This is a genomic window from Cyanobium sp. Alchichica 3B3-8F6 (assembly GCF_024346435.1).
Classification (GTDB): Bacteria; Cyanobacteriota; Cyanobacteriia; order PCC-6307; family Cyanobiaceae; genus Cyanobium_A.
In genome coordinates this window covers 1-47,119 of record NZ_JAGQCZ010000015.1, presented here as the reverse complement: position 1 = coordinate 47,119, position 47,119 = coordinate 1, and the positions used below count along the sequence as shown (strand labels likewise).

The following is a 47,119-nucleotide window of genomic DNA, read 5'->3' as shown; positions in this document are numbered from 1 at the left end:
CGCTGCCTCGCTGGCGACGCTGGTTGTCGAGGCTCAATTGGCATCCCGTCGTCGAATACGAGATTCGCGAGATCGAATTCGAGCGCAGGAAGATCGAGCACGAGAACAGGAAGATCGAGCACGAGAACAGGAAGATCGAGCACGAGAAGCGGATGAAACAGCTCGAGAGCGAGATCGCGCGGCTCGAGCAAGCCAACTCCAGGCTCGAGCGCTTCGAGCGGGAGCACTTGTCTGGCTCGATCCCACCCCCCTCCACAGGAGATTCCTGCAGCTGATTGCTACCGAGCTCGCTGATCTCGCTGGCGGTTCGCCCTCGTGATCCAGCCTTCTCGCGCCATCGTGTCGAGCCCCAGCCCCAGCTCGCTGGCTGGCCGATCAGGACCTGCCCGCGGGAACTGATCGTGGTGCTCGATGGCACGCCCACCCGCTAAACCAGGCCGAGTGTTACCGGCGGCAACTGCTGCAGGATCCGGGGAGCGCCTGCTGATCCGCTGCCGCCGCGCTACGACACCGCCAACCAGATCACCGCGCTCGTCCACTGGTTGCGCCACCAGCCCTTGCCCCGTAGTGCCCGGGTGTGGATTGCCACCGATCCCGATCACACGGCCCGCATCGTGATCCTCGCCCGCATTGCCCTTGGCAGTCAGGGCATTCGCGTTGGCCCGGCCGATTTGCCTGCCCCCAGCCCTAGGAGTGTGTCGCACGTTGGGCCGAGGCCAGGAAGTGGTGAATCAGCCTCTGTGATTCAGGGACACCCGATCACAGCTTTGGCGAATCAGGCCCTCAGGCCGCTGCCGCGCTTGCCCTGAACAGCTTGAGGATGTTGTGGGTGGTGGCCATCAGCGCCCATTCCCCATTCACCTTCTCCAGCCCCCTCAATCGGAAGCGATCCAGACCTCTGGACCCTTTGATCTGGCCAAATACTGGTTCAACCACCGTCTTGCGCAGGGCATAGATCGCTTGGCCGGCTTTGGATCTGAGCTTCCGCTCCATCCGTCCGCGGGCATCAAGATCTCTGGGTGCTCGGCCCCGTGAGGGCCTGGGCCTCTGGCCGTGCTGCTGCCGGCTGGTGGAGATGTATGCCTGCAGCCCTTTCTCCTCACAGGCTTCCAGGTTGGCGGTGCTGCAGTAGCCGGCATCGGCGATCAAGGCATCTGGCAACTGCCCGGTGTTGGCCTCGATGAGCTCCAGCATGGGCAGCAGGTGCACCGCATCGCTGGGCTGGTTGCTGACGCCGATGGCCACGATCACTTGGTGGTCGCCATCGACGGCGGCTTGGGCGTTGTAGCCCTGGATCCAGCCGTCAGCGCCTTTGAGGATGTGGCTGTCGGGGTCGGTGTAGGCGAAGCCTTCCGCGCAGCGGTGATTCCGCTGCGCGGTCGGTTTGGGGTTGCCGGCTGCATCGGTGGGGAGCGTGCGCTGCGGCATCGCCAATCGATCGGTCTCGGCAGCGGCAACGCTGCTCAGCTCCGGGCCCGCGGCCTCGGCCTTCTCGAATGCCAACTTCTGAGCATCATCTGCACGCTTGCGCGCACCACGGCTGCGGCGTGCCGCCCGCTTGCTGTGCTGTTCGTCGCCACTGGCCTCGGCTGCTTCCGCCTCCTGCTCAGCCGCTTCTGCCTCAGCTTGCCTTTGACGCGTTTTGGCAGCAGCAGCCTCGGCCTCCAGCTCCGCCTTGGCCTTGCGGATCCACTCCAGCCGGCTGGAGCGTCGCTGCAGTTCCTCGGGGAGTTCGTCGCCCCGCTTGCCCTTGCCGACCTGCCCGTCCTCCTGGGCGTCGATGATCTCGGCCTTGCGCAGCAGCGCCCGCATTTCAGCCTCCAGCTGCCGCTCGGACTTCAGCATCCGCTCGTGGCTCATGGCCTTGTGCTTGCTGGCATTGGCGCGGATCTTGGTGCCATCCAGAGCCACCTGGCCAAGGCTCACCAGACCCGCCTTCTGGCAGAGCCGCAGCACCTGAACAAACAGGCCAGCCAGGGCATCCAGGTGCCGTCGGCGGAAGTCACTGATTCGGCTGTGGTCAGGCTTTTGGTTGCCGGTGAGCACCCGGAAGGCGACGTCCTCCCAGCAGGCCTTCTCGATCTTTCTGGAGCTGGGCAGCCCGACGCAGTAGGCGTACAGCAGCAACACCACCATCATCCGCGGGTCGTAGACCTTCTCTCCGCGGGGATCCTTCTGCCGGTAAACGGCGTAGATCGCCTCAAGATCCAGCTCAGAGGCCAGATCCAGCAGGAAGAACACCAGGTGGTTCTCTGGCAGCCACTCCACTGGTGACGGCGGAAAGAGCAGCGTCTGCTCGGGGTTCCAGGGGCGGAAGGACTTGGGCTTGACCATGCCCCATTCTCTCGCCCAGATCCATTGCTGCCACTTGGATCTGGGCAGATTTCAGGGCGTCTGTGGAGAGGCCGCGCCCTGATCTATGTGCGACACGCTCCTAGCGAGCACCGCAAGCCGCTTCGGGATGTCCTGCGCCTCACCCTCTGGCGCGCCACCGGCAGCACCGGCGCTTGGCTGGCTCCCCAGGTTGTTGCCTGCAAGCGGGCGGATTGTGGGGTTTAGGAGGTGTAGGCCGGCGGCGGACAACCCGTGATTCCACGGATGCTTCGCTAGTTTGCCTGTACTATTTTGCTTGCAGGGTTTGGGCTGGCTACGGTGGATTTGGGATTTGACCGTCAAGGCTGGATCACGGTGTTTGCCGGCCTGCTCCTTGCCCTGATCACCCTGCTCACGAGTTACGACCATGTCGATATCCTTGGAGCCGCTTCCTTCGATCTACCGCAGCAAGCAGGAATTCCTTGCATCGCTGCCGCCGTGGCGACGGCTGTTGCAGAAGCTCAATTGGCATCCAACGATCGACGTCGACGTGGAGCGCTACGCGATCGAGCAGAGGCTGCAACGGCTCAAGAGCGAGAACGCGCGGCTCGCGCAGATCAACTCCAGGCTCGAGCGCTTCGAGCGGGAGCACTTGTCTGGCTCGACCCCACCCCCCTCCACAGGAGATTCCTGCAGCTGATTGCTACCGAGCTCGCTGATCTCGCTGGCGGTTCGCCCTCGTGATCCAGCCCTCTCGCGCCATCGTGTCGAGCCCCAGCCCCAGCTCGCTGGCTGGCCGATCAGGACCTGCCCGCGGGAACTGATCGTGGTGCTCGATGGCACGCCCACCCGCTAAACCAGGCCGAGTGTTACCGGCGGCAACTGCTGCAGGATCCGGGGAGCGCCTGCTGATCCGCTGGCGCCGCGCTACGACACCGCCACCCAGATCACCGCGCTCGTCCACTGGTTGCGCCACCAGCCCTTGCCCCGTAGTGCCCGGGTGTGGATTGCCACCGATCCCGATCACACGGCCCGCGTCGTGATCCTCGCCCGCATTGCCCTTGGCAGTCAGGGCATTCGCGTTGGCCCGGCCGATTTGCCTGCCCCCAGCTCCGCTGAACGCCGCAAGCTTCTTCGGGATGCTCTGCGCCTCACTCTTTGGCGGGCCACTGGGAGCACCGGCGCCTGGCTGGCTCCCGAGGTTGCTGCCCGTAAACGGGTGGATTGTGGGGTGTAGGGGGTGTAGGCCTGCAGCCTCGTGAAAGCCGCTTGAACGTTGATCGAGAGCGAGAACGAACGGCTCGCCGAGCTCAACGCCAAGCTCAGTGCAATCTCGTCCAGCTCCGCCACCAACTCGAGCCCAGCGACCCAACACCCAACGTGTCCGAGATGTGATTTCCCTGCTAGATGGATACGGTGGGTTTGCAGCGTGATGGCAAGCACCGCGCTTCAGATGCCGTACAATGTCCGTACGTTTTCTTGCTCGCTGCGTTCCATGGTTCGAGTCCCGCCTCCGTCCTCCCGGCCGCTCAAGGCGAGCCGCATTGAGTTGAGGGCCAGTCAGGCCGATCGAGATCTGCTGGATCGGGCCGCTGCTGCTCTCAGCACCGATCGCAGTTCCTTTTTGCTCAGCCAAGGCCGCCTGGCAGCCCATCAAGTGCTGGCTGATCGTGAGCACTTTGTTCTCGATGCCGCTGCCCAACAGGAATGGGAGCGGATCAACAGTTGCCCCGCCCGCGTCCTGCCTGGTCTGAAGCGTTTGTTGGAGCGGCCTTCACCCTTTGTGCCGCAGGCATGAGTGGATACCGGCCGCCGGTGCTGCTGGCGGCCAGCCATCAGCTCGGCGGATTCCAATGTCGCTCCCAGGCGCAAACAGCCTGGCTGGTGGAGATGGCCCGGCAGGCCCATGGAACCGGCACCACCAGGGTGTTCGTTGTGTCTCCCGTCGATCAGCCGGCCGTGGTGGCCTACTACGCCTGGTGCATGGCGAGCGTGGCCATCGCCGATCTGCCTGAGCGGCTGCGCCGCGGTGCCGGCCGCTATCCCCAGCCCGTGGCCTTGCTGGCGCGCCTGGGGGTGGATCAACGCCATGAAGGTCAAGGTCTTGGAGCCGCCCTGCTGGCTGATGTGATCACACGCGTGGCCAGCATCAGCGATGCCATTGGCTGTCGCGCGTTGCTGGTGCATGCCGAATCAGAGCAAGCCCGGGGGTTCTACGAGCATCTGATTCCAGAGTTCCAGCGCTCACCCACGGATCCCCTCCATCTGGTGCTGTTGCTCAAGGACATCCGCTGCACCCTGAAGGCCTTCGGCACTTGATCTGCGATCCATGCCGCTGGCAGTACCCGGCCTGATGCGGCTCCAGCCCCTGCCCGAGCTGCTGCAGGGCTACGACACCGCCACCCAGATCACCGCCCTCGCCCACTGGTTGCGCCACCAGCCCTCCCCCCGCAGTGCCCGGGTGTGGATTGCCACTGGTCCCGATCACACCGCCCGCGCCGTAGTGCTTGCCCGCATTGCCATCGGCAGCCAGGGCATTCGCGTTGGCCCGGCCGATTGGCCTACCTCCAGCCCCAGCGAGCACCGCAAGCTGCTTCGGGATGCTCTGCGCCTCACCCTTTGGCGCGCCACTGGCAGCACCGGCGCTTGGCTGGCTCCCCAGGTTGTTGCCCGCAAACGCGCGAATTGTGGGGTGTAGTTGGTGCAGCACCTGGCTGGGCCTCTCCGTGATTTCACTGCTCAAGTAGTACGGGGGAATGGCTTGAGGCCCCTAGACCTGCCGCGGCGCTCAGGCCCCCCATTGGTGCCGCACGAAAGTCGCGGTACTGAATGCTGTCGCCCTCGCTCGCCATGGCTTCCGCGCTCCATCCGCCCGCCATCAAGCTCGTCGGCAGCAATGGCCAGATCTCGCTGGGCAAGCAGTACGCCGGCCGCCATGTTCTGGTGGAAGAGCCTGAGCCGGGTGTTTGGATCGTTCGCACCGCCACAGTGATTCCAGACAATGAGCGCTGGTTACACGAACCCGCTGCCGCAGCAGCCCTGCAGGCTGCAATGGTCTGGTCCGCCAGTCACCCACCAGCGGATGCCGATCTGGATGAAACCCTGACGCGCCTTGGCTGTGATGAAGCCTGAAGGCTGCATCAGGCTGGATCTGAACAACCCGGTGTTTCAGGAGCAGTTGCTCACGCTGCAGAAGGCTGAGCGCCATGAGGCACTCGACACCCTCAACAAGATCCGCCAGCTCACCTGGAACCAGCTCTATCGCGACCCAGGGATCAAGTGGGAGAAGATCACAAGCATCAAGCCACCGGCTGGAATCGATGCCGTCTACTTTCTGCGGATTAGCCGTTCACGCAGGGCAACAGCGCATCGTGAGGGTGATTACATGCGGCTACTCACCATTGCCCCGGATCACGACGCGACCTACGGGAGGAAATGATTCATAAGTTTCAGGCTGCAGCAAATGGCACCCCAGTTCGACTCCTAATATCCCCGCCGGTGAAGGAAGCATGGATGCCAGAGCAGGCACCTCAGCCTCTAGCGGGCGACTAGGACGCAGGCGCCTGGCTGGTTCCCCAGGTTGTTGACCGCAAACGCGCAGCCTGTGGGCTGTTGTAGCCCTTCCATCACCCACCCTCTCAGCCCCTGTCGCGATTGCGGCGGGGGCTTTTTTTATGGCTTTCCGTTCGTTTCCTCCCAAGCTGCTGCACTTGCCGGCGTGGCTGAGGTGTGCCCATCAATTCTCTTACTGTTTTAAATTTATGCAGCCAAAGTTCAGCGATACGGTGTTGTGCAGTGCTTCAAGTCTGTGCGGCTAATTAATCCGTTGACTAGCACTGCCAAGCCCCGCAATGCCGGCACCATGCAAAGCCCCGCGGCTCTGCGTCGCGCCTTGATGAAGCTGCCCCCCCCCTGGGCCGCCGCCTGCTGCTCGGCACCATCGATGTGCTGCTGATCCCCCTGGCGATCTGGCTGAGCTTCTGGCTGCGCACCGCCCATCCCTTCAGCGAGGCCTTATCGAGCACCCTCTGGCTGTTGCCGGCCACCTGGGCTGTGGGCCTCAGCGTCTACGCCTTCAGCGGCCAATACCGCGGCCTCACCCGCTACGTGAGCAGCACCGCCTTCTATGCGGTGGCAGCCCGCAATGCAGCCCTGGTGCTGCTGGTGTATCTGCTCGGCACCCTGCTGCCGGTGCAGATGCCGCCCCGCAGCAGCTGGCCCCTGCTGTGGCTGCTGCTCACCGCCCTCACCGGGGGGGTGCGCCTTGTGCTGCGCGACCTGCTGCTGCAGGCCAGCCAGCCGCCCAGCACCAACCGGTCGCCGGTGGTGATTTACGGCGCCGGAGCAGCTGCGGCTCAGCTGGCCGCCGCCCTGCGCCTGGCCCGCAGCCACACGGTGGTGGCCTTCATCGACGATGCCCCTGAGCTCTGGCGCCGCGAACTCGATGGCGTGACGATCCACCCTCCCCAGCTGCTGGCTGAGCTGATCAGCCGCCACCAGGTGAGCCAGGTGCTGCTGGCCATCCCCTCCCTCAGCCGCAGCAAGCGCCGTCAAATTGTTCAAGACATTCAGCAGCTCGGTGCGTCGCTTCTTCAGGTGCCCTCGGTGGAGGAGATCACCAGTGGCCGGGCCCGTATCAACACCCTGCGCCCGGTGGCGATCGAAGAACTGCTGGGTCGCGATGCCGTGCCGCCCGATCCCCAGCTGCTCGGTCCCGGTGTGCGCGCTGCTGTGGTGTGCGTCACCGGTGCCGGCGGCTCAATCGGCTCCGAGCTCTGCCGCCAGATCCTGCGGCTTTCCCCCAAGGCCCTGGTGCTCCTCGAGCGCAGCGAGCCGGCTCTCTACGCCATCCACCAGGAGCTGCAGCAGCGCCTGCCCGCTGAGCTCCGCCTGGTGCCCGTGCTTGGCAATGCCGCCGATGCCGCCCTGGTGCAGCGCTGTTTCTCTGAGCAGGGCGTGAACGTGGTGTTCCACGCCGCCGCCTACAAGCACGTGCCCCTGGTGGAGGCCAATCCCCTGGCGGGCTTGGCCAACAACGTGCAGAGCACCCGCGTGGTGTGTCAGGCGGCCGAGCGCTGCGGGGTGAGCCAGGTGGTGCTGATTTCCACCGACAAAGCCGTGCGCCCCACCAACGTGATGGGCGCCAGCAAGCGGGTGGCCGAGCTGGTGGTGCAGGGCTTTGCCAAGCAGGCCAGCCGCCAGGCTGCCTCCAGCCGCTTCGCGATGGTGCGCTTCGGCAACGTGCTCGGCTCTTCCGGTTCGGTGGTGCCCCTGTTTCGTCAGCAGATCGCCGCCGGTGGACCCATCACCCTCACCCACCCGGAGATCATTCGCTATTTCATGACCATTCCCGAGGCCGCCCAGCTGGTGCTCCAGGCTGCTGCCCTCGCGGAAGGTGGTGATCTCTTTCTGCTCGACATGGGCGAGCCGGTGCGGATCCTTGATCTCGCCCGCCAGATGGTGCGCCTCAGTGGCCTGCGCGTGCGCGATTCCCACCACCCCGATGGCGACATCGAGATTCGCTGCACTGGCCTGCGCCCCGGCGAGAAGCTCTACGAGGAACTGCTGATCGAGGCCAGTTCTGAATCCACAGCCCATCCACTCATCTATCGCGCCCGCGAAGCCGCCCTCCCCCCCGAGCAGCTCTGGCCCCAGCTCGATGCCCTCGACGCGGCCATCGCCAGCCAAAATGCAAACGCAGCCCTGGAGCTGCTGGCCCAGCTCGTGCCCGAGTGGCAGCGCAGCGGAGAGTGAATAACGCAAGGCTGCAGCTCGCTGCTTTTTGTTGTGGGTAAATTATGCGTTTATGACCATAAAGTGGCAATCATGTTGTCGCCAGCCTGGTCCCCAGAGCGCAGCGTCGTGCAGATTGGCGTCGAAGCGACCGACCTGTGGAGGGGTCGTTCTTCTGATCGATCGTCGATCTGGGCTACGATAAATTTATGGATCTCGCAACCGTATCCCCCAAGTACCAGGTCGTCATCCCGAAGCGGGTGCGCGAGCAATTTGGCTTGAGCCCCGGTCAGCAGCTGCAGGTGATCGCCCTGCCGGGGCGGATTGAGTTGGTGCCGAGCCAGCCCCCTGTCGCCCTTCGAGGTTTTCTGCATGGGGAAAACACCTTTGCGCGAGAGGCTGACCGGCTGTGAGTGTCCAGCCAGCGGTGGTTGACTCCTCTGGGTGGATTGAGGTGTTCACCGATGGCCCCCAAGCCAGCCGCTTTGTGGCCGTGCTCGACTCTGCGGCAACCCTGGTGGTGCCGGTGATCAGCATTCTTGAGGTGTTCAAGTGGGTGCTGCGTGAGCACAGCGAGGCCCAGGCCATCCAGGCGGTCGCCGCCATGCAGAGAGGGCTTATGGTGGATCTCGACAGCACGCTCGCGATCGCAGCGGCCCAGCTCAGCCACGCCCATCGCCTGCCGATGGCCGACAGCATCATCTTGGCCACGGCCCGATCCCATCAGGCCCGGCTTCACACGATGGATGCCGACTTCCGCGGCCTCGGCGACGACGTGGAATTGATCGAGAAGCAGCAAAAGGCCTGACGATCAGGCTCAACCCACGTTCCATTCCGGGAGGTGAGTCTTGCCCGCTGTCTCAGTGCAGGCTGCGGCGAAGCCTTTGTATGGGTACTTTTGCCGAAAAAACCCTGGTTTTTCTCATAGCAACTGTAATGCCTCCTGTGCCGCCCATGAGTGCCTCTCGATTGGAAGTGCGCCTGCCTGATCGCCTGATCGAGCGCCTTGAGTCGCTGGCCTCCTCCGAGGGACTCACAAAAACCGATGTTTTCCGCAGGGCTCTCGCGTTGTATTTGTTGGTGAAGGAGCGAGAAGAGGCTGGTGCCACCCTCCAGTTCGTAAAGAACGACCAGCGAGAAACACTGGTCAGCATCTGAATGAGCGACCCCAACGCTGATTTCAAGACGCTTCTTGAGCTCACAGGTTGTGTTCAGGTGAGAAGCGCTGAACATCCAGACGACCGCCGGCAACGGCACCGCCTTGAAAAAAGTGCGGTTTGGTTGATCGGTGCCATTGCCGGGTTCTCCAGTTGGTTCTTGGAGGAGCCGTCGGTTTTGCCTTGAAGCGGCCTTCTTGATGGATTTAGGCCTGACGCCACAGCATGAAAAGGCCCGCCGAACTGCGGCAATGACGCTCACCACCGTTTCTCCAGCATCTGGTGCGTCATTCGATGCCTTGGCGCCGCTGCGCCTACCGGCAGCATTGCGGCTGACGCCCGAGCAGTTCGAGCTGGTGTGTGCCGAGAACCGCGAAGCGGTGCTCGAGCTGGCTGCTAATGGAACCGTGATCGCGATGACGCCAACAGGCAGCGAAACCAGTGGCCGCAACGGCCGGTTGGTGATGCGGTTGTTGCTGTGGGCGGATCAATAAGGCGGCTGGAAGGTCTTCGAAAGTTCGGGGGGATTTCGCCTGCCCGATGGATCTTGCTGAGCCCGGATGCCTCGCTGGTGCGCCTCGAGCGCTGGCAGGCCCTCACGCCCGATCAGCAGCGACGCTTTGCTCCCCTCTGCCCCGACCTAGTGGTTGAGCTCGCCAGCCCCACCGACGAAGGTCCGCGTGGCCTCACCGCTCTGCGCCGCAAGATGGATGCGTACCAAAGCAATGGTGCCCGTCTGGGTTGGTTGCTCATTCCCCATGAGCGGGCTGTGGAGGTGTGGCCCGCCAGCGGTGAATCGCAGCGCCTGGAGCAGATCGCGTTGCTTCAAGCGGGCCCCGAGTTCCCCGGCCTGCAGTTGCAGCTGGCCGAGATCTGGGCGGGCTGAACGCCTCACCCACCGCACATCACTGCCATGGCTGCGATCGGACCTCCTGGTTCATGCTGCGCCGCTGACACCCCTCAACACACGTCAATAGGAGGACAGCGTTGGCTACAAACAGCTACGGATCGGCTCGGGCATCAGCTTTTCGTTGCTTCAAGAATGCCTTTTTGCGCATAGACGGGTGATTGGCGCTTGCAGCTGCGAGGGCATGCACGCCTGGGTCGTGATGGTGTCCACAATCGCTTCCAACGGGCCATGCTTCGTTAAAGCCGGGATTTCTTTCGCCAAAGCGTTCGATAGCTGTGGCCGGCTGCGGGCCCAGGTCGCCGACGTTCATCAACGGGCAGGAGGCAGCGTGAATGATCATGGATAGGATTTGGTAAGTCACCCTCCGGGGTGCCCTCTATGCGCAGCACCATTACCAGCCGCGGGCAGACCGTGATCCCTGCCCCCATCCGGGATGGCTTTCGCTGGGCCCCTCCAAGCGATTGGAATGGACCGTGGAGGCTGATGGCTCCATCCGGGTGGTGCCGGTGGATCTATCGCCGGTCAAAGCCTTTCGCGGCATGGGCCGCCGTGGTGGCTCCAGCCAGCGCTTGCTTGCTGATCGCGAAGCCGAGCGGCAGGCCGAGCGGGCGTCTGGCCACTGATTTCCGCCAAAACGGATTGATTCCCAGATGGGATCGCTACTCCTGCTCGACACATCGGCGCTACTCACCCTGCGCGACGACGAAGCCGGTGCCGGACGGGTTGAAGAGGCGCTTGAGCAGCCAGGGCGCTGCTACGCCTGCTTTCTCAGCCGGATGGAGGTTCTCCACCGCGTCTGGAAAGACGAAGACGAGCGCGGCGGCCGCGCAGCAGGTGGGCGCCACCCTGCTGCACAAGGATCTTGAGTTTCGTGCCATCGCCAACCTTCCGCAGGAATGGCTCGGTTGATCGTCAGATGGGCTTGCCCGTTTGGCATCCAACGATCGACGTCGACGTGGAGCGCTACGCGATCGAGCAAGCGATCAAGCGCCCCGACAGACGTTGTCTGGAAAGTGCATTGCAACATCGCTCCCACCGGTCACAGACCTGGCCAACGGAGGTGATAGGCGCGGCTGCGGCCCTCGCCGATCGGCTCGATCGCACGCAGCTCCACCAGCTCGGCCAGATCGCGCCAGGCTGTGGCGCGGCTCACCTTGGTGAGGCCGATGGCCTTGCGCAGGGTCATGCCGCCCGTGAACCCCTCCGGTTCGGCATCTAGCAACCGGTTGAGCAGTTTCTGCTGGCGGCTGTTGAGGCCGCTGTGGCGGTGGCTCCACCAGAAGGCGGCCTTGCGCCGCACCGCATCGATCACGGCGCCATTGGTGGCCGCCGCTGCGGTGAGCTGCTCCAGGAACCAGCGCAGCCAATCCGTGACATCCAGCTCTCCCCGTTGGCAGCGCTCCAGTGCCATGTAGTAGCCCTGCCGCTCCCTCAGGATCTGGGCGGAGAGGGCCAAGGCGCGGCCTTGTAGCGCCCGTTGGGCCTGAGCCTTGCAGTCCTGGGCGAGCAGCCGATCGGTGATGGCACGGGCTAAGCGGCCATTGCCGTCTTCATAGGGGTGGAGGGTGAGGAACCAGAGGTGGGCCAGGCCCGCGCGCAACAGCCCGTCCAGCTGCGCTGGAGGTGAGGCGACCCAATCCAGGAAGGTCTCCAGCTGCTCCTTGAGCTGGTCTCGAGGCGGCGCCTCATAGTGCAGTCGCTCACGGCCGATGGCGCCGGAGAGCACCTGCATCGGCGCCTCATCGCGCAGCTCACGGATCCGAATGGCGCGCAGGCCATCCGGGCCAGCGGCAAACAGGCGGTGGTGCCAGTGGTTCAGCGTGGCCAGGGTGAGGGGCTCATCCAAGCTGCTGGTGGCCTCCAGTAACACATCCAGCAGGCCCTCCACCTGGGCGCTGGCGGCCGGCTGCCCCTCGGCCAAGGGAAGGCGCAGCCGGCGCGCGATCGAGGAGCGCACCTGGCCGGGATCGAGCAGCTCGCCTTCGATGGCGGCCGTGCCCAGGCTCTCGCGGCCCAGCAAGGCGGAGATCGCTTCGCGATCGAGCGGGGGCTCCAGCGTCTTCAGCCGGCTCAGCAGCTCCTGGCGTGCAGCGCGGGCTTGCTCCAGCAGCGCCTCCAGAGCGGAGTCCTCCCAGCGGAACTGGGGCCAGTCCGCCTGCTGCCAGATCCAGGATGAAGCCATCATCGCACTCTAATCGCTTTGCCTGGTGAAGCGATTAGCTGGTGATCATCGCTTCACGGCTGTTGTCTCAGAGCTTCTTTTGCCAATGACGCCCATGTCGACCTCCTGGGAGCCGCTTCCGTCGATCTACCACAGCAAGCAGGATTTCCTTGCATCGCTGCCGCCGTGGCGACGGCCGCTATAGAACAGCAAGCTCAGTGCAATTTTGTCCAGCACAGGCACCAGCTCTACCTCTCCGAATGGCCTGGTGATGGCTAACGGCATGCTCACCCTTAACTAGTCAGGGCAGCTCCAGCCAGCTGCTCAGGGCATGCTCGACTTCAGCCAGTATTCCTGATTCCAGAATCCCCACCACGGCTGGTCTTGGCTTGCCTGAGTACACCCCAGAGATGGTAATCGTCACGATCAGACCCCGTTGTAGAGCCACTGTCATACGGTCCAATCAGGCCGGTCCGGAAGTTGCTCACTCCAATTGAGTGTGCCGCTATGTTCAGCAATCAAGGCCGACTGACGTTGAGCTTCATCGTTGTTACTAAAGCGCTGTACATAATGCGCGATCGCCTCACGCACACAAGCGCTACGGCTCTTTCCCATGCTGAGCGCAAGCTGATCCAACTGGTGCTCAAGCTCGGGCTCTACCCGCACGCCGATCACCTCCTGGATTTTGTTAAACGATTTGTTAAATAGCCTAGTGCCTTCTGCGTGTATCCCCACGCCCATGCCCGGGGGCAAACCGTGATCTCTGCTCCGATTCGGGCGAGCTTCTCCCTCGGTCCATCACAGCGGCTGGAATGGATTGTTGAGGCGTCTGGCCACTGAACATCGGCTCTGCTACGCCTGCTTTCTCAGCTCGCTCAGCGGAGGTCTGGACAGTTCAGGCGTTGAATCGGCGTAAGGTCAGATCGCAGCGCTGCTCGATCAGGTTGGCGATGTCCCCGATCAGTGCCTCATCTCGATAAGCCTCGTCGGCTTGCAGGCGGAAGGCGACCAAAGGAAGTTGCGCAGCCATCCGTAGCACCCGTTTTCTGGTCTGCGCCCACGACAAACCTGTTGCCTTGGCAAATTGTTCCCAATGGCGTTCTTGCACCTCACCAAATAGATATTTGCTGCCCAGCTTCATCGCCATCTTTGCAGTGAGCGTGGGATACACCGCTGTGGACAGCAGGTCGTAGAGCGGCGCGAGCGTTGGCGTTCTTTCGGTGTAGAGCAATGAGAAGTTCTTTGCGTGGGCGTCGTTGTTGCCGATTAGGGCGTTGAACACCACTGCATCCAGCAAACGGATCACTTGCGGAGCGCTGGGTCTAGTGGCTCTACGCAAAAGTCCAAAGCAGGCGTTCAGATCAGGGCCCCCTTCATTCTGATACTTCAGCTCGGGCGGAATGCCTAGCGCCTGGCAGAAGTCTTCCTGATGCAGCCGTAACCACCTCTCATCGTCTCTGCGGCTTCGGTCGTAGCGATGCACCACCAACACCTGCCGCTCTCCGGCCGTCAGGATCTCGGCGTCAGCCACCCGGAGCCCCATGGCTTGCCCCAAGGCCATGCAGAACGCCTCGTTGAGCACGCTGCCTTCCACTGCCGCAATGGCCGGTTTGAGGATGTGCGTGCTGGGCGTGCTGCCAAGGGGTAAGCCGATGCGGGCCCCGTTAAACACCACCGGCAACTTGTCTTGGGCGCCAGCCAGCGACAGCCGCAGACCATCGCGCTGCGCCAGCATTGGACGCTGGGGCAAGTCATTGAGCAGGGCGATCAGCTGATCCTGCTCCAGCCACTCCACAGCTTCTGTCTCAGTGACTTGATCGCCCGCTATCAGGCTCACTGCACCAGCGCAATCACCACCGATCGCGGCCAGCAGGCCGAAGTCATTGGACCTTGAGATCTGGCACTGCTGGGCAATCCGCTGCCTGAGTTGCCCCTCGGGCAGCAATCCAGCAAAAAATGGCCTGCAGGCCTGATCGCCAAACGGCTCTGCCTTTAGCGGCAAGCTTTGCGACAGCGCGATCGCCTGCGGTTGCTCCAGCCAGAGTGCGCAGTACTGAAATTGCAGCTCCCCGGCATTCAGCCAGAGCGTGCCTGCCCGCTGGTTGAGCAGCCACACCTCCAGGCTGGTGGTGATTTCACTGGCCACTGCTTTCCGTGTCCAGATGCAGGGTTCCACCCAGGGCGTCGATCACCCGCAATACCCGCTCCAGCTGCACTGTTGGTTTGCCAGCCTCCAGCTCCACCAAAAAGCGCAACCCCACCCCAGCCGCCAGGGCAAGATCCGCCTGGGTGAGCCGCAGTGTTTTGCGCGCCACCCGCAAGGCGGCCCCCAGATCATGCACGGCATGGATTGCCGTCATAACCGGTGCCCCTCTTGGTCCCGTACTGGAATAAAAAGACGCAAAGACGCCATGGTTCTTTGGAAATTACCGTTCGGGATCATTGCCGGATCCTAGGGCGAGTTGGCGCCTGATTGTCCCGACCGGGAATGGGCTTCGCTGGCGGATCCCGCCCCGCCTGTGTTTGTCGGTTGGTGAAGTGCTCTTCTGCGGTCAGGGCAGCTCCAGCCAGCTGCTCAGGGCATGCTCGACTTCAGCCAGTATTCCTGATTCCAGAATCCCCACCCCTGCGCCGAGAGCGGCCTGGAGCTGATCGAGAAACTGGCCTGGGCAGCCCTGCGTTGCCTCAGCCGGCGTCAAACACCCGCTTGCCGTCGGCTCGTTTCTGGTTGTGGCGCCTCGCTTCCCTGCGCGTGAATTCACTCACCGTGGGGTTGCCCACCACCGGATCCACATGGGCCACCTGCTCCCACAGATCCCGCGGCGCCCAGCGCACCGTGTGCTCCACCCGGTCGTGCTTGATCACATGGCACCAGCGGCTGCTGCCGCAGGCCGGGCAAAACAGCTCTTCCAGCCACTCGTTGCTCAGCACCAGCACCGGGTAAGCCTGGATCACCAGCTTGGCCCTCTTGTCGGCCATGCCCCTTTCCTTCAGCTGCTCGATCGTGAGCAGGTGCAGGAAATACTTCTTGCCGTTGCCCTCAATCAGTTGCTCCGGATGGGCCGGGCAGCACAGCTGGCGGCGTTGGGGCCGGCGGGAGCGTCGGGGTGTGTCGCTCAAGGGACAGCATTAGCTGAATTGAAAGTAGCGCCATTCGGCGAGTGCGGCCGCGAGCTTGTTGGCTCAAAATGAAGCGTTGAACAGCATCCGATGAACCGCTCGGCCGGCTGCAAAGCCAAGACGCCCTCAGCCATGCCCGTGCGCTCGTTGACGCAATCTGTGCTGCGTTGGCCCCAGCCTGAGCAGGTGTTGCACGAGGCGCGCGCCTGGGCAGATGAGCAGCGCCGTCTGCGGCCGAGCCTGCGGCGGATTGATGTGTTCGGCAGCTATGGCCGGGGCACCGCTTCGGTGGGCAGTGATCTGGATCTGCTGCTGATCGATGAAGCCGTCGATGGTCCCCAGCACCGGCGCCTCTGCGACTGGCCGCTTGAGCGTCTGCCGCTCAGCTGTGATGCCTTGGTGCTCACCCCCGCCGAACTTGAGCAGCTGTTTAGCGGTTCGAGCCGCATGGCCCAAGAGCTCCAGTCCGACCTCCTTTGGCTCAACTGAAGGCTGAGAGCTGGGACCGATCGCAACCGCTCCAGGCGGCGCGAGCAGCCTCCGTGGCCGCCACATCGAGTTTGGCGAGCGCCTCGCGTGCCTCGCTCTGGCGGGCCGTCAGCTCCTGGCGCCGCGCCTCCTGCCCGGCTTCCCAGCGGCGCCTTTCTGCCCCATCGGCCTCCCGCCAGCGGGCCAGGGCCTGGGCATAACGCTCCTGCTCCAGCTCCTGGTCCTCGCGGGTGAAGCGGTCCATCACCGCCGGATCGGGCGCCGCCGGCCGCGCCAAGGGCACAAAGCGCTGCTGGTTCAGCTGGCTGAGCGCGGCGACGCTGCGATCGTGCTCCAGCACGAGCTTCTGCACCGCCGGTTGTTGCTGGCGGCACCGGCTCACCAGGCCATCCAGCTGCTGTTGCCGTGCCGCCGCCGCCGCCCGCTGGCGCTCAGCCTCACCCCACCCGAACCCGTTGCAGCCCAGCAGTAGCAGGGTCGCCGCAGCGACCACCACCAAGGTGCTGGCCTGGGTGCTCTGGCGAAGGATGGAGCAGGCCTCCGTCCGCTGCATTGGGGGATCGACAACCGCTTCCAACCAACTGGATGGCGCGGCGCCTGTCAAGCCAAATCAGTGGCCGAGCCGGATCAGTGGCCGAGCCGCCGGGCCGCTTGCAGCAGTTCGGCTTCGGTGGCGGCATACACCTCTTCGGCTTCCTCGGTGCTGCGGCCGATGCAGGTCATGCCGAGCTTGCCGTATTCCGACAGGCAGCCCAGCAGGTGAAACACGCTGCCGCGCAGCTGGGCCGGGTCGAAATGCAGCCCGGCCTCGGCCACGATGTCGATCAGGTCCACCGGCAGCAGCCCGCGCAGGTGGGGGGCGGTGAGGTTGTCGGTGGCCTTGTAGTGCAGTGCTTGGCCGCTGGGGGCGCGGTAGAGCCCGCTGGCCGGATCCAGGGCGCCGCTGGTGATGGCGCTGAGGGCCATGTAGGGGTGGGTTGTGCCCCCCTGGCGCAGGTTCACCTCGATCGCCTGCAGGTCCCAGCGGTCGTTGAAGCGCCGGGCGATGAAATCCACCGCGTAGCGCTCCAGCGCCCCCTCTGCCGCCAGCGCCTCCCCCACCGCCTGGCCGTGGCGCATCAGCGCCAGCCGGTAGGGCTCGGCCGCCGGGAAGCTGCAGCCCAGGTAGGTCTGGCCGCTGGCGCCGCCCAGCACCTGCTCATGGCTCGAGAGCACCTCTACTTGGCCGGCTGTGCCGGGATGAATCGTGCCCTGCACGCTCGGTGAGCAGAGCTCCTCACCGCCTTCCAGCCAAGCCTCCACCAGCGCTCCCTGGGGTCCCAGCTGCTCCTTCCAGCCGGGTGATGGCATCGGCAGCGCCTCCAGGGCCTGGCGCAACCGCCGGCGGCGTTCGGCACCGCTGCACTCCTCCAGCTGCAGCGGCTCCAGCGCCAGCGGCGCGTTGCCTTCGCCGCTGAAACCCTCATTGAGCTTCACCACGCATTGGCGCAGCTCGGGATGGGCTTCCCAGAGCTCGGCGGTGGCTTCGGTGAGGTCGTCGAGGCTGTGGGTGAGGGGCGAGCCGGGCGGATGGGGCACGCCGCAGCGGGCGAACAGCTCGCGGCTGCCCGCCTTGCTGCCCCAGTAGCCCAGGGCCGGATCGGTGCCCAGCAGCGGCACCTGCAGCCGCTCCGAGAGCTGGCGCTCCAGGTCGCTCACCACGAAGCAATTGATGAAGCTGCGCCCCGGCCGCAGCAGCTCGCTGATCCGCGCCAGCAGGGCCGGCCGCTCCAGCAGCTTGGCGGTAAGGGGCCGGTTGGAGGCGTCGTCGGTGTCGACCAGGTGCAGCCGCCGCCGGGCGTGGGAGGTGGGCACCCCCGGCAGCAGCTCCAGCACCGCATCCACCACCAGCTCCCCCAGCGGTTTGCTGGTGGCATACACCATGCGCACCCCCGGATCCCGCAGCCGGATCAGCGAAAACAACTGGCGCTCCTCGTAGTGGTGGGCGCCCGTCACCAGGTCGATCTGGCTCTGGTCCATCGACAGCGACGGCACCATCAGCACGTCCATATCGGGCCCCTGGGCCTGGTTGACCCGGCTCCACTCCGGCTGCAGCTGGGCCTGGAGCTCGCGGAAGCTGAGCGGCGTCATGGCGGCAGGTGCAGGATCGGGGCCTGTCCACCATGCTGGCCACACTCTGCGCTGCAGCCCATGGCCGCCCCCCTGGTGCCTCCTGCCGTGCGTGCCCTGGGCTATGTCGCGGCCCTGCTCACCACCGTGAGCTTCTTCCCCCAGGCCCTCAAAACCCTGCGCAGCGGCGATACCAGCGGCATCTCCCTGCGCATGTATGGCCTTTTCACCGCCGGCATCGCCCTGTGGGCCGTCTACGGCGTCTGCACCGGCGATGGCCCCCTGATCGCTGCCAACCTGATCACCTTGGTGCCCGCCGGCATCGTGCTGGAGCGCAAGCTGCGCGCTAGGCGCTAAAAGCCTTGCGGGCTGGGATGGGGTAGGGGATGCGGCGGTGACGCATCCGCTTCCACACCCGCACAAAGGCCCGGATCAGCAACTCCAGCTCGGCCCGGCCGATGCCGCTTTCGGCCAATTGCCCGTCGTTCTGGCGGGCTTCCACGATGCGGCGCACCATCTGCTGGGCCTCCGTTTCGCTGGTGCCCGGTGGCAGGGAGCGCAGGGCCGCCTCACAGCCGTCGGCCAGCATCAGGATCGCCGTCTCGCGGCTGCGGGGCGTCGGCCCCCGGTAGCGAAACTGCTCCTCGGCGATGGCCGGATCCCGCTCCCGCGCCTGGTGCAGGAAGTAGCCCATCTTCAAGGTGCCCTGGTGCTCGGGGATGAAGTCGGCCAGGGGCCGCGGCAGCCGGTAGCGGCGAGCCAGTTTCAGCCCCTCGTCCACATGGGCCTGCAGGATCGCGGCACTGGCGAAGGGGTCGTTGAGGGCGTCGTGGGGGTTGCTGCCCTCGCCCTGGTTCTCGATGAACCACTGGGGGCCGTGCAGTTTGCCCACGTCGTGATACAGCGCCCCGGTGCGCACCAGGTCGATGTCGGCCTGGATCGCCCGGGCTCCCTCCTCGGCCAGGCCGGCAATCATCAGGGTGTGCTCGAAGGTGCCCGGTGCCTCCACCGATAGCCGCCGCAGCAGCGGCCGCTGCAGGTCGGCCAGTTCCATCAACCGCGCCCGGGTCACCAGCCCGAAGAAGGTTTCCACCAGCGGCGCCAGCAGCAGCCCGGCCATCAGCAGCCCGCCCAGAAGCAGCGCTTCGCTGAGCAGATCCACCTGACTGGGTCGCAGGACGGATTGCAGCAGCAGCCACTGCACGGCCAGGCCCGCTCCCGGCAGCAGCACCGCCAGCTGCAGCAGTTCGGCCCGGCTGCGCTGCCGTCCGGCCGCCACCGCCGCCACGCTGCCCACCGCCGCTGCCACCAGCAGCCGCACGGCCGTCAGGGCCGTCACCGGTAGGGGCCACAGCAAGGTGCCCGCCGCCAGCCAGGCCAGGCCGCAGGGGGTGCCCAGACCCTGGGCCAGCAGCAGGGCCGGCGGCACCAGCAGCACCAGGGGGCTGGCCAGCGGCCCCAGCCACAAGGTGAAGCCCTGCATCACCAGCAGGGCACCGAGGGCCAGCAGTGCCTGCCGCGGCTCCAGGCAGGCCCGCCAGCGCCGCAGCACCAGCACCAACACCCCCGCCACCGCCAGAGCCTCGAGGAAATGGCCCAGCCAGGTGAGCGGCCTGGGCCTGCGGTTCACCAAACCGAAGTAATCGAGCACGTCTAAGGCCTGGGGGCTGATCGTCTCCCCTTGGCGGGTGATCAGATCGCCCTGCTCCACCACGATCGTGGGGATGCCCTGCTGGGTGATCAGCGCCTCAATGCGCCGTTGGCTCAGCCCCGGATCACTGCGCAGGTTGGAGTGCCCCTGCAGTGCATTGGTCAGCAACCGGGCCCCCAGGCCCCGCGGCACCGACGCCAGCGGCTCCAGCTGCAGGGTGGCGGCTTGCAGCAGTTGCCCTTCGGCTAGGCCGGGGGCCACCCCCTGGCTGAGCATGCGCAGCTGGGCCTGACGCACCTCCCGCCCCCAGGCGGTGAGCTCAGCCGGTCCCACGGTTTTCAGCCAGGCTCGCTCCTCGGCGGTGATCGCCACTGGCTCCACCCGCGGCTGCTCCGCGTTGGCCTGCTGTTCCACCGCCTGCAGGCCCCTCTCCAGTTGTTGCCGGAGCAGCTGGTTGGTCTGCTGGTCCACCACCTGCACGGTGGTGCGCGGCACCATCTCCTGACGCCGCTCCTCCAGGGCCGTGCTGTCCACCACCCGGGCTGCCTTCGGTGCTCGAGCCGTGAAGGGAGCGCTCATGCCGGGGCGCAGGTTGGGCTCCACCAGCCAGGGCCAACTGGCCACCAGCGCCACCAGGGCGCACACCAGCAGCACCGAGGCCGTGTCGCGGCTGCGCCAGATGCCGGGGGGCTGCCGCGGGCGTTCCAGCCGCAGCAGCTTCCGCCACAGGGATCGCAGCTGCCTTAACACCATTCCAAAACGCTAGCGGGCCTGCCTGCGGGCGGGATTGCAAGCTGGTGTTGCGCAGCCTCGATTTGCTCCATGGCCCTCCGTCTGGACGGCCGCCAGCTGGCCGGCGAGATAGAAGCCCGGCTCCAGGCGGTGATCGCCGAGCATCTCCCCGTGGTGGGGCGCCCGCCCGGCCTGGCGGTGCTGCGGGTGGGCGACGACCCCGCCAGCGGCGTGTACGTGGCCAACAAAGAGAAGGCCTGCGCCCGGGTGGGCATCACCAGCCTGGGCGCCCATCTGCCGGCCGGCACGCCGGCAGCAGAGGTGTTGGCGGCCGTGCAGCGGCTCAACGCCGACCCCGCCTGCGACGGCATCCTGCTGCAGCTGCCCTTGCCGGACGGCCTCGATGAGGCGCCGCTGCTGCTGGCGATCGATCCGGAGAAGGATGCCGATGGGCTGCACACCCTCAACCTGGGCCGCTTGCTCAAGGGCGAACCCGGCCCGCGCAGCTGCACCCCCGCCGGCGTGATGGCGCTGTTGGCCCGCCAGGGGGTGACGCTCTCCGGCCAGCGCGCGGTGGTGGTGGGCCGCAGCATCCTGGTGGGCCAGCCGATGGCGCTGATGCTCCAGGCCGCCGATGCCACCGTTTCGGTGGCCCACTCACGCACCACCGATCTGGCTGCCCTCACCCGCCAGGCCGATGTGCTGGTGGTGGCCGCCGGCCGGCCGCGCATGATCGGCGCTGAGCACGTGAAATCTGGTGCCGTGGTGGTGGATGTGGGCATTCACCGCACCGAGAGCGGCCTCTGCGGCGACGTGCGCTTCGAGGAGGTGGAGCCGATCGCCAGCGCCATCAGCCCGGTGCCCGGTGGCGTTGGCCCCATGACCGTCACCATGCTGCTGGTCAACACCGTGGTGGCCTGGTGCCGCCGCGCCGGCGTCGACCACGGCCTCGGCGATCTGGTGCCCTGATCTGGTGCCCTGAGCTGATGTCCTGACGGGCCGCCGGGTCGTTGCGCGTTGGTGCCTCGCGCGTTGTTGAACGTTCTGTTTCACACATCCAAATCGCTCTGCAACAAACACCCGCCAGCGCTGGGCCGGCGGTTCGCCTGAGAGAATCCCGCCAGGAATGGCCAGAGGCCCAGCCCCCATGACCGCGGCGGTATCCACCTCCTTTGATTTCGCCGCCTATCTGGAGGCGAGCCGCCTACGGGTTGAGGCGGCCCTGGACGGCTCCCTCGGGCCGGAGCGCCCCGAATCGCTGCGGGAGGCGATGCGCTACTCGCTACTGGCCGGCGGCAAGCGGCTGCGGCCGATCCTCTGCCTGGCGGCCTGTGAGCTGGCGGGCGGCGAGAGCGATCTGGCGATGCCCACGGCGGTGGCGCTGGAGATGGTGCACACCATGTCGTTGATCCACGACGACCTGCCCGCCATGGACAACGACGATCTGCGCCGCGGCAGCCCCACTAACCACAAGGTGTACGGCGAGGCCAACGCGATCTTGGCTGGCGACGCCCTGCTTACCCGCGCCTTCGAGATGGTGGCGTTGCGTAGCCCCGGCGTGCCGGCTGAGCGGCTGCTGGCGGTGGTGGGTGAGCTGAGCCTGGCCTCTGGTGCCCCCGGTCTGGTGGGCGGCCAGGTGGTGGATCTGGAGTGCGAGGGCAAGAGCGTCGATCTCGACACCCTCGAATACATCCACCTGCACAAAACCGGTGCGCTGTTGAGTGCCTGCGTGCTCACCGGTGCCCTGATCGCCGGCGCTTCCGACGACCTGCTGGCGGCCCTGCGCACCTACGCCCGCGGCATCGGACTGGCCTTCCAGATCATCGACGACATCCTCGATGTCACCGCCAGCAGCGAGGTGTTGGGCAAGACCGCCGGCAAGGACCTCGCCGCCGACAAGACCACCTACCCCAAGCTCCTCGGCCTGGAGGAATCGCGCCAGCGGGCCGATGCCCTGGTGGCCGAGGCCAAGGCGGCCCTGGCCCCCTGGCACGCCAGTGCCGCGCCCCTGTTGGCCCTGGCCGACTACATCACGAGCCGCGACCGATGAGCGCCCCCCTTGCTGGGATCTTCGACAACGGCGTGATGTGGTGGGGGCTGGCGGCCTGCGGCGTGGCCCAGCTCTCCAAGCTGGTGATTGAGCTGGTGGTGCACCGCCGTTGGAATCCGCGGGTGCTGGTGGAAACCGGCGGCATGCCATCGAGCCACTCGGCCCTGCTCACCGGCACCACCGCCGCCCTCGGCTGGGTGCAGGGGTTTGACGGACCCCTGTTTGCCCTGGCGGCCGTGCTCTGTTTCGTGGTGCTCTACGACGCCTCCGGAGTGCGCCGCGCCGCCGGCCTCACTGCCGCCCGGGTGAATGCGATGGGTGACACCCCCAAGCCCCTCAAGGAAAACCTCGGCCACACCCGGTTGGAGGTGCTCATCGGTGCGCTGATGGGGCCGCTGGTGGCACTGCCCGGGCTGGTGCTGCTGGGTTCTCCGCTGCATCTGGCCCAGGGGCTGGGCTGGTTCACCGCGGTTGGTTGACGCGGTTGGCTGACGCCGCAGCATCGGGCCCCTCCGCGGCCCTCACCGCCGATCAGCAGGCCGCGGCCGCTGCCTTTGCCGACTGGCTGGCCGCCCCGGTTGACGGCACGCCGTTTGTGTTGAGCGGCTACGCCGGCACCGGCAAAACCTTTTTGTCGATGCGCTTTCTGGCCCAGGTGGAGGCCACCGGCCTCTGCTGGACCGTCGTCGCCCCCACCCACAAGGCCGTGGGCGTGCTGCGCTCCCACCTGGCCCTGGCGGGCCTGGCGCCCACCTGGTTTCCCTCCACCATCCACCGGCTGCTGCGCCTCAAGCTCAAGCGCCAGCGCGACATCGAACGCTGCGAGGAGACCGAGCAGACCGCCATGGCCCTCGAGCACCTGGGTCTGGTGCTGATCGATGAGGCTTCGATGGTGGATTCCACCCTGCTGGAGATCAGCCTGCGCTGCGCCCACCCCTTCCGCACCCGGTTGGTGTTTGTGGGCGATCCGGCCCAGCTGCCGCCCGTGGGGGAGCCCGAGAGCCCGGTGTTCAGCCTGGGCCGGGCCTGCCGGGCCGAACTGCGCCAGGTGGTGCGCCACCAGGGGCCGGTGCTGCGCCTGGCCTCGGGCCTGCGCCAGGGGGATCTGCCCTGCCGCCGGCCGCCGCCGCTGCCGCCGATCCGCACCGCCGCCGGTCAGGTGGCCCTGCTGGAGCGGCGTGAGTGGCTCGAGGCCGCCCAGGCCGCCCTGCGCCGCAGCGCCGACACCGACAACCCAGACCTGGCCCGCATCCTCTGCTACACAAACCGCTCCCTCGAGCAGCTGGTGCCGATCGCCCGCCGCGCCCTGCACGGCGAGATGGCCGACCAGCTGCCGGTGCTGCCCGGCGAGGTGCTGATCACCCGCGCTGCCGTGATGGCCCCCGCCTGCCGCGAGGGTGAGGACGCCGCCGAGGAGCCCGACATGCTGCTGGGCTCCAACCGGGAGCTGGTGGTGCGCGATGTCATCCCCGAGCGCTGCGACCTGGCCGATTTCGGCGTGGCTGATGCGGCGGTGATCGACACCCTCACGGCCCGGGTGGAGGCCGGCGACAGCCAGCTGAGCCTGAGGCTGCTGCCGCCCCTGGGCTCGGCGGCCCGGAGCGCCCTCGAGGCGGTGTTGGCCCGCCTGCGTCAACGGGCCAGGGATGCCGGCAAGCAGGAGGGTAAGGGCCTGTGGCGCCGCTTTTTCCTGGTGCGGGACGCCTTTGCCTCCCTCGGTCCGGCCGCCGTTCTCACCGTGCACCGCAGCCAGGGCAGCACCTTTGCTGAGGTGTTCGTCGATGCCGATGTGTTCTGGCCCAGCGACCCGGTGCTGCGCCGCCAGCTGGTGTACGTGGCGGTGAGCCGCGCCAGCCAGGCGGTGACGCTCCAGGCCGGGCCGCCGGCCGTCGGCCCCGGCGCCCTTGCCGAGCAGCAGCTCTGGAGCCAGTGGCTCCAGGCCGATCTCTGATCAGGCCAGCTTCGGGCTAGGCCAGCATGAGGCCCTCGATGCCCTGCCAGCCCAGGTAGACGGCGAGGGCCACGCTCACCAGGCCCACCAGCAGGTCGCCCTTGGCAAACAACCACTGCTTGCCCCGCTCCAGCAGCGGCAGGATCCGCTCCGGGCCGGCCAGTAGCAGGGCCAGCAGCGGCACTAGCAGGAGGCTGGCGCTCACCAGGCTGAACACGCCGGTGGCCAGCACCTCCGTGCCCCGGCCCAGGTTTGCCGCCAGCAGGCTGCCGGCAGTTTTGGCAAACAGAAACAGATCGTCGGGGCTGGCCACCTCAAGGGCCGCGCTGATTGCCAGCAGCAGCGGCAGGGGCATGGCGCAGAACTGATCCAACTTGCGTGTCCAGCCCGGTGGAGCAGCCCCCTCCTCCTCCTTGGTCAGCAGCTCCTTGAGGCCGAGCCCCAGCAGGGCGCCGGCCGCCAGCAGGTCGAGGCCAGTGCGGTGGCTGGTGCCTTTGTCCATCGTCAGCAGCAGACCGTGGCCCACGGTGAGCAGCAGCGTTACCGCCAGGGCCGCCGTGGCCAGCCAGCCCGCCACAAACCAGCCGCCGCGCTGCAGGGGTTTGGGGCCGAGCAGCAGCAGCAGCAGCAGGCCGATGTGCAGCGGCGAGAAGCCGATCGCCAGCCCGAAGGCCGCCAGCTCCCCCAGCAGGGCGCTCAGGCCGTTGGCAGCGGTCTGTGGATCAGCCATGTGGATCAGTCATTTCGATCAGTCATGACGTGGCGGGCACGACCGGGGCATTCCAGCGCACCACCGTGCGCCGCTCCCGTTCATGGCCGAGCACTGAGACGGTGGCGGTGTTCAGATTCAGCAGCGCCCCGCTGGCCGCTCCGAGCCCCAGCCAGGTGCCCGCGAGGCTGCGCAGGATATGGCCGTGGGCCACCAGGGCCACCGCCGGGGCCTGGGGGGCGGCCAGTGATTCAGCTAAGGCGATCACCCGTTGGCAGCGCTCCTCCACCTGGGGGCAGCTTTCGCCGTCGGGGCAGCCGTGGCTCCACACGGTCCAGCCGGGCACCTGCTCGCGGATCGTGGCGGTGGTGATGCCCTCGTAGCGGCCGTAGTCCCATTCCTGCAGGTCGGGGCAGATGCGGGCCTGCGCCCCCAGGCCGGCCAGCTCGGCGGTGCGCCGCGCCCGCTGCAGCGGGCTCACCAGCACGGCAGCAAAGCGCTGCCGGGCCAGCATCGGTGCCAGGGCCCGGGCCTCCGCCTCCCCTTCCGGCAGCAGGGGCAGGTCGGTCTGTCCCGTGTGGCGCCCACTGAGGGCCCATTCGGTGGCGCCGTGGCGCAGCAGCCACAGCTCGAGCTGGGGAGGAGTGTTCACACCGGTGATCTCAGGTTGTGCAACAGGTTGTTCAACACAGTCATTCACGCGTTTGGCACCCCTCGCCACCACGCATCAGCGCTGCACCTCAAACCAGTCGGCGCCGGTGGCCGGCACCTGGTTGGAGGCGACGCTGTTGACCATCGCTAGCACCGGACCCTTCTCGCACCAGATGCGCAGTTCGGTGAGCTCCTGGGGCGAACCCTCCGCTTCAATCTCCACCGAGCCATCGGGGCGGTTGCGCACCCAGCCGCTCAGGCCAAGATCCCTGGCCCGGGTGCAGCAGGCGGCGCGGTAGCCCACCCCCTGCACCTGGCCGCTCACGATCAGCTGCCAGCGTTCCTGCTGAATCTGGGGCTTGGGCTCGTGGGGTTGGATGAAGCGGCGCTCGTCGGCAGCGGCGCGGCGCGCCCGGCTGCGGCGGCCAGGCGAGAGGGAATCACCGGGCATCCAGCCCAGTGGAGATGCAGCCAGCTGGCGTGCACGTTCGGCGCTGTCCATCCTTCGCTCCGGGTTGGCGTCCCCCAACCTTCAAGCTGCCACAGCCCGCCGGTGCTGGCCACAGATTCGAGCTGCCAGCGGTGGAATTCATGGCCGCAGAAGTGCTCTCCGGGCCGCACCAGCAGCCCGCTGGTCGTGGCCTTGACCTCGCGGTAGCCGAGGCTAAGCGCCCCTTTGCGGGCCCGGAAGGGCAGCACCCCCGCCATCGGCTGCAGCATCCCGTCGCCATCGGCCAGCTGCTCGCCCAGCAGCAGCAGGCCGCCGCATTCGGCCACCAGCGGCAATCCAGCCGCCGCCGCCCGGGCCAGCTCGCCCAGGCTGCGGCGGCTGGCCGCCAGCTGGGCGGCATGGAGCTCGGGATAGCCCCCGGGCAGCAGCACCGCCCGGCAGCCCACCGGCAGGGCTTCATCGGCCAGGGGGCTCCAGGCCACCGGCTCCAGCCCCACCGCCGCTAGCAGCTCGCCGGCTTCGGGATAGCGGAAGTGGAAGGCCGCGTCGCTGGCGATCGCCACCGGCAGCGGCGCCTGCTCTGGCCCCTGCTCTGGCCCCTGCTCCGGTGCCTGCTCGGGTGGGCTGGGGCGGTGCTGGCTCAGGCACCAGTGGATTGGATCTTCGGCGCCGGCCTGGGGGTTGGGCGGCGCCAGCAGCGGCTCCAGGCGCGCAAGATCGAGGTGGCGGGCGGCCAGCTCAGCCCATTGCTCCTGGCGCTGCTCCAAATCGTGAAGCTCCCCAGGCGGCAGCAGTCCCAGGTGGCGCGACGGCAGCTCCAGGCTCGGGTGGTGGGGCAGCACCCCCAGCAGCGGCACGGCGATGCTCTCCAGCGCTTCGCTCAGCAGGGCGTGGTGGCGTTCGCTGCCCACCCGGTTGAGCACCACGCCGGCCAGGGTCACCGGCGGCGGGCCATGGTCGCGGAAGCCCCGCACCAGGGCCGCCAGGGAGCCCGCCTGCCGAGAGGCTTCCACCACCAGCACCACCGGCAGCGCCAGCTGGGCCGCCACCGCCGCCGAACTGCCCTCACTGCTGGGTCCGCGGCCATCGAACAGGCCCATCACCCCCTCCACCAGGGCCAGGTCGGCCCGGCTGCCGTGCCAGTGGAAGCAGCGCTCCACCCACTCCGGGCCACACAGCAGCGGATCGAGGTTGCGGCAGGTGTGGCCGCTCACCCGGCTGAGCAACTGGGGGTCGAGGTAGTCGGGGCCCACCTTGAAGGGCTGCAGCTGCCGGCCCGATCGCCGGGCCCAGGCGGCCAGGCACAGCGACAGCAGGGTCTTGCCGCTGCTACTGCTGGGCGCGGCGATCAGACAGGCCATTCAGGGGTGCTCAGGGCAGCAGGCTCAGGGCAGCAGTTTGGCGGCGATCGGCGCGGCGGCGGCCAGCAGGGGGTTGGTGGAGTCGTGGCCGCCCGACAGCAGTCGCGCCATCTCCATCTCCTCACTTTCCATCGGCAGCGGCACCACCTCCTCGGCCAGTTCCATGCTCGCCATGCCGCCGGATTCGAGCCGCATGCAGCCGCCCGACTCGGAGCAGAGAATCACGCACAGGGGGGAGCCCTGGCTGCTCTGGCAGATCAGCCGCAGGCCCACCATCGCCCCCGGATGGGTTTTGGGCACGCCCACCGGCACTGGCATCTGCCGGAAGCGCACGGTTTCGCCATCGGTGCGCTCGAATTCAGCGCCGATGCCCTGGCCCGCGCCATCGCCGTCTACTGGGTAGGTGGAGATCAGGTGCCACCCCAGCCGGTCGGCCAGCCAGGCTGCCAGCAGCAGCCCCTTCACCGGGTTGCTGCCCTCCACGTCGAGGTCGAGCTGCACTACGTGGTTAAGGGCATCCCGCCGCGACGGCGGGTCAAACACCATCGCCAGCGACTCCCGCCAGCTGCGCAGCCGCAGCCAGTTGAGGTCGTTGATGGGCTGGCCGGCATCGATGCGATCCACCAGCAGGTCGAGGCAGCGGCGTGGATCGCCCAGCGACGAATCCACCACCAGGCGCCGATGGCCGCTGGCCAGGGTTGCCATCACCTCCGGGGCCTCATCGAGGCTGCTGTTCCACCACACCCAGCAGGGCAGGTCGGGGCTGATCAGCGGCTGCACCAACTCCAGGCTCTGGCTCAGGGCGCCGGTGCCGCCACGCAGCACCACCACATCGCCGCAGGCGTCGCCGCCGCTGCCTTCCTCCGGCAGGGGGCAGTAGGCGGCCACCAGGGTTTCAAGGGGATGGCCGCCATCGAGGGTGGGGGCCAGGGTGATCAGCCGCCGCGGCATGTGGGCGCTGATCGCCCCCTCCACAAATTGCCCGCGCAGGTCTTCGGCGTGGTGGTCGCCGCCCAGCTTGCCAATCGCCCAGGCCAGCTGGGGATCCATCGGCGCGGTGCTCAGCGGCAGCCCGCAGCTGATCGCCGCGGCCCGGGCCGCCTCCAGCACGGTCTCGTTGAGCAGGCCGGTGATCGGGCCGTCGAGACGGCCGCAGCGCACCAGCTGCTGCTCCAGCCAGGAGCCCTCCCACACCACCAGGGTGAAGGTGGCGGCTCCGTGGGAACTGCCCAGTTCCTGGCTCCAGAGGCGCTCCAGGTAGCTGGGTACCTCGTCAGGCGGCAGGGCGAGTGGGGCCTGGAGGGTGAGCTGGGTCGACATGGGGGCAGGGGGTGAAAAAAAACTTAGGGGCGACGCCAGGCCAGGCCGTCCTCGGCCACCAGACTGTCGGCGGCGCCGGGGCCCCAGGTGCGGGCCTCGTAGGGGTACACCGGCAGCTGGTTCGGGGCGTCTTCGATCAGCTCCAGCAACGGGGTGTACAGCCGCCAGGCGGCTTCCACTTCGTCGCTGCGGGTGTACAGGGTGGGATCCCCCAGCATGGCGTCCGCCAGCAGACGCACATAGCCCTCATCGCTGGGCTCGCCGAAGCTGTCGTCGTAGGAGAAGGCCATATCCACCGGCCGGCTGCGCATGCCGGAGCCAGGGGCCTTTACCTCAAACTTGAATTCGGCCCCTTCATCGGGCTGGATCCGCAGGATCAGCTGGTTGGGGGTGGGGGCACCGCCGGCGGCATCAAACAGGTGCACCGGTGCTTCCCGGAAGGTGAGCACCACCTCGGAGAGCCGCTTGGGCAGCCGCTTGCCGGTGCGCAGGTAGAAGGGCACACCCTGCCAGCGCCAGTTGTTGATGAACAGCTTCATCGCCACGTAGGTCTCCGTGGTGCTCTCGGGATTCACCCCCGGCTCCTGGCGGTAGCCGGCGATCGGCCGGGTGCTGGAGCCGCCGGGTCCGTACTGGCCCCGCACGCAACACTTCCAGGGTTTGTCCTCGTTGGCCAGGCGCGCGGCCTGGATCACCTTGGCCTTCTCGTTGCGCATCGACTCAGGATCGAAGCGGCCCGGCGCCTCCATCGTGGTGAGGGCCAGCATCTGGGTGAGGTGGTTCTGCACCATGTCGCGCAGGGCGCCCGAGCTTTCGTAGTAGCCGGCCCGCTCCTCCACACCCACGGTTTCGGCCGCCGTGATCTGCACGCTGGAGATGTAGTTGCGGTTCCAGATCGGCTCGAAGATCGTGTTGGCGAAGCGCATCACCAGGATGTTCTGGACCGTCTCCTTGCCGAGGTAGTGGTCGATCCGGAAGATCTGGTTTTCCTGGGCGCTGGTCTGCACCACCCGGTTGAGCTCCTGGGCGCTGCCGTAGTCGCGACCGAAGGGCTTCTCGATCACCACCCGGCTGCGGGCGGGATCGCTGAGCAGCCCAGCGGCGGCCAGGGCCCGGCAGCCACTGCCGTAGAAATTCGGCGACACCGACAGGTAGAAGGTGCGGTTGCCGCGGGTGGCCCGCTGCCGGTCGATGCCTTCGAGCCGCTGGCCGAGCCGCACCATCGTGGGCGGATCCTGGAGATCCACCGACTCGTAGAAGAGGCCCGCCGCAAACTGCTCCCAGGCCATGCGGTGCTCGGCCACCTCGCTGGCCATCGCGTCGGCCATGCGCTGGCGGAATTCTGCGTCGCTCCAGGGGCGGCGGGCGCAGCCCAACACCGCGAATTCACTGGGCAGGCGCCGCTGCCGGAACAACTCGAAGAGTGCCGGGATCAGCTTGCGGTGGGTGAGGTCGCCACTGGCTCCGAAGATCACCAGGCATTGGGGCGGAATCACCCGCTCCTGGCGGAGGCCGACCCGCAGTGGATTGGTGAGCACGCTGCCCATGGATGCCTTCGCGGTGCCCATGGTTTAACCGGCCAGGCGGCGCTGCCCACCGGCTGGCCCACTTTGTGATGGTTTCTGTGTGGGATTGGCCAAAAAAAAGCCCGCCGGGGAGGCGGGCTGAGGGGAGGTGGTGACGACCGTTGCCGGGGGTCCATCCCGATATCAATAGGTCTCGACGTGCCAGCGCTCGGCTTTCTTGAGCTGGGGACGCAGCTCGGCCCAGTTCAGTCCCTTGGCGGCGGCGGCGGTGGCCATCGCTTCGTCGATGCCAGGCTCCATGCCCCGCAGACCGCACATGTAGACGTGGGTCTTGGGGTTTTCGATCCAGGAGAAGATCTCCTCGGCGTTCTCGCTGACGCGGTCCTGGATGTACATCCGGCCGCCGCTGGCGTTCTGCTGCTCGCGGCTGATGGCCTTGGTGTAGCGGAAGTTGTCGGGGAACTCCGTCTGATAGCGGTTGAAGTCGTCGTCGTAGAGCAGGTTGGCCGTGGTGGGAGCGCCCATGAACAGCCAGGCCTTGCCTTTGAAGGTCCAGCCGTTCTTCTCCCGCTCGGCCGGCTCGAACATGCGGCGCAGGTAGGTGCGCATCGGCGCAATGCCGGTGCCGGTGGCCAGCATGATCACGTTGGCGTCTTCGTCGGCAGGCAGGAGCATCTCTTTGCCCACCGGACCGGTGATCTTCACCTTGGCGCCGGGTTCGATGTCGCAGAGGAAGGTCGAGCAGACGCCGTTGATCGTCTCGCCGTCCTTCTCGTACTGGAGCTGGCGCACGCAGAGGGAGACGGTGTCGCCTTCGAGGTTGTCGCCGTGGCGGGTGCTGGCGATCGAGTAGAGGCGCAGTTTGTTGGGCTTGCCGTTGGCGTCGGTGCCATCGGGAATGATGCCGATGCTCTGGCCTTCGACGTAGTGCAGCTGGGGATCGCCACCCTTGAGATCGAAGGTGATGTGGTTGACCCGACCGATCGCCCCATCCGCAAGCAGGCTGTAATTCTCAGTCACCGTGCCGACGAACGGATCCTTCGGCTTGTAGAGGTTGACGGGGACGTCGGCGTGGGACACGGCAGCGGGTTTCGAAGGAGCGGCTTTGGCTTTGGCTTTGGGGGCGGGTGCGGCCGGGGCTGGTGCAGCGGCAGGCGTGTCGCCACCGGGGCCGTCGGCAGCCAGCACGGCACGGATCCGACCGCCCTGCTGGGCGATGGACTGCATCAAGCCCTGGAGCTGGTTGTACGGCACGGTGAAGCGACGTTCAGCCTGGCGCTGGCGACCGATGCCGAAGCCCTCCACCACGACGGTGAACATGCGGCTGTCCGACTGGATGGCGCGACCGGTGGAAACACGCATGCAGACTCAGCCCCCTCAAAAGCGCGCTGATCATACGGAACCTTTCCGCTGCGGTTTTCCAGGAGACACCGCTAGGTTTGTGCGCCAGCACACTTCGACAGTGCTCCTTTGGCCCAGCTCCTCGCCCAGGCCCGCCCTTCCGACCCGCCCCCCAGCGACCTGTCTTCGGCCGTCGTGAGTGACGCCTGCAGCCTCGACACCATCCAGCAGGTGATGGAGAGGCTGCCCCAGGGAGCCCGGCGGTTGGCGGTGCAGCTGCGGCTGCCCCTCGACCCAGAGTGGCTTTGGGCCGTGCTCACCGACTACGCCAATCTCAACCTCTACATCCCCAACCTGGCCTCCTCCCGCGAGCTCTGGCGTCGGGGCAACAAGGTTGGCCTCGAACAGGTGGGGACCCAGCAGTTCTGCGGGCTGCGTTTCAGTGCCCGGGTGGAGCTCGAGCTCGAAGAAGATCCCGAGGCTGGCGAGTTGCGGTTCTGCATGTGCCGCGGCGACTTCCGTCGGTTTGAGGGCATTTGGCAGATCGGCCGCTCCGGCGGGGTGACCCATCTCTTCTACGAGCTCACCGTGCAGGGTCGCCCGGGCATGCCGATCGGGCTGATCGAGCAGCGCCTGCGCGAAGACCTGGCCAACAACCTGCGCGGGGTGCAGCGCGAAGCCGAGCGCCGCGCCGCCTTGTCCTGAACCATCCCTGCTGGGCAGGAGGTGCTGTTGGTTGTGCGGATTTCTGTTTGTTGAACAACCTGTTCAACAGCTTGATTGGGGTGGATGTCGGCAAGCGCGACACCGGCAAAAAAATGTCTCTTTGAGAAGCACGATCGCTCGTCAAGAGATCCGGCTTCAGCGTTGCGAAAAGCAACTCTTTGGGCCGTTGTTTGGTTGGTGATACCCCCAAGGGGATTCGAACCCCTGTCGCCTCCGTGAAAGGGAGGTGTCCTAGGCCTCTAGACGATGGGGGCGAGGCCACAACGCTGTTCGGCGTTGCTGTGTTGGAAGCTACGGGTCAGGGGGACCCTTCGTCAAGGCGGGTTGGGCCTGACCGCTCCAGACCGGAACGCTGACGTGGAAACAGGCCCCCTCACCGGGTTCGGACACCACCCAGATGCGGCCGCCATGCACCTCGGCGATGCGTCGGCACACCGACAGCCCCACGCCGTAGCCCGAGGTGGTGCCGGAGGTTTGCGGCAGACGCACCCGATCCAGGAAGATTCGCTGCTGCTCGGCTTTGGGGATCCCCGGTCCGCTGTCGCAGACGCTCACCTGCACCCATTGATCGGTGCGGTGCAGCAGGGTCAGGTGCACCCGGCCCCGATTGGGGGTGAATTTCAGGGCGTTTTCCAGCAGGTTGAGCAGCACCTGGCGCATGCGCCGCTGATCGGCGAACACATCGGGCAGGTCGGCGGGGATATCGGAGATCAGCTCCAGGTCGCGACCCACCCACAGCTTTTCAAGCTCGAGGATCGCCTCGGCGGCCACCTTGCCGAGCGACAGACGCTGGGGGTTGAACAGGGCCTCCCAGCGGGTCGTGCCCACCTCCAGCAGATCCTTGGAAAGTTCCTGGATGTCGTCGAGGCGGCGGGTGAGCACGTCGCGGAAGCGGGGCTCATCGATCTGGCCAAGGGTGTGGCTTTGCAGGGCGAGTTTGGCCGCGGTCAGGGGCGTCCGCAGTTCGTGGGCCACCATCCGCAGCAGCCGTTCCTGCACCCCCAGCCGCTCGATCAGGGTTTCGTTCTCCTGGCGCAGCACCAGGAGCTGGTCTTCCAGCTGCAGCTCCCGCCGGGTACGGCTGCCATCGATCTCGGCGGGCCGCAGGCTCATGCCCAGGCTGGTCACCACCTCCATCTGCTGCCAGCGCGGCAGCCAGCTGCGCAGCTTCTGGGTGATCGCATTGCCGGCGATCACCTGCTTCGGCAGAGGGCCGAGCTTCACCAGGGCCGGTGTGGCCACCAGCCGATGCAGCTCCAGCAGTTCCGGTTGGCGGGCTGGGTCGGCCAGCTCCAAGCTCACCGTGAAGCGGCACTCCTCGCTTTTGAGGAACTGAATCAGGTTGCGCAGATCCGGGCTGGCCAGGTGGTGCTGGGCGGCCACCAGCAGCAGCTTCAAGGCCTGACGCTCCGTCGCACGAGCAGCTGCGGCACTGCCTGCTGCGGCGCTGCCTGCTGCGGCGCTGTTTGCGACGGCAGCGTCAGCCAGGGCTTCGGTGGTGGGTTGCTCGGCCTTCACGTGATTCACCCTATGGGGATTTGGCCAGACCCGCCCAACCTCGCTATGACAGAGGTAACCAGTGCCGTGCGCCCAAGGGCCGGGATGTCATGAGCATGCTTTCGGATCTCCCCACCCCAGCGCGGCCGCGGATTCAGCTCGACAGCAACCTGCGTCGTTGGTTTGCCCGCAACCTTGGCTTGTGGCGCTCGCGACGGTTGTATTTCTTTGACGACGGCGAGTCGCTGCGCGTCGACATGATGCTGCGAGTGGAAACCTTCAGCGAGCCGGTGGAGGGCGATGCGGCTTATCGCTTCACCTGGTGGCCGGAGCAGGAGTTCGAGTTTTTCGACAAGAAACCCCGTTTCGTGCCGACGGGAACGATGGAGGCCTACCTGTGCGGGCATCAGCTGTGGCGCAGCCGCGGTTACATCTGTGGCACGCCCACCAAAACCCAGATCCGTCAGGTGGACGAGCACGAGCTGATTTTTGAGTCGCACTACCAGGAGTGGGACATCCTTGAACACGTTCGCCTGGTCGACCAGGACCGCTACCGCGCCCGCTCGATCTACTCCTGGAAGGACGGCGCGCTTGAGCTGGCCGAAATCCACCACGAAATCCGGGTGGAGGAGGCCGGGGCTGCGCTCCCGCACGACGCCCTGGCCTAATGCAGCAGCATGGCTGCATCTCAAGACACCCGTTTCCTGCTGTGACCTCCCGCCGTTCCGCTCCCTTGGCTGCCTCCTGGCTGGTGGCTCCGCTGTTGGTGCTGCCCCTGCTGCTGGCGCCGGCGGCGGCCCAGGCGGCCCCTGCCACGGAGGCGGACATGAACCTCTACACCCGCATTGCGGCGGTGAATGTCTGCATTGCCCGTGGGGCCGGCGTGCCCTTTGACAAGGCGGTGGGCATCGCCGGCGAAACCATCGCCCAGGTGATTCAGGGTCAGCACGACGGCGTGATCACCCAGGTGGGAGCCAAGCCGCTCAGCCTCGACGACCTGCGCAAGGGCTCGATCAATTCCGCCGTGCTCGGGGCTGCTGAGATCTGCCCCAAGGAGGTGCCGGCCGATGTGATGGCGAAGGTGCAGGAGGCCCTTAAGCCTGCCCCCGCTGCCAAGCCCTCCCCTTCGAAACCTTCCACTAGCAAGCCCTCCCCCAGCAAGTAATTCCCCATGGCCCTGGTGCGCCTCGCCGATTACCGCCCGGCGCCATTCCTGCTGGAGCGCACCGACCTGACGGTGCAGCTGCAGGCTGACCACACCGAGGTGGCGGCCCGGCTGGCCTTTGTGCCCAACCCAGAGGCCCCCTCCCCAGAGGCCCCGTCGCCCGAGCCCCTGGTGCTGCAGGGTGTGGATCTGGAGTTGCTGGAGTTGCGCCTCGATGGCGTGCCCCTGGCCGCGGAGGCTTACGAGCTCACGCGAGAGCAGTTGCGGATCGTTCATCCGCACCAGGGCCCGTTTGTGCTGGAGAGCCGGGTGCGCATCCATCCGGAAACCAACAGCACCCTCGAAGGCCTCTACGTGAGCGGCGGCCTGTTCACCACCCAGTGCGAGGCCGAGGGCTTCCGCCGCATCACTTTCCATCCCGACCGCCCCGATCTGCTCAGCCGCTTCCGGGTGCGGATCGAGGCGGATCGCGCTAGCTGCCCGGTGCTGCTCTCCAACGGCAATTGCATCGACACCGGAGTGCTGCTCCCCGATCCGGCCACGGGGGCAGCGCGCCACTATGCGATCTGGGACGATCCCTTCCCCAAGCCCTCCTATCTGTTTGCCCTGGTTGCAGGCCAGCTGGAGGAGGTGCGCGGCAGCTTCACCACCGCCAGTGGCCGGCCGGTGGCCCTGCGCATCCATGTGGAGCCCGGCGATGCGCCCTACACCGCCCACGCCATGGCCTCGCTGCAGCGCTCGATGGCCTGGGATGAGCAGCGCTACGGCCTCGAATACGACCTCGATGAGTTCAACATCGTGGCGGTGCGCCATTTCAACATGGGCGCGATGGAGAACAAAAGCCTCAACATCTTCAACTCCAAGCTCGTGCTGGCCGATGCCGAAACCGCCACCGACGGCGAGCTCGAGCGCATCGAGAGCGTGATTGCCCACGAGTATTTCCACAACTGGACCGGCAACCGCATCACCTGCCGCGACTGGTTCCAGCTGTCGCTCAAGGAAGGGTTAACGGTGTTCCGCGATCAGAGTTTCACGGAGGATCTGCACGGCGCGGCCCTCAATCGCATCGAGAACGTGGCGATGCTGCGCAACACCCAGTTCCGCGAAGATGCGGGTCCCACGGCCCACCCCGTGCAGCCCGATGCCTACCAGGCGATCGACAACTTTTACACCACCACGATCTACGAAAAGGGATCGGAACTCATTCGTATGTTGCACATCCTGCTTGGGGAGGAGACGTTCATGCGGGGGATGGCGCTGTATGTGAGCCGTCACGACGGCACCGCCGCCACCTGCGAAGACTTTGTGCAGGCGATGCAGGACGCCGGAGAGCAGGCCAGGGCATCGGGAGCCCCGATCCCTGCCTTTGATTTTGCCCAGTTCCGCCGCTGGTATCACCAGGCCGGCACCCCCCGCGTGCACATCCAGCGCCACTGGGATGGGGAGGCCGGCGCGTTGGAGCTGCAGGTGGAGCAGCACACCCCGCCCACCCCCGGCCAAAGCGATAAGCAGCCCTTGGTGATTCCCCTGGCCCTGGGCCTGCTCGACCAGGCCGGGGAGCCCCTGCCTGTGCAACTGGAGGGGGAGGCGAAGCCCGCCGTGCACGCCGGCGATGGCACCCGCCTGGTGGTGATCGATCGGCCCCAGCAGACCCTGCGGTTGGTGGGGTTGCCGCGGCAGCACCATCCGCCGGCCCTGTCGCTGCTGCGCCGGTTTTCGGCGCCGGTGATCCTGGAGATGGGGCGCCCCACCGCCGAGCTGGTGCATCTGCTCGCCGCCGATGCCGACCCCTTCGCCCGCTGGGATGCGGGCCAGGTGCTGCTGCGTCAGGCGGTGCTGGCCCGCGCCGCCGGCGCGGCCGACGCCCTGCTGGAGGAGGAACTGATCGATGCCTTCGGCCGGATCCTGGCCGACCCGTCGTTGTCGGAGGCCAGCCGCAGCGTGCTGATGGCGCTGCCAGGTCTGCCCGAGCTCGAGGATGCCGCTGCTGCAGCAGGTGGCGAGCCCGATCCGCCGGCCCTGTTTGCGGCCCTGATGGCCCTGCAGCAGCGCTTTGGTGCCGCCCTGGCTGAGCCCTTGGAGATGGCCCTGCAGCGCTGCACCCCCCAATGGGGCCTGGCCTGGCCCGAGGGCAACGGCGACCGGCTGCTCACCGGCACGGTGTGGAGCTGGCGGGTGGCGGCTGGCGACTCGGCCGTCTGCGCGGCAGCGGCGGCGGCGGTGCGGGGCCCCTCGATGACCCTGGCCCGCGCCGGTCTGCGGGCCTTGCAGTGCCATCCCATCCCGGAGCGCCAGCAGGCAGTGGAGGCGTTCTACCAGCGCTGGCAGGACAAGCCCGTCATCCTCGATGCCTGGTTTGCCCTGGAGGCTTCGGCCCCCTTTGCCGATGGCCTGGAGCGGGTGGCGCGGTTGCTGGAGCACCCGCGCTTCGATCCGGCCGCGCCCAATTCGGTGCGGGCCGTGCTGGGCGGCCTGGCCGGCAACGCGCCGGTGTTCCATGCCGCCGATGGCGCCGGCTACCGCTTCATGGCGGCGCGGATCGCCGAGCTCGACCAGCGCAACCCGATCACGGCTTCGCGCCTGGCCAAGGTGTTCAGCCGCTGGCAGAGCTACGGCCCGGCTCGCGCGGCCGCCATGCATGCCGCCCTCGAGCAGCTGGCCGCCGCTCCCCTTTCGCCCAACACCGGCGAGGTGGTGCAGCAGTGCCTGGGGAGCTGAGCCGGCAAGCCGCGGCTGGGCAGAGGCGATAGCATTGATATCAGGCGAGCTTGGCTGATGGCGGATCTGCTGGTGCGTGGGGTGGACGAGGCGATTGTGCAGGCCCTCAAGCGGCGGGCGGGAGACCATGGACGCAGTGCCGAGGCCGAACATCGAGCACTTCTGGTCGACGCACTGCTGAGCCCTCCGAGGCGCGACCTGGCTGAACTGTTGGCGGCCATGCCAGATGTGGGCTGCGATGCCGATTTCCAGCGGCCGATCGACAGCAGTAGCGACGCCGATGTTTTTGGTTGATACCAATGTGATCAGCGAAGCCCGCAAGGGGCGTCGTGCTGATCCAGGCGTGATGGCCTTCTGGGCCGAGGTGACAGCCAACAACACGCCCTTGTTTCTGGCGGCCATCACCATCGGTGAACTGCGCCGCGGCGTGGATCTCATCCGCCATCGAGGCGACCTCAAACAGGCTGATCTGCTCGAAGACTGGCTTGGGCAGGTGCTCCAGCACTACGGCGAGCGGGTGTTGGTGCTCGATGGAGATGCGGCTCAGCTCTGGGGGCGTCTGCGGGTGCCTGATCCCCACCACGCCATCGATAAGCAGATCGCCGCCATCGCCCTCTTGCATGGCCTCACGGTGGTGACCCGCAACTCCCATGACTTCGCGGGTTGTGGGGTTCGCCTGTTGAATCCCTTCAGCGGCGCTGGCCCGGCAGGGGGAGGGGCGGTGGGGGGCGAAGTGGGCCGTTGAGGCTCTGGTGCAGCTGGCGGAAGGCGGCTTGGCGGTAGGTCGCCCCTTCCGCTCCGGCGTGCAGCCCCCACAGGCCTTCCCAATAGAAATAGATCACGCCGTGGCCGCGGCTGGTGGCCAGTTGGGTCTTCTGGGCCAGGGTGGCCATGTCGGGGGTGCGACCGCCGAAGCCGGCCAGGATTCCGATCTCCACGGGCATGCCCCAGCTGCGTGCCTTCACCAGGGCGGGCTGGTTGAGGTCCTTCTCGAAGCCTTTCACCGAGTAGGCGTAGTTCTGCACCACTAGGTCGTCGATCAGCTCGCCGAGGGCCCAGAGTTCCCAGTCCTGGAGCCAGTGGTTGTAGGCGAAGCGGAAGGGGCCGGGCGACAGGCTGATGATCGTGCGCTTGGGCACGGAGCCCGCCGGGGCCTCCAGGGTTTTCAGTCGCCCCCGCAGCTCCCGCAGCAGCCCGGTGAGCTGCTGGCGCCGCCAGCGCATCCAGGCCCGATCGGTGTGGTTGTCGGGGGGCTCGCGGCCGGTGTCCTTGAGGAAGAGGGCGCGGCTGAAGGGGTCGTAGCCAAGCTCCACCGGCCAGGCAAAGTGGTCGTCGAGCTGGATGCCGTCGACGCTGCAGCGCTGCACGATCTCGGTGATCAGGCCGATGAAGCGCTCGCGCACGCCGGGGTGGGCGGGGTTGAGCCACACCATCGGCTTGCCGTGCATGGCCATTTCGCTGCTGCCATCGCGGCGTTGCAGCACCCACTCCGGGTGCTGGCGCACCACTGCGGCATCGGCCGGCTCCATCAGGCCGTACTCAAACCAGGGGATCACCTGCAGCCCGCGCCGATGGGCGGCGCGGGTGAAGCGGCAGATCGGATCGAGGTTGGGGCTGGCCTTCTCCAGCGCCGGCTCCAGCGGCGCATGGCGGGACCGGTGGAAGGTGGTGCCCCGGCTCCACACGTTGGGATAGAGGGTGTTGAAGCCGGCGTTGGCCAGCTCGCTCACCGCCCGGTCGATGCGGCTGGGGTCGTAGTAGAGGGGGCTGGGGCTGTTGGTGAGCCACACGCCGATCCGGCGCTGAGGGATCTGCAGGGGTTGGGCCTGCAGCGGCTGGGCTGCAGCCCAGGGCACGGTGAGCAGCACGCTCACCGCCGCAGGCAGCAGGGCCTTGAACCGGGCGAAGCGGCACAACCGGGCTGGTCGTAGCTGGGAAATGGATATCAGCGGAACGGGTTTCAGCGGAACATCGAGCTCACCGAGCTCTCATCGTGGATGCGCCAGATGGCTTCGCCCAGCATGTTGGCCACCGACAGCACCTGCAGCTGGGGGAAGCGGCCATCGTGGTTCTGGGGGATGCTGTTGGTGACGAGCACCTCTTCAAACAGGCCCGGCTCCGACATCCGCTCGATCGCCGGTGGTGAAAACACGGCATGGGTGGCGCCAGCCAGCACCCGGATGGCGCCCCGATCGCGCAGCAGCTTGGCGCCGGCGCAGATGGTGCCGCCGGTATCGATCATGTCGTCGATCAGGATCGCCGTCTTGCCGGCCACATCGCCGATCACCGTGAGGCTTTCGGCCACGTTGTGGCCCGAACGGCGCTTGTCGATGATCGCTAGGGGGGCATCGTTCATCTGTTTGGCGAAGGCCCGGGCCCGGGCCACACCGCCCACATCGGGAGACACCACCACCACCTCGCCGAGGTCGCGGGCGCGCAGATAATCCACCAGCACCGGCGAGCCGTAGATGTGGTCGCAGGGGATGTCGAAGTAACCCTGGATCTGGGCCGAGTGCAGGTCCATGGCCAGCACACGATCCACGCCGCTCTTGGCCAACAGGTTGGCCACCAGCTTGGCGGTAATCGACTCCCTGCCCGCCGTCTTGCGGTCGGCGCGGGCGTAGCCGTAGTAGGGGATGACGGCGGTGATCTGACGGGCGGAGGCCCTTTTGCAGGCATCCACCATGATCAGCAGCTCCATCAGGTGATCGTTCACCGGAGCGCAGGTGGGCTGGATCAGGAACACGTCGCAGCCGCGAATCGATTCCTGGATCTGGATGTAGAGCTCTCCATCGGCGAAGCGCTTGATCACCCGCGGGCCGTCGGGAACGCCCAGGTAGGCGCCGATTTCGCGGGCGAGGGCCTGGTTGGCGGTGCCGCTGAACAGGCGCAGCCGGCGGGTGTCGTGAGTCGACTGGGTCGCGCTGCCTTGGGGCGCCACGCGATCAGCGGTCAAGAAACTGGTCACGGCGGGCGCGGATGCGTCGGCTGAAACCCGATCGTAGAAGCGTGGCCGCCTCCCTAGTGCAAACATCCATGACGCTTTCCAAGCCTGGTTTGCCGCGGTCGCTGGTGCTGGTGGCCGCTGGGCCCGCGGCAGCGGTCGTCGCGCTGCAGCACCCACTGGGGCCCCTGCTGGCCAGGGCCCTTGGCATGCCCTTGAGCGCCCCTTTGGATCCTCTGGAGCCCCAGCGCGCCCTGGCTGGCCTGGCCGCGCAGGGGCCGTGCCTGGTGCCTCTGCCGGTCGATCCCGGCTTGCCCCTCAACGGCGCCGGCCACTGGGCTGAGGCCCTAGGGGCCTGGCGCCAGCCGGTGCTGTTGCTGCTGGCGGGCGAGCAACTGGAGAGTGGCCTGCCGGCGGCGATGGTGGCCCTGTTGCACCAGTGGCAGGTGCCGCTGGTGGGACTGGTGCAAGGCGATGGGGCCTGGGACCCGGAGGCCCGCCGCGGCGATGGTCTGCCCTGGCTGGGTGGGCTCGATCCGGCAACTGGTGAGGCCGGAACCCTGGCGGCCGCCCTGGCGCTGCGCTGGCGTCAGATCGCCTCTAATTGAGTCCCGACTGAGTCCGGACCGAGTCCCGACTCAGTCCCCTTGCGTCTGCCTGCGTTACTGGTCTGCTGCTGAAACACCCGGGGCCTGCCAGAGGGGACTCGGTGCGCTGCTGGCGATCTGGCGCAGGGGCTGGCCAGCTTTGCTGGGAGCCAGCGGCACGCTGGTGAACTGCACCGTTTCGCCGTGGCTCAGGCCGGAGGCCAGCAGGCTCAGGGTTTCCGGTTGGCTGAGGTTGGTGACGACGCCCTTGTTCTGGAGAGATTGGAGCAGTGAGGAGAGCCGGCCCAGTTGCTCCGGCAGTGCCATTTCTCGCAGCAGGCTGCGCACCACCAGCTGGTGGTTGTCCTGGCGGCTGTCCTCCGGACGGGCGGGATCGCGGTAGCGCACCAGTTGTTCCACCTCGTTGCCCTTCAGCCGCTGCAGCCCACCCTGCAGATCAACGGTGAAGCGTTGGCTTTTGTCGTTGTATCGCAGGGCCCGGGTGGGGTTGGCGGCGATGCTGCCGAGACCATCCACCAGGCTGCGCAGGCTCGTTCGGCCGAGCACCAGATAGCGATCCGGTTCGCCGGAGTCGAGCCCCACCAGGTTGCGCACGGCATCGGCAGTGAGGGCGGCGCCGCCAAGGCGGTAGAGGCTGCCCAGGCTCTGGGGCCGTGTCTGGCCGGGGAGCTGCACCGCCAGGTTGGCCGGCAGGGTGAGCACCTGGAGCGGCCCCTGGGGGTTCACCCGCACCAGCAGCAGGGCATCGGCATTGGCCGGTCCGCGGGGGGCGGCTTGGTTGATCGGATCGCCTGGCTGCTCGCTGTCGAGACCGATCACCAGCAGAGTGATGCTGCGGCTCGGCGCCTTGCCCAGGTCGGCCGGGCTGAGCTGCCGCACCGGTTCGGTGGCGCGATCGGGCTCGGGCCAGATCAGGCCGAGCAGCCCCAAGCCCGCGGTGATTCCGGCGGCAGCCGCCCCCAGCCTCAGCAGGGTGGGCCCCAGGCGGGGCTTGGGCTGGGCGGGACGACGGGGCATCGGGGCTCGGCGGCAACTCACTTTGGCCTAACCCGATAGGTTGTGCCCTGGCTGATGGGGCGAGGGAACCCGCTGATGGCAGCACTGTTTTCGGTAAGCGGCTCTTCGCAAAGCGGCTCGTCCACCGCGCCGGCCCCCCACGAGCGGGCCCGCCCCCTGGCCAAGGGCAGCGTTTACCCCGCCAAGGATCTCTGCAGCCAGTGCGGCCTCTGCGACAGCCGCTGGGTGGCCTATGTGAAGGACAGCTGCGCCTTCCTCGAGCAGCGCTTTGAGGCGATGGAGGAGCAGGCCCATGGCCGCAGCCGCGACCTGGACAACGACGACGAGCTCTATTTCGGCGTGCAGCAGCGCATGCTCACCGCCCGCTTGGCCCCGCCGATCGACGGCGCCCAGTGGACCGGGATTGTCAGCCGCATCGGCGTGCGCGCCCTGGAAACGGGCCTGGTGGATGCGGTGCTGTGCGTGGGCCAGAGCGACGAGGATCGCTTCACGCCTGTGCCGCGGCTGGCCCGCACGCCGGAGGAGGTGCTCAGCGCCCGGGTGAACAAGCCCACCCTCTCGTCCAATCTGGAGGTGCTTGAGCAGCTGCCGGGCAGCGGCATCCGCCGGCTGTTGGCGATCGGCGTGGGCTGTCAGATCCAGGCCCTGCGAGCCGTGCAGTCCACCCTGCCCCTCGATGAGCTCTATGTGCTGGGGTTGCCCTGCGTTGACAACGTCTCTCGCGCCGGGTTGCAGACCTTCCTGGAGAGCACAGTGAGCTCGCCCGACACGGTGGTGCACTACGAGTTCATGCAGGACTTCCGCATCCACTTCCGCCACAGCGACGGCCGCGAGGAAACGGTGCCCTTCTTCGGGCTCGACACGCCCAAGCTCAAGGACGTCTTCGCGCCGAGCTGTCTGAGCTGCTTCGACTACACCAACGCCGGAGCCGATCTGGTGGTGGGCTACATGGGGGCGACGTTTGGGCGCCAATGGCTCACAGTGCGCAACCCGAAAGGCCAGGTGCTGCTGGATCTGGTGGAGAGCGAGCTCGATGTGGCGCCGGTGACCAGCAGCGGCAGCCGCCAGGCGGCGGTGCAGCAGGGCATCGAGGCCTACGACAAGGCCGTGAAGCTGCCCCTCTGGCTGGCCAACCTGATCGGCTGTGTGGTGGGGCGCCTGGGGCCGAAGGGCCTGGAATACGGCCGCTTCTCGATCGACTCCCACTTCACCCGCAACGCCTTGTGGCTGCGCCGCAATCACCCCGAGAAGGTGGCGGCCCACATCCCGGCCTTCGCCCAGACAATCATCAGCCGCTACCGGCTGCCTGAAGCGTGAGGCTCGCCGGCGTTTTGCTCCATCCCACGTCCCTGCCGGGGCCTGGGGGCTGCGGCGGCTTTGGCCAGCCGGCCCACGACTGGTTGGCGCTGCTTGGCCGCCATGGCATAGGTGTTTGGCAGCTGCTGCCCCTGGCCCCCACCGACAGCACGGGCTCGCCCTACAGCTCCCCCAGCGGTTCGGCCCTCAATCCCTGGCTGCTCGACGCCGAAGCCCTGGTGCAGGCTGGCTTTTTGCAGCGCTCGGATCTCGAGGCCCTCCCCGGCGCCGCCGCCCGCCCCGGCCCGATGGATCTGGCGATGATGCCGGCCCGCAGCCGGGCGCTTGGTGAGGCCTTGGCCCGCCGCTGGCCGGGTCAGCCGGTGCAGCAGCAGCGCGCCTTTCGCCGCTGGCGCCGCCGCGAGCGCGGCTGGCTGCCCGACCATGCGCTGTTCATGGTGATCCGCCGGCTCCAGGGCGGTCAGCCCTGGTGGCAGTGGCCGGCTCCCCTGGCCCGCCACCGCCGCTCCGCCCTGCGCCGCATCGCCCGGGAGCAAGCCGGCTGGCTGCTGGAGGAGGAGCTGCTGCAGTGGCAGTTGCAGCGCCAGTGGCAGCAGCTGCGCCAGCAGGCCGAGCGTGCCGGTGTGCAACTGCTCGGTGATCTGCCCTTCTACGTGGCCCACGACAGCGCCGACGTGTGGGCCCACCGCGCCCTGTTTTCCCTGCGTGCCGATGGCAGCCTCACCGCCCAGAGCGGTGTGCCGCCCGACTATTTCTCCGCCACCGGTCAGCTCTGGGGCACGCCGGTGTACCGCTGGCCCATGCATCTGCTCAGCGGCTTTCGCTGGTGGCTGGCTCGCCTGCAGCGTCAATTTGAGCTGTTTGATCGGCTGCGGCTCGACCACTTCCGCGCCCTGCAGGCCTTCTGGAGCGTGCCGGGGGATGCCGCGACTGCTGAACATGGCCGCTGGCGCTGGTTTCCGGGCTGGCCGTTGTTGGCACTGCTGTGGCTACGGCGTGGCCTTTACCTACCCCTGATCGCCGAAGACCTGGGCGTGATCACCCCGGCGGTGGAAGCCCTGCGCGATGGTTTCGGGCTGCCGGGCATGAAGATCCTGCAGTTCGCCTTCGATGGTGACCCTGCCAACCCTTATCTGCCTGCCAACATCCGCGGCCGCCGCTGGGTGGTGTACACCGGCACCCACGACAACGCCACCAGCGTGGGGTGGTGGCAGAGCCTCGACGAGGGCGGCCGGCGGCGCGTGGCCGAGGCGGTGGGGGTGCCGATCACGGCTCCGGCCTGGCAGCTGCTCGAGCTGGCTCTGGCCAGCTCCGCCGATCTGGCCGTGGCGCCCCTCCAGGATCTGCTCGAGCTCGACGACCGGGCCCGCTTCAACACCCCTGGCACCAGCTCCGGCAACTGGACCTGGCGCCTCGAGCAGCCCATCACCAGCCTGGATGGGGCCCTTCAGGGCTATGGCGCCATGGCTGCCCGCTACGGCCGAGCAACCTCTTAGGGCCTGGGCTTAAGGCTCGGCAAAGCTGCCGGGCTGCCCCTTCACGGGCTGGAGTGCTGCCCCGTTCCAGCTCAGTCGGTCGCCGGGGCCGGGGGCCGGCTGCACCTCCAAACGGAAACCGCCGCTGAGGGGCAGGCTGAGGCTTCCGCTGGCGTTGCGCAGGCTGGTGCGCACCCCGCTGGCGCTCTCCAGATTGAGCTGGCTGGGCTGGCTTAGCTCCAGCTCCAGCAGCCCTGAGCGCAGCGAGGCTGCGGGTTTGGTGCGCCGCAGCTGGGCGACCCCCTGCCCTCGGGCGGCCAGCTCCAGCGGCCGCAGCTCGGGATAAAGCGTCAGCAGGGCCTGCTCGGGCCGCGGCGGCTTGGCCTGCTCCTGCGCCGGTAGGGGTGGAATCGGCCGCACCGCCAGCAGGCCCCGCAGAGCCAGCTGCTGTTGCTGCAGGTTCAGCGCATACACCAGCCCCAGGGTGAGCACGCCGTAGAGGAGCGTGCCCTGCCAGGTGGTGAACACGTCGATGTTGCCCGGCGTGAAGCGCCGCAGCAGCGGTTGCCGTCGCTGGTCCTGGGGCAGCCGTTCGCTGTCGGGCAGCACCGTCTCCAGGCTGCCGGCGGGCAGGTCGAGGTGCCGCTCGATCAGCGGCACCATGGTGCGCAGGTAGGTGGTCTCCGGCAGCCGGTCGCGCCAGCCCCGCTCGAGGGCTTCCAGCACCGCCGTGCTGATGCGGGTGTCCAGGGCCAATTGCCGCAGGGTCAGGCCGCGCTCTTCGCGCCGCTGCCGCAGCGTCTGCCCAATTGCCAGCAGAGGATCGGCTGGCGGCTCCGCCGCAGCGTTGCTGGCCGGCAGGGGACCCCGCTGCCACCAGCGGCCGAGGCGGCCCCGCGGGCGCTTGGGTGGCAGCGGGGGGGTGGGGGTCAGGGCTGGGTTGTCAGTGCTGCCCATTCTTGGCGATCGAGGCGCCGCCAGCGACCCTCGGGCAGGTCGCCGAGCTGAAGCGGTCCGATCGATCGCCGTTGCAGATCCTGCACCGGATGGCCGAGCAGCGCGGCGGTGCGCCGGATCTGGCGGTTGCGCCCCTCCCCCATGTGCAGCTCCAGTTCGGTGGTTTGTGGTGTGCGCCTGAGCACTTGCAGCCCCACCGGTTGGCTGGCCTGGCCGTCGAGGGGCACGCCGGCGGCCCAGCGCTGCAGCGTTGGGGCGTCGGGCCGGCCCTGCACCCACACCCGGTAGGTCTTGCGGTGGCCGTAGCGGGGGTGGGTGAGGCGCAGGGTGAGGTCGCCCTGGTTGCTGAGCAGCAGGGCGCCGCGGCTTTCGGCGTCGAGACGCCCCACCGGGTGCAGCCCGCAGCCCTGGCGCAGGTCGGCCGGCAGCAGGTCGAGCACCGTGGGGCGCCCTTCGGGGTCGTGGCAGCTGCAAACCACCCCCGCCGGCTTGTTGAGCAGCAGCAGCAGCGGCTCCGGCCGGGCCGCCAGGGGCTCGCCCCGCACCGTGATCCGGTCCCGCTGTTGGTCGGCCCGGTCCCCCAGCTGGGCCACGGCGCCGTTCACCTGCACCAGCCCCTGACGCAGCAGGGATTCGGCCTGCCGGCGCGAGCAGAGGCCAGCGGCGGCCATCAGTTTTTGCAGGCGTTCGTGGGCCATGGCTCCCATGCTGCCGCCCGGCAAAGGATGGTAGGTTTACGAAACAAAAGAGTTTCGTAAACCCGGCTTCCCATGCCCGCTCTGCCCGTTCTTGGCTCCAGTTCAGGTTCGGAAAGCTCCTCTGCCCAGGGCGGCGGCGATCTGGTGCGCAGCTACCTGCGGGACATCGGCCGGGTGCCGCTGCTGAGTCACGAGCAGGAGATCACGCTGGGGCGCCAGGTGCAGGAGCTGGTGGCGCTGGAGGAGCTGGAGCTGGAGTTGG

Annotated in this window: 55 protein-coding genes and 1 tRNA gene; 33 read left to right on the top strand and 23 right to left on the bottom strand. The window is 67.3% G+C overall.

The window, feature by feature from the left end:
* A partial coding sequence (locus tag KBY65_RS11780) for a hypothetical protein (protein ID WP_255001684.1) occupies nt 1–275 on the top strand: 275 nt, incomplete at its 5' end.
* Nucleotides 276–783: 508 nt separating this feature from the next.
* Here KBY65_RS11780 and KBY65_RS11775 read toward each other — a convergent pair.
* Entirely contained in the window at nt 784–2,334 is a 1,551-nt protein-coding gene (locus tag KBY65_RS11775) for an IS1182 family transposase (protein WP_255001683.1), read from the bottom strand.
* A gap of 406 nt (nt 2,335–2,740) precedes the next feature.
* On the opposite strand from KBY65_RS11775, the gene KBY65_RS11770 reads away from it, so the two are divergent.
* From KBY65_RS11770 to KBY65_RS11700, 16 genes are all read left to right on the top strand, one after another.
* The gene (locus KBY65_RS11770; RefSeq protein WP_254986931.1) at nt 2,741–3,013 is read left to right on the top strand and encodes a hypothetical protein; all 273 of its coding nucleotides are present in this window, start codon (nt 2,741–2,743) and stop codon (nt 3,011–3,013) included.
* A 267-nt stretch (nt 3,014–3,280) separates the two neighbouring features.
* Nucleotides 3,281–3,550, top strand: a complete 270-nt coding sequence (locus KBY65_RS11765; protein ID WP_255001682.1) for a hypothetical protein — start codon at nt 3,281–3,283, stop codon at nt 3,548–3,550.
* Nucleotides 3,551–3,745: 195 nt separating this feature from the next.
* Nucleotides 3,746–4,111 (top strand): DUF1778 domain-containing protein, encoded by a 366-nt coding sequence (locus tag KBY65_RS11760; RefSeq protein WP_233128792.1) that lies wholly within the window; start codon nt 3,746–3,748, stop codon nt 4,109–4,111.
* Nucleotides 4,108–4,632, top strand: a complete 525-nt coding sequence (locus tag KBY65_RS11755) for a GNAT family N-acetyltransferase (RefSeq protein ID WP_094561705.1) — start codon at nt 4,108–4,110, stop codon at nt 4,630–4,632. The genes KBY65_RS11760 and KBY65_RS11755 overlap by 4 nt, the downstream gene beginning before the upstream one ends.
* 10 nt (nt 4,633–4,642) lie before the next feature.
* Nucleotides 4,643–5,011, top strand: coding sequence for a hypothetical protein (locus KBY65_RS11750; RefSeq protein ID WP_255001681.1), 369 nt, complete (start codon nt 4,643–4,645; stop codon nt 5,009–5,011).
* Nucleotides 5,012–5,142: 131 nt separating this feature from the next.
* Complete coding sequence (locus KBY65_RS11745; RefSeq protein ID WP_255001680.1) at nt 5,143–5,445, top strand: hypothetical protein; 303 nt, start codon at nt 5,143–5,145, stop codon at nt 5,443–5,445.
* Nucleotides 5,435–5,752 carry a hypothetical protein gene (locus tag KBY65_RS11740; protein ID WP_255001679.1) on the top strand — a complete coding sequence of 106 codons (318 nt, stop codon included), beginning with the start codon at nt 5,435–5,437 and terminating at the stop codon, nt 5,750–5,752. The genes KBY65_RS11745 and KBY65_RS11740 overlap by 11 nt, the downstream gene beginning before the upstream one ends.
* A gap of 506 nt (nt 5,753–6,258) precedes the next feature.
* Complete coding sequence (locus tag KBY65_RS11735; protein WP_255001678.1) at nt 6,259–8,067, top strand: polysaccharide biosynthesis protein; 1,809 nt, start codon at nt 6,259–6,261, stop codon at nt 8,065–8,067.
* Between the two features lie 188 nt (nt 8,068–8,255).
* Complete coding sequence (locus KBY65_RS11730; protein ID WP_094561702.1) at nt 8,256–8,459, top strand: AbrB/MazE/SpoVT family DNA-binding domain-containing protein; 204 nt, start codon at nt 8,256–8,258, stop codon at nt 8,457–8,459.
* A gap of 14 nt (nt 8,460–8,473) precedes the next feature.
* A complete protein-coding gene (locus KBY65_RS11725) occupies nt 8,474–8,854 on the top strand; it encodes a type II toxin-antitoxin system VapC family toxin (RefSeq protein WP_255001677.1) in 381 nt (126 codons plus the stop codon).
* 80 nt (nt 8,855–8,934) lie between these two features.
* A complete protein-coding gene (locus KBY65_RS11720) occupies nt 8,935–9,204 on the top strand; it encodes a ribbon-helix-helix domain-containing protein (RefSeq protein ID WP_255001676.1) in 270 nt (89 codons plus the stop codon).
* Nucleotides 9,205–9,390: a hypothetical protein gene (locus KBY65_RS11715; protein WP_254986936.1), complete on the top strand. Its 186-nt coding sequence runs from the start codon at nt 9,205–9,207 to the stop codon at nt 9,388–9,390. It begins immediately after the preceding gene.
* A 64-nt stretch (nt 9,391–9,454) separates the two neighbouring features.
* Nucleotides 9,455–9,697 (top strand): Uma2 family endonuclease, encoded by a 243-nt coding sequence (locus KBY65_RS13970; RefSeq protein WP_315860077.1) that lies wholly within the window; start codon nt 9,455–9,457, stop codon nt 9,695–9,697.
* Nucleotides 9,698–9,750: 53 nt separating this feature from the next.
* Nucleotides 9,751–10,089, top strand: coding sequence for a Uma2 family endonuclease (locus tag KBY65_RS13965; RefSeq protein ID WP_315860076.1), 339 nt, complete (start codon nt 9,751–9,753; stop codon nt 10,087–10,089).
* 485 nt (nt 10,090–10,574) lie between these two features.
* Nucleotides 10,575–10,736, top strand: coding sequence for an AbrB/MazE/SpoVT family DNA-binding domain-containing protein (locus KBY65_RS11705; protein WP_233128440.1), 162 nt, complete (start codon nt 10,575–10,577; stop codon nt 10,734–10,736).
* 27 nt (nt 10,737–10,763) lie between these two features.
* Nucleotides 10,764–10,979 carry a PIN domain-containing protein gene (locus tag KBY65_RS11700; RefSeq protein WP_233128439.1) on the top strand — a complete coding sequence of 72 codons (216 nt, stop codon included), beginning with the start codon at nt 10,764–10,766 and terminating at the stop codon, nt 10,977–10,979.
* 173 nt (nt 10,980–11,152) lie between these two features.
* On the opposite strand, the gene KBY65_RS11695 is transcribed toward KBY65_RS11700, so the two are convergent.
* The 5 genes from KBY65_RS11695 to KBY65_RS11675 all read right to left on the bottom strand — a co-directional run bounded on the left by KBY65_RS11695 (nt 11,153) and on the right by KBY65_RS11675 (nt 15,394).
* On the bottom strand, nt 11,153–12,295 hold the full coding sequence (locus tag KBY65_RS11695) for a Fic family protein (protein WP_255001674.1): 1,143 nt from the start codon (nt 12,293–12,295) through the stop codon (nt 11,153–11,155).
* Nucleotides 12,296–12,724: 429 nt separating this feature from the next.
* Nucleotides 12,725–13,015: a ribbon-helix-helix protein, CopG family gene (locus tag KBY65_RS11690; RefSeq protein WP_255001673.1), complete on the bottom strand. Its 291-nt coding sequence runs from the start codon at nt 13,013–13,015 to the stop codon at nt 12,725–12,727.
* A gap of 154 nt (nt 13,016–13,169) precedes the next feature.
* Nucleotides 13,170–14,420 (bottom strand): type II toxin-antitoxin system HipA family toxin, encoded by a 1,251-nt coding sequence (locus KBY65_RS11685; protein WP_255001671.1) that lies wholly within the window; start codon nt 14,418–14,420, stop codon nt 13,170–13,172.
* Nucleotides 14,410–14,634 (bottom strand): helix-turn-helix transcriptional regulator, encoded by a 225-nt coding sequence (locus KBY65_RS11680; RefSeq protein ID WP_094559437.1) that lies wholly within the window; start codon nt 14,632–14,634, stop codon nt 14,410–14,412. Before KBY65_RS11680 ends, KBY65_RS11685 begins: the two co-directional genes overlap by 11 nt.
* Nucleotides 14,635–14,959: 325 nt before the next feature.
* Nucleotides 14,960–15,394, bottom strand: coding sequence for a hypothetical protein (locus tag KBY65_RS11675; protein WP_255001670.1), 435 nt, complete (start codon nt 15,392–15,394; stop codon nt 14,960–14,962).
* Between the two features lie 138 nt (nt 15,395–15,532).
* Between KBY65_RS11675 and KBY65_RS11670 the strand changes: the two genes are divergently transcribed.
* Nucleotides 15,533–15,883, top strand: a complete 351-nt coding sequence (locus KBY65_RS11670) for a nucleotidyltransferase domain-containing protein (protein ID WP_255001687.1) — start codon at nt 15,533–15,535, stop codon at nt 15,881–15,883.
* Here KBY65_RS11670 and KBY65_RS11665 read toward each other — a convergent pair.
* Together KBY65_RS11665 and KBY65_RS11660 are read right to left on the bottom strand one after the other, a co-directional pair.
* The gene (locus tag KBY65_RS11665) at nt 15,876–16,436 is read right to left on the bottom strand and encodes a hypothetical protein (protein ID WP_254986942.1); all 561 of its coding nucleotides are present in this window, start codon (nt 16,434–16,436) and stop codon (nt 15,876–15,878) included. The two genes, KBY65_RS11670 and KBY65_RS11665, sit on opposite strands and share 8 nt — an antisense overlap.
* A 74-nt stretch (nt 16,437–16,510) precedes the next feature.
* Nucleotides 16,511–18,013 (bottom strand): peptide ligase PGM1-related protein, encoded by a 1,503-nt coding sequence (locus KBY65_RS11660; protein ID WP_254986943.1) that lies wholly within the window; start codon nt 18,011–18,013, stop codon nt 16,511–16,513.
* A 60-nt stretch (nt 18,014–18,073) separates the two neighbouring features.
* Between KBY65_RS11660 and KBY65_RS11655 the strand changes: the two genes are divergently transcribed.
* On the top strand, nt 18,074–18,349 hold the full coding sequence (locus KBY65_RS11655; RefSeq protein ID WP_254986944.1) for a SemiSWEET family sugar transporter: 276 nt from the start codon (nt 18,074–18,076) through the stop codon (nt 18,347–18,349).
* Here KBY65_RS11655 and KBY65_RS11650 read toward each other — a convergent pair.
* The gene (locus KBY65_RS11650; protein WP_255001669.1) at nt 18,339–20,396 is read right to left on the bottom strand and encodes an HDIG domain-containing metalloprotein; all 2,058 of its coding nucleotides are present in this window, start codon (nt 20,394–20,396) and stop codon (nt 18,339–18,341) included. The two genes, KBY65_RS11655 and KBY65_RS11650, sit on opposite strands and share 11 nt — an antisense overlap.
* Nucleotides 20,397–20,465: 69 nt before the next feature.
* Here KBY65_RS11650 and folD point away from each other — a divergent pair, with 69 nt between their 5' ends.
* The 4 genes from folD to KBY65_RS11630 all read left to right on the top strand — a co-directional run bounded on the left by folD (nt 20,466) and on the right by KBY65_RS11630 (nt 24,376).
* Complete coding sequence (folD, locus tag KBY65_RS11645) at nt 20,466–21,344, top strand: bifunctional methylenetetrahydrofolate dehydrogenase/methenyltetrahydrofolate cyclohydrolase FolD (protein WP_094559431.1); 879 nt, start codon at nt 20,466–20,468, stop codon at nt 21,342–21,344.
* Between the two features lie 178 nt (nt 21,345–21,522).
* Entirely contained in the window at nt 21,523–22,425 is a 903-nt protein-coding gene (gene crtE / locus KBY65_RS11640) for a geranylgeranyl diphosphate synthase CrtE (protein WP_094559430.1), read from the top strand.
* A complete protein-coding gene (locus tag KBY65_RS11635) occupies nt 22,422–22,904 on the top strand; it encodes a divergent PAP2 family protein (protein WP_255001668.1) in 483 nt (160 codons plus the stop codon). Before crtE ends, KBY65_RS11635 begins: the two co-directional genes overlap by 4 nt.
* 5 nt (nt 22,905–22,909) lie before the next feature.
* Nucleotides 22,910–24,376, top strand: a complete 1,467-nt coding sequence (locus tag KBY65_RS11630; protein WP_255001667.1) for an ATP-dependent RecD-like DNA helicase — start codon at nt 22,910–22,912, stop codon at nt 24,374–24,376.
* A gap of 16 nt (nt 24,377–24,392) precedes the next feature.
* Here KBY65_RS11630 and KBY65_RS11625 read toward each other — a convergent pair whose 3' ends face one another.
* The 7 genes from KBY65_RS11625 to KBY65_RS11595 all read right to left on the bottom strand — a co-directional run bounded on the left by KBY65_RS11625 (nt 24,393) and on the right by KBY65_RS11595 (nt 31,756).
* On the bottom strand, nt 24,393–25,106 hold the full coding sequence (locus KBY65_RS11625; protein ID WP_254986949.1) for a GAP family protein: 714 nt from the start codon (nt 25,104–25,106) through the stop codon (nt 24,393–24,395).
* A gap of 22 nt (nt 25,107–25,128) precedes the next feature.
* On the bottom strand, nt 25,129–25,737 hold the full coding sequence (locus KBY65_RS11620; RefSeq protein ID WP_233128437.1) for a histidine phosphatase family protein: 609 nt from the start codon (nt 25,735–25,737) through the stop codon (nt 25,129–25,131).
* 75 nt (nt 25,738–25,812) lie between these two features.
* Complete coding sequence (locus tag KBY65_RS11615) at nt 25,813–26,061, bottom strand: acylphosphatase (RefSeq protein ID WP_254986950.1); 249 nt, start codon at nt 26,059–26,061, stop codon at nt 25,813–25,815.
* A gap of 2 nt (nt 26,062–26,063) precedes the next feature.
* Nucleotides 26,064–27,548, bottom strand: coding sequence for a cobyrinate a,c-diamide synthase (locus KBY65_RS11610; RefSeq protein ID WP_255001666.1), 1,485 nt, complete (start codon nt 27,546–27,548; stop codon nt 26,064–26,066).
* Between the two features lie 24 nt (nt 27,549–27,572).
* On the bottom strand, nt 27,573–28,868 hold the full coding sequence (locus KBY65_RS11605) for a glucose-6-phosphate dehydrogenase assembly protein OpcA (RefSeq protein WP_255001665.1): 1,296 nt from the start codon (nt 28,866–28,868) through the stop codon (nt 27,573–27,575).
* A 23-nt stretch (nt 28,869–28,891) separates the two neighbouring features.
* Nucleotides 28,892–30,415, bottom strand: coding sequence for a glucose-6-phosphate dehydrogenase (gene zwf, locus KBY65_RS11600; RefSeq protein WP_254986953.1), 1,524 nt, complete (start codon nt 30,413–30,415; stop codon nt 28,892–28,894).
* 162 nt (nt 30,416–30,577) lie between these two features.
* Entirely contained in the window at nt 30,578–31,756 is a 1,179-nt protein-coding gene (locus tag KBY65_RS11595; protein WP_255001664.1) for a phycobilisome linker polypeptide, read from the bottom strand.
* Between the two features lie 213 nt (nt 31,757–31,969).
* Between KBY65_RS11595 and KBY65_RS11590 the strand changes: the two genes are divergently transcribed.
* On the top strand, nt 31,970–32,440 hold the full coding sequence (locus KBY65_RS11590) for an SRPBCC family protein (RefSeq protein WP_255001686.1): 471 nt from the start codon (nt 31,970–31,972) through the stop codon (nt 32,438–32,440).
* Nucleotides 32,441–32,642: 202 nt separating this feature from the next.
* On the opposite strand, the gene KBY65_RS11585 is transcribed toward KBY65_RS11590, so the two are convergent.
* A tRNA-Glu gene (locus KBY65_RS11585) sits at nt 32,643–32,715 on the bottom strand.
* 37 nt (nt 32,716–32,752) lie between these two features.
* Nucleotides 32,753–33,988 carry a histidine kinase gene (locus tag KBY65_RS11580; RefSeq protein WP_254986955.1) on the bottom strand — a complete coding sequence of 412 codons (1,236 nt, stop codon included), beginning with the start codon at nt 33,986–33,988 and terminating at the stop codon, nt 32,753–32,755.
* Between the two features lie 80 nt (nt 33,989–34,068).
* Here KBY65_RS11580 and KBY65_RS11575 point away from each other — a divergent pair, with 80 nt between their 5' ends.
* The 5 genes from KBY65_RS11575 to KBY65_RS11555 all read left to right on the top strand — a co-directional run bounded on the left by KBY65_RS11575 (nt 34,069) and on the right by KBY65_RS11555 (nt 38,586).
* Nucleotides 34,069–34,626: a hypothetical protein gene (locus KBY65_RS11575; protein WP_255001662.1), complete on the top strand. Its 558-nt coding sequence runs from the start codon at nt 34,069–34,071 to the stop codon at nt 34,624–34,626.
* Nucleotides 34,627–34,691: 65 nt separating this feature from the next.
* Complete coding sequence (locus tag KBY65_RS11570; RefSeq protein WP_094559478.1) at nt 34,692–35,123, top strand: cAMP phosphodiesterase; 432 nt, start codon at nt 34,692–34,694, stop codon at nt 35,121–35,123.
* Nucleotides 35,124–35,129: 6 nt separating this feature from the next.
* On the top strand, nt 35,130–37,841 hold the full coding sequence (gene pepN / locus KBY65_RS11565; protein WP_255001661.1) for an aminopeptidase N: 2,712 nt from the start codon (nt 35,130–35,132) through the stop codon (nt 37,839–37,841).
* A gap of 57 nt (nt 37,842–37,898) precedes the next feature.
* Nucleotides 37,899–38,135: a FitA-like ribbon-helix-helix domain-containing protein gene (locus KBY65_RS11560; protein WP_094559420.1), complete on the top strand. Its 237-nt coding sequence runs from the start codon at nt 37,899–37,901 to the stop codon at nt 38,133–38,135.
* Nucleotides 38,122–38,586, top strand: coding sequence for a type II toxin-antitoxin system VapC family toxin (locus KBY65_RS11555; RefSeq protein ID WP_255001659.1), 465 nt, complete (start codon nt 38,122–38,124; stop codon nt 38,584–38,586). The genes KBY65_RS11560 and KBY65_RS11555 overlap by 14 nt, the downstream gene beginning before the upstream one ends.
* Here the strand turns inward: KBY65_RS11555 and KBY65_RS11550 are convergent.
* On the bottom strand, nt 38,531–39,757 hold the full coding sequence (locus KBY65_RS11550) for a glycoside hydrolase family 10 protein (RefSeq protein WP_198953820.1): 1,227 nt from the start codon (nt 39,755–39,757) through the stop codon (nt 38,531–38,533). The two genes, KBY65_RS11555 and KBY65_RS11550, sit on opposite strands and share 56 nt — an antisense overlap.
* Nucleotides 39,758–39,801: 44 nt before the next feature.
* Nucleotides 39,802–40,809 carry a ribose-phosphate pyrophosphokinase gene (locus KBY65_RS11545; protein WP_094559417.1) on the bottom strand — a complete coding sequence of 336 codons (1,008 nt, stop codon included), beginning with the start codon at nt 40,807–40,809 and terminating at the stop codon, nt 39,802–39,804.
* Between the two features lie 68 nt (nt 40,810–40,877).
* Between KBY65_RS11545 and KBY65_RS11540 the strand changes: the two genes are divergently transcribed.
* Nucleotides 40,878–41,393 (top strand): hypothetical protein, encoded by a 516-nt coding sequence (locus KBY65_RS11540; protein ID WP_255001658.1) that lies wholly within the window; start codon nt 40,878–40,880, stop codon nt 41,391–41,393.
* A gap of 54 nt (nt 41,394–41,447) precedes the next feature.
* On the opposite strand, the gene KBY65_RS11535 is transcribed toward KBY65_RS11540, so the two are convergent.
* Nucleotides 41,448–42,410 carry an LCP family protein gene (locus KBY65_RS11535; RefSeq protein ID WP_254986958.1) on the bottom strand — a complete coding sequence of 321 codons (963 nt, stop codon included), beginning with the start codon at nt 42,408–42,410 and terminating at the stop codon, nt 41,448–41,450.
* Between the two features lie 75 nt (nt 42,411–42,485).
* Between KBY65_RS11535 and KBY65_RS11530 the strand changes: the two genes are divergently transcribed.
* Both KBY65_RS11530 and malQ read left to right on the top strand, forming a co-directional pair.
* Complete coding sequence (locus tag KBY65_RS11530) at nt 42,486–43,727, top strand: Coenzyme F420 hydrogenase/dehydrogenase, beta subunit C-terminal domain (RefSeq protein WP_255001656.1); 1,242 nt, start codon at nt 42,486–42,488, stop codon at nt 43,725–43,727.
* A complete protein-coding gene (malQ, locus tag KBY65_RS11525; RefSeq protein WP_255001655.1) occupies nt 43,724–45,223 on the top strand; it encodes a 4-alpha-glucanotransferase in 1,500 nt (499 codons plus the stop codon). The genes KBY65_RS11530 and malQ overlap by 4 nt, the downstream gene beginning before the upstream one ends.
* Before the next feature lie 9 nt (nt 45,224–45,232).
* On the opposite strand, the gene KBY65_RS11520 is transcribed toward malQ, so the two are convergent.
* The gene (locus tag KBY65_RS11520; protein ID WP_094559477.1) at nt 45,233–46,159 is read right to left on the bottom strand and encodes a helix-turn-helix domain-containing protein; all 927 of its coding nucleotides are present in this window, start codon (nt 46,157–46,159) and stop codon (nt 45,233–45,235) included.
* On the bottom strand, nt 46,132–46,857 hold the full coding sequence (locus tag KBY65_RS11515; protein WP_255001654.1) for a pseudouridine synthase: 726 nt from the start codon (nt 46,855–46,857) through the stop codon (nt 46,132–46,134). Before KBY65_RS11515 ends, KBY65_RS11520 begins: the two co-directional genes overlap by 28 nt.
* 72 nt (nt 46,858–46,929) lie before the next feature.
* Between KBY65_RS11515 and KBY65_RS11510 the strand changes: the two genes are divergently transcribed.
* The coding region (locus tag KBY65_RS11510) for a sigma-70 factor domain-containing protein (protein WP_315860075.1) at nt 46,930–47,119 on the top strand (190 nt) is incomplete at its 3' end.

Coding starts and splice junctions, on each gene's coding strand:
- KBY65_RS11775 (WP_255001683.1), bottom strand. CDS start 2,334: ATGGTCAAGCCCAAGTCCTTCCGCCCCTGGAACCCCGAGCAGACGCTG.
- KBY65_RS11770 (WP_254986931.1), top strand. CDS start 2,741: ATGTCGATATCCTTGGAGCCGCTTCCTTCGATCTACCGCAGCAAGCAG.
- KBY65_RS11760 (WP_233128792.1), top strand. CDS start 3,746: ATGGCAAGCACCGCGCTTCAGATGCCGTACAATGTCCGTACGTTTTCT.
- KBY65_RS11755 (WP_094561705.1), top strand. CDS start 4,108: ATGAGTGGATACCGGCCGCCGGTGCTGCTGGCGGCCAGCCATCAGCTC.
- KBY65_RS11750 (WP_255001681.1), top strand. CDS start 4,643: ATGCCGCTGGCAGTACCCGGCCTGATGCGGCTCCAGCCCCTGCCCGAG.
- KBY65_RS11745 (WP_255001680.1), top strand. CDS start 5,143: ATGCTGTCGCCCTCGCTCGCCATGGCTTCCGCGCTCCATCCGCCCGCC.
- KBY65_RS11740 (WP_255001679.1), top strand. CDS start 5,435: ATGAAGCCTGAAGGCTGCATCAGGCTGGATCTGAACAACCCGGTGTTT.
- KBY65_RS11730 (WP_094561702.1), top strand. CDS start 8,256: ATGGATCTCGCAACCGTATCCCCCAAGTACCAGGTCGTCATCCCGAAG.
- KBY65_RS11720 (WP_255001676.1), top strand. CDS start 8,935: ATGGGTACTTTTGCCGAAAAAACCCTGGTTTTTCTCATAGCAACTGTA.
- KBY65_RS11715 (WP_254986936.1), top strand. CDS start 9,205: ATGAGCGACCCCAACGCTGATTTCAAGACGCTTCTTGAGCTCACAGGT.
- KBY65_RS13970 (WP_315860077.1), top strand. CDS start 9,455: ATGACGCTCACCACCGTTTCTCCAGCATCTGGTGCGTCATTCGATGCC.
- KBY65_RS11700 (WP_233128439.1), top strand. CDS start 10,764: ATGGGATCGCTACTCCTGCTCGACACATCGGCGCTACTCACCCTGCGC.
- KBY65_RS11695 (WP_255001674.1), bottom strand. CDS start 12,295: ATGGCTTCATCCTGGATCTGGCAGCAGGCGGACTGGCCCCAGTTCCGC.
- KBY65_RS11690 (WP_255001673.1), bottom strand. CDS start 13,015: ATGGGCGTGGGGATACACGCAGAAGGCACTAGGCTATTTAACAAATCG.
- KBY65_RS11680 (WP_094559437.1), bottom strand. CDS start 14,634: ATGACGGCAATCCATGCCGTGCATGATCTGGGGGCCGCCTTGCGGGTG.
- KBY65_RS11665 (WP_254986942.1), bottom strand. CDS start 16,436: ATGCAGCGGACGGAGGCCTGCTCCATCCTTCGCCAGAGCACCCAGGCC.
- KBY65_RS11660 (WP_254986943.1), bottom strand. CDS start 18,013: ATGACGCCGCTCAGCTTCCGCGAGCTCCAGGCCCAGCTGCAGCCGGAG.
- KBY65_RS11655 (WP_254986944.1), top strand. CDS start 18,074: ATGGCCGCCCCCCTGGTGCCTCCTGCCGTGCGTGCCCTGGGCTATGTC.
- KBY65_RS11650 (WP_255001669.1), bottom strand. CDS start 20,396: ATGGTGTTAAGGCAGCTGCGATCCCTGTGGCGGAAGCTGCTGCGGCTG.
- folD (WP_094559431.1), top strand. CDS start 20,466: ATGGCCCTCCGTCTGGACGGCCGCCAGCTGGCCGGCGAGATAGAAGCC.
- crtE (WP_094559430.1), top strand. CDS start 21,523: ATGACCGCGGCGGTATCCACCTCCTTTGATTTCGCCGCCTATCTGGAG.
- KBY65_RS11635 (WP_255001668.1), top strand. CDS start 22,422: ATGAGCGCCCCCCTTGCTGGGATCTTCGACAACGGCGTGATGTGGTGG.
- KBY65_RS11625 (WP_254986949.1), bottom strand. CDS start 25,106: ATGGCTGATCCACAGACCGCTGCCAACGGCCTGAGCGCCCTGCTGGGG.
- KBY65_RS11610 (WP_255001666.1), bottom strand. CDS start 27,548: ATGGCCTGTCTGATCGCCGCGCCCAGCAGTAGCAGCGGCAAGACCCTG.
- KBY65_RS11605 (WP_255001665.1), bottom strand. CDS start 28,868: ATGTCGACCCAGCTCACCCTCCAGGCCCCACTCGCCCTGCCGCCTGAC.
- zwf (WP_254986953.1), bottom strand. CDS start 30,415: ATGGGCAGCGTGCTCACCAATCCACTGCGGGTCGGCCTCCGCCAGGAG.
- KBY65_RS11595 (WP_255001664.1), bottom strand. CDS start 31,756: ATGCGTGTTTCCACCGGTCGCGCCATCCAGTCGGACAGCCGCATGTTC.
- KBY65_RS11590 (WP_255001686.1), top strand. CDS start 31,970: ATGGAGAGGCTGCCCCAGGGAGCCCGGCGGTTGGCGGTGCAGCTGCGG.
- KBY65_RS11575 (WP_255001662.1), top strand. CDS start 34,069: ATGAGCATGCTTTCGGATCTCCCCACCCCAGCGCGGCCGCGGATTCAG.
- pepN (WP_255001661.1), top strand. CDS start 35,130: ATGGCCCTGGTGCGCCTCGCCGATTACCGCCCGGCGCCATTCCTGCTG.
- KBY65_RS11560 (WP_094559420.1), top strand. CDS start 37,899: ATGGCGGATCTGCTGGTGCGTGGGGTGGACGAGGCGATTGTGCAGGCC.
- KBY65_RS11555 (WP_255001659.1), top strand. CDS start 38,122: ATGTTTTTGGTTGATACCAATGTGATCAGCGAAGCCCGCAAGGGGCGT.
- KBY65_RS11540 (WP_255001658.1), top strand. CDS start 40,878: ATGACGCTTTCCAAGCCTGGTTTGCCGCGGTCGCTGGTGCTGGTGGCC.
- KBY65_RS11535 (WP_254986958.1), bottom strand. CDS start 42,410: ATGCCCCGTCGTCCCGCCCAGCCCAAGCCCCGCCTGGGGCCCACCCTG.
- KBY65_RS11530 (WP_255001656.1), top strand. CDS start 42,486: ATGGCAGCACTGTTTTCGGTAAGCGGCTCTTCGCAAAGCGGCTCGTCC.
- KBY65_RS11520 (WP_094559477.1), bottom strand. CDS start 46,159: ATGGGCAGCACTGACAACCCAGCCCTGACCCCCACCCCCCCGCTGCCA.
- KBY65_RS11515 (WP_255001654.1), bottom strand. CDS start 46,857: ATGGCCCACGAACGCCTGCAAAAACTGATGGCCGCCGCTGGCCTCTGC.